Below are 57,671 nucleotides of genomic sequence, written 5' to 3'. Positions count from 1 at the left end.
TGCCGACCGATGTCTGCGTGCCGATTTCAAAACTGGCCGAAGCCATTTCCGAAACCCGTGCCGATTGTGATGCCAGCCCGCTGACCTGCACCATCATCGGTCATGTCGGTGATGGAAACTTCCATACCCTGATTCTGCTTGATCCCGAAGATCCGGCCCAGATGAAAGAAGCCAACCGCCTGCACCGTCGCATGGTCGAACGCGCGCTCAAGCTTGGGGGTACCTGCACTGGTGAGCATGGCATTGGTTATGGCAAGCTTGATTTCATGGTGACCGAACATGGCGAGGACACCATTGCCGTCATGCGTGCCATCAAAACCGCCCTTGATCCCAAAGGTCTGATGAATCCGGGCAAGCTGATCCCGGGTCTTTGATATCATCAGACCAAAAGGTCTATCTGATTGAAAACGGGGCCATTTGGCCCCGTTTTTGTTTTTGCTCAGAAGCGAAAGGAAAGTGACAGCGACCCGAATTGATCCGCACCACTTTGGGCGGTGAATTCCGGCGTGCGGTAAACATGGGTGTAGGTCAGGCGCGCCTGACCAATGATCACGGCCAGACCGATCTGCAGATCACCAACCCATGGTTCCTTATCGACCGATGCGCTATCGGCAAAGGTATTGCCATCAAGGGTGATGTCACGCGCGACGTAGCGCCCGGCAAACCCGGCAAAGATATAGCCACTCAGCGGGAAGCCATCGGTATCGGGCACAAAGAAATCCGATCCCGGCAGGCTGGGGCGAATGCGCGGCGGGCCGTAATCAGCGGGCAGGTCAAAGCCCATGCGGAACATGGTGCCGAGTTCCGCATTGGTAAAGGCATTGCCAAGGGTCACTGCCCCGTGCGGGGTGGCATCAAATTCAACACCGAGAAGATCAGCCTCAAACCAGCCGCGATATTTCCGTTCATAGGTCAGGCCGATGATCGGTTCGTTCTTGATCTGATTGTCCCAGCCTTCGGGGTGGGGGCTGTTGATCTGCTTGTGCACGAAGGACTGCGTCTCATCGGCAAGCGACGCAGGACCCACAACGCCAAGGGTCAGCTCCAGCGTATCAATGCGCGAATAGTTGCTGTCTGATCCCTTTTCCCGAAGGCCGGTATCAGACACAAGCCCAGCCGTACCATAAAGCATCCCTGCCCATGGCCGGTCATCGGGCTGATTTTCGGCAACCGTGATGTCATCGGGCGTGTACATGGTCTGGCCCAGCGAATAACTGGTGCGGATACGACCATCAGATGCAAAGAACGGGATTTGCTTGGCGACGTTCAGAAAACTAGCAGGCGCGCTATCCTCGGGCGAGATGAAGGCAAGGCGGACACCGTTTGTGTAATGCTGATCACTGTTGGTGGGCGTAAACAGATCGTTCTCAACCGAAAGCGATACGCCCCACTTGTCATCCGGCGTACGGGTCGATTGCGGTCCATCTGCCGTATCGGTTTGCGCAAAGGCGGCTTGTGTGCCGGCAAGCAGCGCGAACAGAGGGGCCGAGATGGCGATAACGTGGCGAAGCGTACGGGCCTGATGCATGATCAAATTAACTCGTAAATGCAGTTGGTTGCCAGATAGTGATCTGGTGCCGACTGATCTTGGACAATTTATGGCAAGCTTGCCAGTGAAGTTTACGGGCCGTGAACGATATCTCACCGTATGGAAACGGATTGGTCGCCACAAAGCTTAAACCGCCAAGGGCGGGGTTTGTTCCCGCGCGGTCGATCAATCTTGTCAAATTTCCCGGATTACGAAGGACAACGCAAAACGCCGCCCCTGGATCAAGGGCGGCGTTTGCAAAATCGATTGTCAGGGGCGTGATTAGGGAACTTGGCGGCGTAGTCGGGCCATCTCGGCCTGACTTTCATCAATGATCCCGCGATAGGCGTGCCAGCTTGAGAAGCCCAGAAGCGGCATCGTAATCGCCAGTCCGAACATGAAGACGACCATGCCACAGGCGGAAAGGATGGCAATCACAGCCCCCCAGCCCACCAGAACCTTCCAGTTCTTGCGAAATGCCGAGACACTGATGATGACAGCGGTGATCACATCAACATCGCGATCGACCAGAAGCGGGATCGAGACGACCGAAACCGCAAAGGCAATGATGGCAAGGACACCACCAATCAGGCCGCCGGTGATCAGGAAGGTGATCGCATCGCGTGAGAAGAAGGTTTCCCAGACCAGAACGTCAAGCGATGGCATGGTGCCATTGTAAAAGAGCGCAAACAGCAACATCGCAATGCGTGTCCAGGCCAAAAAGAACAGCATCAACAGCACGCCAATCGCCCCGATCTGGCCGGGGTTACGGCGAAAACCATTCAGGCTGTGCCAAAGAGTGACGTTCTCGCCCATCTCAAGGCGGCGGCTTGTTTCATAGAGCCCGACGGCCACCAGCGGGGCCAGCAGCATGAAGCCCGCCGCAAGCGGCAAGGTCAGATAGGGTTGGCCGGACCGGAAAATACTGAGCACGATCAGCCAGCCGGCAATCGTACAAAGCGCGCCATAGGTCAGGCCAATGGCGGGTGTTCGTTTGAAATCGCGCCACCCGGCCTGCAGCCAGGCACCGGATTGGTCGGTGGTGATGGTACGTACAGCGATTCCGCGCTGCCCGGGGTCGACCGCTTTTTCTGGCGTTTCGATTGTTGTATCGGTCATTTTAATCCTCCCTGTCGCGATTGCGTACAACGATCATCCGGTTGGAATGAAAGTCAGGATTGAATTTTTTGTTTTATAAAATGTATCATTTTGAAAGCCGATTTCCACCATCCAATTGATTTTAAACTACGTATTTCGCCGGTTGGTAAATTCGCAAACGGCGTTAAAGGTTTTCTTTCCGTGGATTCCGGTTCTGTTTGTAATTCTTCAAAATAATGTAAAATCAACATGATGCTTGATCCGGCCACGATGTTTGCACACATGAAGAGGGTGCTTTGGGAACAACGGGCTCAACGCCGAGTTACAGAATGATCAAGTTTGCCCGAAATTAGCTTTAATCTTCGGCCATTTTCTGTTGCGAGAGTCATCACGAGCCTTATGCTTTCGGACATAAAATCAAACCTTTGTGGGTTGTCGCCATATATGGCGGATGACCTTGCGATCTAGCGGAGCCTGACTGTTGAAAAAAATCCTTGCTGCAATTGGTGCACTTCTCGTGGTTCTTGTTGCCGCGTTGCTGATCATTCCGTCGCTGATCGACTGGAATGGCTATAAGGCACAGATCAGTCAGGCTGTCCGTGATGCCACCGGACGCGAACTGAACCTTGCCGGCGACTTGTCGATGTCGCTCATCCCGTCGCCGTCTCTGACAGCAACCGATGTCAGTCTGGGCAATGTGCCAAGCGCACAGGATGCCGACATGGTCGAGATCGGCGAGGTCCGGGTTTCCGTTGCCCTGATGCCGCTTCTGACCGGCAATGTGCAGGTGACCGAAGTCAGCCTGATCAATCCGGTGATTGCCATCGAAACCTTTGAAGATGGCACCAATAACCTGGTGTTCGATCCCGATCAGGCAACGCGTTCGGGTCCGGATGCAGGCATGATCACCACGCCGGGCACGGATAGTGAAACCGCGTCGGCACCGACCGATGGCGACGACGCCGCAGCGGATGGCGGCGAAGAAGCAGGCAGTGATTTCGCCAGTACCATTCAGGTCGACCGTCTCGAAATCGAAAATGCGACCATCATCTATCGCGCGCCGGGCTCCGAAGAACGTATCGAGGGCCTGACCCTTGGTGTCTCCGCCCAGACCCTGAATGGCCCGATCGAGGGTGAAGGCTATGTCTTCTATCGCGGGATCCCGCTGACCTTCGCGCTGAATGTCGGCGAGATCAGTCAGACCGCGCCGTTCCCGGTCAGCCTGAAACTCGGCATTGATGAGGTTGATGGGGGTGTCACCGTTGCCGGGCGTGTCGATCTTTCATCGGAAAACCCCGGTTTTGACGGTGAAATCGACAGTGATTTTGACGATCTGCGCGAAGCCGCCCTTCGCATTGCCGGTGACAACGCCGATATTCCCGATATCGCGGCCAAGCCGCTTGATCTTGGCGGGCATATTACCGCTAATGCCAAATCGGTCACGCTCAATGATCTTTCGATCCGCTTTGGCGAAACCCGCGGGTCGGGCGCGATTGCCATTGATCAGGAACCCAGCCTGAGCGCCGATGTTGCCCTTCGCTTTAACCAGCTTGATCTTGATAGCATTCTGGTACTTGCCGATATGGGTGATGGCGCTTCATCGCCTGCAGCAGATGGCAATGGCGAAAACACATCAACGGCGGCAAGCGATGCCGAAGGTGGTGCGCAATCCATTCCGTCGCAAAGTTCGGTCAAGAAAAGTGATGCGGGTGATGCCCCGGTCATTCCGGCCGATCTGACCGCCTCGATCGATTTTGAAGTCGAAACCCTGATCTATAATCAAACACCGGTCCACAACGCGCGGATCAATGCGGCAATTGCCAATAGCAAGGTAACGCTAAACGAAGTGTCCGCGGGTCTGCCGGGGGGGACCGATGTTGCCGTGTTTGGCAGCATTTCCGGTGAAACCCCAACGCCAAGTGCCGAACTGAGCTACGAAGTGGCTTCGGAAAATATCCGTGCGGTTATTCGTTGGCTGGGGGCTGATGTCGATGGCATTCGTGCTGATCGTCTGCGTCGGTTCTCCTTGACCGGTGGCATTGACGGAACCCCGGAACAGCTTAACATTTCCGACCTTGATCTGCGGGTAGATGACACCGCCATTCGGGGCGCTGTTGTCGCCAATCTGAGTGGATCGGGCCTGCCAGCATTGGGTATTGGCCTCAAGCTTGATCGCATCAACCTTGATCAATACATCGCAGCCACCCCGGATGCAGAGGTTTCAGTCTCCACGACATCGGATGCGGGTTCTGCGTCATCCGGTGAAGGTGGAACGGCATCTTCGGGGAGCGGCAGTGCGTCTGCGGAAAAGCCCGATATGGTCAAGGTCATCAAGGATGCGTTGGCACCGCTTGAAGGGCTTGCGGCCAATTACCGACTGGCGGCTGATGAAATCATTTCATCGGGTGTTTCGGTACGTGGCATTTCAATTGATGGCAGCATCAGCGGCCCGAATATTACGCTCACCAACTTTGCCGTTGCTGATGCCGCCGGGCTTTCGGCCAGCGCCAAGGGTGTATTTAACGGTTCGGCCAATGTTCCGGCCTTTGATAACTTGTCGGTGCGTGTGACCGCCAAAACGCTTGAACCACTGGCAAAGCTTACGGGCATTACCCTGCCGGCACCGGCCAGCAGCTACAAGAGTGTTCAGGCCAATCTTGGTCTGAACGGTCCGGTGACTGGTCCGACGGTTGCGGTCGATGTTTCCAACCCGCTTCTGCAGGTGGCCCTTGATGGGGTTGTTTCGGAAATGCTGGGCAGTAACCCGGGCATTGATGGCAAGCTTGCCGTGCAGGCATCAAGCCTGAACCGGGCGCTGGAACTTTTGGCGCCGACCTATACGCCATCGGGCAATCTTGGCCGTCTGGGGGTGTCGGGTAATGTTCAGGGCAATGCGCAGAATGTCGCGCTGGATGGTCTTAAGCTTATCCTTGGGGCGTTTGAAACCAATGGGAACGTCCGTTTCGACGCATCGCAGGCACAGCCCAAGCTTTCTGTCAGCCTTTCTGGTGGCAAGCTTGTCGTCGATCCGTTGCTGCCCGCAGCAGAACGCGCAAGCCTTATGCCCGGTATCGGCAGTGGTCCGCGCAAGGCGGCATTCAATCTGCCAAAATCCATGACGGTCACCCGTGTCGATGCCCGCGATGGCACGCCGTGGGATGACAACGAGATTGATGTGTCGGCCCTGCGATCAATCGATGCAGATATCGCCATCGCACTGGACCAGCTTGATTTTGATACCTACAGCCTGATTAATCCTGACCTGAAGGCAAATCTGGTCGAGGGTCTTCTGACCATTCCGTCCTTTACCGGGCTTTTGGGGCAGGGCGATCTTGCGATCAACGGGACATTTGATGCCCGCAGTGCGGATGTGCCGAAACTGGCCCTTGCCGGCAAACTTGATGGCGCACGGATCGAAAGCCTGGCGCCGATCAAGGTTGCCAATGACACCATCCTGGGTGGGGCAGGCCTGACATTTGATGTTAATGCCAATGGCAACACGTCGCGTCGTCTGGTCTCGGCACTTAATGGCACGGCCAATCTGGTTTTGAATGATGTGCGTTTCAGCAATGCGGATAATCGTTCGACAGACCCGAGCCTGAATATCGAAGCCCTGCTGCGTCAGGGCCCGCAGGCCATGGTGGTTGAAGGGGTCGGTAATAATGATCTGCTGCAGTCACTCGAAGCCGACATGACCATCACCAACGGGATCGCCAAAACCACCCGTGTTGCTGCCGTTTCGCGCGTTGGTACGGCGGATGCGGATGCCACCCTTGATCTGCCGCGCTGGGTGATGGATACGCAGGCCGACTTTGATTTCTCGGAAAAAATCGAAGAACTGCCGCCGTTCAGTGTCTATGCCAAAGGCAAGATTGATGATCCGGCCATTACCGGGCGGATGGACAAGGTCGCAGTGCGGGTTCTTGATAACATCATCGACAAGGCACTTGGTGGTGATGGGTCAAGTGATGGCGCGTCCGGATCTGGCAGTGGCTCAGCCGAGGACGCGGCAAAAGGACTTCTGAAAGGTCTGTTGAACCAGTTCGGACGCTAACACTTCCGAGCGGTGTGATTACCCCAAAACGGCTCCACTTTGTGGGGCCGTTTTTGTTTATGATCAATGGGTTGATTGTGGGGTGTCATAAATACGCAAAAAAACCTTAACAAAGAGGTCCGGCTTCGACATGATCCGCCCGTCGATTCCCTTTGATGGTAACGGTTGATTATGTCGGTAAAGAAAACTGCTCTGGATAAGGATCTCAGGTGGCAAAAGCGCATGGATGCGGGGCTGGGTGAAACAGCGTCGATTAGTGCAAAGCTGGGTCTGGCACTTGTTTTCCTCCTTGCCTGTAGTGCGTTTGTTGCCTTTCACATGGGTGGTCTGCCGCAAAGCGGCTTTCTGATCGCCGCGGCCGTTATCGGCGGCTATATGGCGCTTAACATCGGCGCCAATGATGTGGCCAACAATGTCGGCCCGGCGGTCGGGTCCAAGGCGCTGACCATGGTTGGCGCCTTGTTGATTGCCGCCATCTGCGAAGCCGCCGGTGCGATCATTGCCGGTGGTGACGTCGTCGGTACCATCAAAAAAGGCATCATTGATCCAACCGCCATGCCCGATGCAAAGACCTTTGTCTGGGCGATGATGGCGGCCCTTCTGGCAGCAGCCCTTTGGCTTAACCTGGCCACTTGGCTTGGTGCGCCGGTTTCAACTACCCACTCGATTGTTGGCGGGGTGATGGGGGCCGGTATGGCAGCTGTTGGCATTGGCGCGGTCAATTGGCCCACCATGGGGACCATCGCAGCAAGCTGGGTGATTTCCCCGGTGCTGGGTGGCTTGATCGCGGCCGGTTTCCTGGCCTTCATCAAATTCCGGGTGCTGTACCAGAATGACCGCGTGACGGCAGCGCGCAAATGGGTGCCGGTTCTGGTCGCCTTGATGGTCTCGGTCTTCTCGGTTTATCTGATGATGAAGGGGGTCAAGAAAATCTGGAAGGCCGATATTTCCGTCGTGCTGGCGATTGGTGTTGCTGCCTTCTTCCTGACCCTTATTCCGATGCGCAAGGCTGTCATCCGGGCATCTGCCAATATGGATGGCCGCCGCAAGGAAATCGCATCGCTGTTTCGGGTTCCGCTGGTGGTTTCAGCTGCCCTGTTGTCCTTTGCCCACGGTTCGAACGATGTCGCCAATGCCATCGGTCCGCTTGCCGCCATTGTGTCGGGGATTGATAGCGGTGAAATCGTGACCTCTGCGCCGATCCCGATCTGGGTAATGGTGATCGGTGCGGTTGGTATTTCTGCTGGTTTGATCCTGTTTGGTCCGAAACTGATTAAAACGGTGGGTTCGAAGATAACCAAGCTCGATCCGATCCGTGCCTATACGGTGGCGCTGTCGGCGGCGATTACGGTGATCATTGCTTCTGCGCTGGGGCTTCCGGTCAGCTCGACCCACATCGCGGTCGGTGCGGTGTTCGGGGTTGGTTTCCTGCGTGAAAGCCTGTCACATCGTCGTCGCAAGATTGCACCGCCGATGCTGGTGGATCGCACTGAGGACGAGCAGGCCGATGCCCATATCGAGGCACTGCGTCAGATCGATCCGAATGAAGCCAAAAAGGCAGAGAAGAAATTCCGCAAGCGCCTTCTGGTGCGTCGTCGCTATGCGGTGACGATTGCAACCGCATGGGTGGTGACGGTTCCGGCCGGTGCCTTCCTTGGTGCGCTGCTGTTCTTCACCATTCGCGGCATCATGCTGTAATTTAAGATAAATATAGTTTCGCGGCGCGGCGCCCCACTTTCCCCGGGGCGACTTGCAGCGATCTGCAGCGGCGATCAGGGTTTCCTGATCGCCGTTTTTCCTTGACCGACCTTTGGTCTGCGCGTAAACAGCCGCACCAAAGTTACACAGAATCCGTTCGTGATCGTCGCCCAGTTCGGTGGGCCGCGAGATTTGTTATGCGTGGGTTCACTTGCTTAGAAGGGCTAAAACATGAAAGCGATCATTTTCGGGGTCCTCGCCATGGCGGTGACCGTTGTCGCATCGAACATTCTGGTCGAATACCCGCTGCCGGGCGTTCTGGCTGACTGGCTGACCTATGGCGCCTTTACCTATCCGGTCGCCTTCCTTGTTACCGACCTGACCAACCGCGCCCGTGGGGCGGCCGCCGCACGTGTTGTCGTGCTGGCCGGTTTTGCGTTGGCGGTTGTTTTGTCGCTGATCTTTGCGGACACTCGTATCGCCATCGCGTCGGGTTCGGCATTCCTGATTGCCCAGATGCTCGACGTTACCGTGTTTGACAAGCTGCGCCGCGCAAGCTGGTGGAAAGCCCCGCTGGTGTCATCGGGGATCGGCTCGGCGGTGGATACTGCCTTGTTCTTCTCAATCGCATTTGCCGGTACCGGCCTTCCCTGGGATACGTGGGCGATGGGCGATTTCGCCGCCAAGATGATCATGGCGCTGACCTGCCTGGCACCGTTCCGCCTTTTGATGAGTGTGATCACTCCGCGCGTCAATGCGGAACCGGCCCGGGGCTAAGTCCCAAACCGATACAGGGTCAGGGCGGATCAGATATGCCGTTCATGGCCTTGTGATTTGTTCTGAAGGGGCGCATAAGACGCCCCTTCATTTGCTTTTTCAATTGACCCGGAATTGCCCTGATCCATGAAAGTCGATCTGTTCGATTTTGAATTGCCGCGCGACCGTATTGCCGAACATCCGGCCAATCCGCGTGATGCGGCCCGTATGCTTGATTTGTCAGGCGACGCGACACAGGACCGCATCGTGCGTGAGCTGCCCGACATTCTGCGTCCCGGTGATTTGCTGATTTCCAATGATACGCGCGTTATTCCGGCCCGCCTTTTCGGCAAACGCGGCGAAGCCAAAGTTGAAGTCACCCTGCACAAACAGGAAGGCCTTGGCACGTGGGTGGCGTTTGCCAAACCGGCCAAAAAGCTGCGCATCGGGGAAATCTTCAAGGTCAATGACGAATTCGAAGCCGAGGTCCTTGCCAAGAAGGATGGCGGCGAAGTTACCTTGCGCTTTAATAAATCCGGTGCGGAGCTGATTGCGGCCCTTGAAGAATTCGGCGTCATGCCACTGCCGCCCTATATCCGGCGTGATGCCGGTGGCGATGATCAGGACAAGTCCGATTATCAGACCATCTTTGCCCAAAAGGATGGTGCGGTGGCGGCCCCGACGGCGGGATTGCATTTTACCCCGGATCTTCTGGCTAATCTTGATGCGCGCGGGATCAATCGCCGCACGATCACGCTGCATGTCGGGGCGGGTACGTTCCTGCCGGTCAAGGTTGATGATACCGATGATCACAAGATGCATGCCGAATGGGGTTCCATCAGCAAGGAAATCGCGGACCTGATCAACGAAACCCATGCCAAGGGTGGACGGGTGATTGCGGTGGGGACCACGTCACTGCGTCTGCTTGAAAGTGCGGCGCGCGAAGACGGGGTGGTTGAACCGTTCGAGGCAGAGACCGACATCTTTATCACGCCGGGCTACAAGTTCCGCGCAGTGGATATGCTTTTGACCAACTTCCATCTGCCGCGCTCGACGCTGTTTATGCTGGTCTCGGCCTTTGCCGGGTTTGAACGGATGAAGGCGGCCTACAACCACGCCATCGAAAACGAATACCGCTTTTATTCCTATGGCGATTGCAGCCTGCTTGAATGCGCCAACAAAATTGATGCACGGACATAAGAACCGATGACCGAATTTCGCTATGAATTGCTTGCCCAGGATGGCAAGGCCCGTCTGGGGCGCATTCACACCGCGCACGGCGTGATTGATACGCCGACTTTCATGCCGGTCGGCACGGCTGCGACCGTCAAGGGCATGCTGCCTGAAAACGTCGCCGATACAGGTGCGCAGATTCTTTTGGGCAATACGTACCATTTGATGCTGCGTCCGGGGGCGGAACGCATCGCGCGTTTGGGTGGTCTGCATAAATTCATGAACTGGGACAAACCGATCCTGACCGACAGTGGCGGGTATCAGGTCATGTCGCTGGCGAAGCTGCGCAAGATCACCGAAGACGGTGTGACCTTCAAAAGCCATATCGACGGGCGCAAGTTCAACCTGACGCCGGAACGCTCGATGGAAATCCAGCATCTGCTGGGCTCGACCATCACCATGGCGTTTGATGAATGCACCCCGTTCCCGGCGACCGAACAGCAGGCGCGCGAAAGCATGCAGATGTCGATGCGCTGGGCAAAACGGTCCAAGGATGCGTTTGTGAACCGCGAAGGTTACGCGCTTTATGGCATTCAGCAGGGCAGTGTTTTTGAAAACCTGCGGCGTGAAAGCTCCGAAAAGCTCGCTGAACTCGATCTTCCGGGCCATTCGGTGGGCGGTCTTGCGGTTGGCGAAGGTCAGCAGATCATGTTTGATACGCTTGATTTCTGCGTTGATATGCTGCCGAGCAACAAGCCGCGCTATCTGATGGGGGTTGGCAAACCGTCCGATCTTGTCGGGGCGGTGATGCGCGGGATTGATCAGTTTGACTGTGTGCTGCCGACGCGGTCCGGGCGTAATGCACAGGCCTTTACCCATCGCGGGACGCTGAACCTCAAGAACGGTCGTCATCGCGATGATGATCGTCCGCTGGATGATCAGTGTGGTTGCCCGGCCTGTAGGAAGTATTCGCGTGCCTATCTGCATCATCTGATCAAGGCGGGTGAAATACTTGGTGCGGTTCTGCTGACCTGGCACAACCTTGCCTATTATCAGGATCTGATGCGCGGCATGCGCGAAGCCATTGCCGAGGGACGCATGGACGCCTTCGCGCGTGATTTCCATGCCGGACAGGAAGGCGGGGATATTGATCCCGTGCCGATTATCGAGGACTAAGCCATGGCAGACCAAACGATCTATGACAACCTGACCATGCTCGGCGGTAATACCCAACAGCCGGCATCGCCTGATGAAGCCGTTCTGGAACGCGTTTCAAACCCGCAGGCCGGAACTGATTACTGCGTGCGTTTTTTCGCACCGGAATTCACATCGCTTTGCCCGATCACGGGCCAGCCGGATTTCGCCCATCTGGTGATTGATTATGTGCCCGGTGACTGGCTGGTGGAAAGCAAGTCGCTCAAGCTTTTCCTGACCTCGTTCCGCAATCATGGATCTTTCCACGAAGATTGCACGATCAAGGTCGGAAAACGCATTGTCGAAACCCTCGATCCGAAATGGCTGCGCATTGGCGGATACTGGTATCCGCGCGGCGGCATTCCGATTGATGTGTTCTATCAGACCGGCCCGGCCCCGGATGGTGTCTGGATCCCCGAGCAGGGTGTGGCCCCGTATCGCGGACGGGGTTAGGCACCAGAACGGGTACCACAACACACATAAGCTAATGGAAAAGACCGCCTCGGAATGCCGGGCGGTCTTTTTATTTGTCGGCAATTCAGAGGTTTGATTAGACTTATATTCTGCGAATTATTCTCATTGTCATAAGTTGAGTTTGCTGTTATTCGATTGCCATCAGGTATTTGCCTGTCTTTTGGCAACGAATGGTCGACATCAATGGCGCGCAGCAGCGCATCAATCTTGATTGCAAGTTTTCAGGAAAACTATGAGCAGCTTTTGCGGTTTTTGACCCGGAAGCTGAATGGCGATTCTGAACGCGCAGCCGATGTAGTGCAGGATACCTATGTCCGGCTTGCCGGCACGTCCGACCTTGATGAAACCATCGATAACCCGCGCGCCTATATCTATCGCGTCGCGGGGAACCTTGCGATTGATCGCATTCGTCGTGAACGACGGATGTCGGCGCATGTCGAAACGGACCAGGCGCAATCAGACATTCATGACCCGCAACCGGGCCCGGAAAAGATTGTCCTTTCGCGTGAACAGATCGCGATCATGGATCAAGCGCTTTCCGAGTTGCCCGATAAACCACGCCAGGCACTTTTGCTGTTTCGTGTTGATGGGCTGTCGCACACCGAAATCGCCGACCGGCTGGGTGTTTCAAACAGCATGGTCGCCAAATATATCGCGCGTGCTTTAAAGCATTGCCGTGATGCCCTTTTGGTGGAGGGCAAAAAATAATGATAAATTTTGTTGCGGATTTGATTGTGGTTATTCGTCTAATGAACAGGGGTTGCGTGTCACGCGCGGCCAGAATGGATATTCGGGGATACAGGTTTTGGCGTCCGGTATAAGCACAGATCAAACCACAGTGCTACAGGGCTATGACGATGACATGATCGTACTCAGCGATCAGGCCATCGAACGTCTGGTGCATCTGCATTCCGGGGATGCCAAGTCTGCCGAATTTCATGAATTCGAAATCTGGCGCGCCCAAAGCGACGCCCATGAACGCGCCGCCCGCGATGCAGAAAGCCTGATTGGTGCCGTTGGCGAAACCCAAATCGCCCAGCATGCCGACTGGCGCGAGCCGGTTGCCCTGCAAGGCGCGTCGTTGACCTCGACTGTCTCCAACAACCCATCGGCTTCTGCGCGGTCGTACGGTTTTATGCGTCGACGCCCGGTTGTTTCTGCCGTGGCCGGTATCGCTGCGATGCTGATGCTGGTGTTTGCGGGCTTTGAAGCCGGGGACATATGGAACCGCTATAACGCGGACTATGTGACCGATACGGGGCAGTATCAGACCATCGAACTTCCCGACGGGTCTGTGGCGCATATGAATACGGCATCTGCCTTCTCGATTGATTTTTCCGGTGATGTGCGGCGTGTCAGTTTGGCGTTCGGTGAAGTCATCTTTGATGTTGCCAAGGATGCTGATCATCCGTTTGTCGTCGTAGCCCTTGATGGCGAAGCCATGGCCGTTGGCACGGTATATGGCGTTCGCATCAAGGATGACTGCGCAAAGGTCACCGTGCAGGAAGGCATTGTCGAGGTCCGCAATGGCGCGGGTCCGGCTCTTCGGTTGTCTGCCGGGGAACAAGGGGCCTATCAAAGCGGGCAGGCACCGGAATTCAACGCGAATGCCGATATTGCCACTTATGGCAGCTGGCAGCGCGGCAAGCTGATCTTTAACAGCCAGCCGCTGGGCGCGGTGATTGCCGAAGCGCAGCGTCATACATCCGGGCGGATCGTTGTCGCCCGTGACGCACTGCGCGATATGAAAGTCACCGGCGTGTTTGAGACCGCTGGGCTGGATGATTTGCTGCAATCGATCGAGCAGACCACCGGTGCCCACGTCCTGAAGCTGCCGCTCCTCACCGTAATCTACTAGGCGCAAAGGCCCAGTTTCCGGACGGTTTGCAAAAAAATCCAAAAAAATTGAAAAATCTGCTGCAAGTCTCGTTGGATGAGATCGTCTTAAGGTCAAAGGCGAATGATTGTAGTTCTGAATATCATTCGCAATAGAGAATCTAACCAAAAGGCCTTATGATGAATTCAGCAAATTCGATGACGAAAACGACCTCCAATGTGTCGTTTGACCGCCATCACGGGGTAGCGCGCAGCCTTTGGATGCGCAGACTTGTTGCAACGACTCTTATGTCTGGATCGGCGCTGTTGAGCCCGTGGCAGGCAGAAGCTGCAAATATTGCACAGGATGTTTCTGATCGTGTCGAACTTGCTCAGTCAACCAGTGTCATACTTGATATTCCGGCCCAAAGCCTTGACCGTGCCCTGACCAGCCTGGCAGATCAGGCGAACCTTAAACTGTTCTTCCCGTCTCAGGGGCTGGCCGATATTGATGCGCCCGCCCTTCAGGGCGAAATGCCGGTTGAGTCGGCGCTTGGCGCTTTGCTAAGAGGATCAGGTTATACTTGGCGCTACACCGATGGCGGTATCATCACCATTGAAAAGCTCTCGGCCAGTGATGAAAATGTTCTTGATCCTATTCGTGTCGAGGGGAATGCGCAATTTGAAACGGCAGACAGTCCCGTTGAGGGATATATTGCTCAGCGTTCGCGTACGGCTACTAAAACGGATACACCGTTGCTAGAAACTGCGCGAAGTGTTTCCGTTGTAACTTCGGGAATTTTGGAAGAACAGGCGGCAACCACGGTTGAGCAGGCGCTTAATTACACTGCAGGAACGTTTACAGGGTATGCGGGTGCTTCAAACAGGTATGACTATGTAATTGTTCGCGGGCAACCTGATCGTAGTATCACCAATATTGCCTTGGATGGTTTGAGTCTGTTGAACGATGATGGCACTTATAGCTCAATGCAGATTGACCCGTATTTCATTGACCGTATAGACGTTCTCAAAGGGCCGGCATCTGTTCTGTATGGGCAAAACCCAGCGGGTGGTCTGGTTGCACTTTCCAGTAAGCGGCCCGAATATACGCAGGCCGGGGAAACATACCTTACTTATGGTTTACGTGATCATATTGAGGGTGGGATAGATGTGACCGGTCCTGTTGGAGAGAGTGGAAAAGTAGCTTACCGCATTACAGCAAAAGGAAAAACTGCCAAGACCCAATTTGAGGATATCAAGGAAGAAAGATATGCTGTTTCGCCTCAAGTAACTGCTGAATTTACGGAAAATACCCGATTGACGGTTTCCGCCTATCTGCAGAATGATCCAGCGGGCGGCGTCCATCATGGATTGCCAGCAGAAGGTACGCTCTATCCGCGCAATGGGCAATATATTGCAAACAGTTTCTTTGATGGAGAACCAGGAGAAGAGACGTTCAAGCGCAAGCAAGTCATGTTGGGGTATGAGCTTGAACATAACATCAATGATATCTGGTCTGTGCGGCAGAACTTTCGTTACATTCACTCAGATGTTGATGTTGCACAAATCTACCAAATTGGATGGAACGGCACGACAAATGAACTTAATCGTTACTTCACGGGGGCCGATGAAGAGTTAAATGGATTTGTGATTGATAACCAGGCACAAGTTAATTTTACCACGGGTTCATTATCACATGACCTTCTAATGGGCATAGATTATCAGGATCGCAAGACCAGAACTGATTGGTTTTTCGGTAATATTCCTAGCCTGAATGCTTTTAATCCGGTTTATGGAAATAGCAGCCTAACAGGTCGTACCGACACGCAGGAAACCCGATACATGGATCAAACAGGTCTGTACCTTCAAGATCAGGTAGCTTGGCATAATTGGCGCTTTTCATTTGGTCTGAGGCAGGATTGGTTGAATACTTCCAAACTCAATAGGCTGTCCGATACGACTGTGAGTGAAAATTATACTGATCTTACCAAACAGGCTGGGGTTCTTTACAAATTCAACAACGGAGTTGCTCCGTATTTCAGTTATTCGGAGGCTTTTACGCCGAGTGTTTACACTGATTCAGCGGGAAACTTGCTTAAGCCGACTTCTAGTCAGCAGTTTGAAGCCGGAATTAAGTATCAACCAGAAGGGTATGACCTTTTGCTGACAGGTGCGTTATATCATCTGAAAGAAGATAATGTGGCAACTCGTGTGCCGGGTGTGCAGTACAATAGACCAGCGGGGACACGGGAAAATAATGGCATTGAGCTTGAAGCAAGATCGAAAGTTACAAATAATCTGTCTGTAATGGCTAGTTACAGTTACAATGAGAGCGAATATACTAAAACGGTTGATCCAAATCTAATGGGGAAAACACCGACCCGGATTCCTGATCATCTGGCCTCTGTTTGGTTGCATTACTTGTTTGATCACGGTGATCTAAGTGGCTTGAAAATTGGCGGTGGTGCACGTTATGTCGGTGAAAGTTGGGCGGATGACGATAACACTATCAAGGTGCCAAACTATACTTTATTTGATCTAGCTTTGACATATGACTTGGATAGAGTTGGATTGAATAATGCAGCCTTTCAATTGAACGTAAATAATCTCATGGATGAGGAATATGTCAGTGCTTGCCAAAGCGCTACTTATTGCTATTTCGGTGAGGAGCGTACTGTTCTGGCAACTATGAAATACAGGTTCTAAAGGTAGGTCGCTCGGATTTCAGGGCCGCAGCTTCAAGCTGCGGCCTTTTGCGTTTCGGGCAGATGATTATATAAGGCAGCAGAGAGAGGCCGTGAAACAAGACAAGCCGGACCCAAGCCATGACGACCAAAACGCGCCAAAACATCACGTTTGAGATGCTTCAGGCCAAAGCCCGTGAAATCGGCTTTGAAGTCTGTGGTGTGGCGCGTCCGGCTATTGATGCCCGGAATCAAAAGCGGCTCGACGAATTTGTCGCGGCGGGTGAATACGGATCGATGGAATGGATGAATGATCCGGAACGCCTGCCACGTCGGCGTGACCCGGCAATGCTATGGCCGGACGTCAAATCCGTGATTGTCCTTGGCAGCAACTATGGCCCAGCCATTGACCCGATGGTATTGCTGGATCATCCCGACCGGGCGATGATTTCGGTCTATGCCAAGAACAAGGACTATCACGACCTGATCAAAAAGCGCCTGAAGCAGCTGGCGCGCTGGGTCGTTGAGCAGTCCGGCGGGACGGAGCAGGTCAAGGTGTTTGTCGATACCGCCCCGGTTCTCGAAAAGCCGCTCGGGCAGGCATCTGGGGTTGGCTGGCAGGGAAAGCACACCAACCTTGTATCTCGCGGATTTGGCAGCTGGCTGTTTCTGGGCGAGGTTTTTACAACCCTTGAACTGCCCAAAGCCGAGCCTGAAATCGATCATTGCGGGTCCTGCTCGAAATGCCTGTCAGCCTGTCCGACAGATGCCTTTCCAGCCCCTTACAAGCTTGATGCGCGCAAATGCATTTCGTATCTGACGATTGAACATGACGGACCGATCCCGGTCGAGTTCCGCAAACCCATGGGCAATCGGATTTATGGCTGTGATGATTGTCTGGCAGCTTGCCCATGGAACAAGTTTGCCACCCGAACGGAAGAACTGGCCTTTATCCCGCGTGTCGAGCTGACCGCGCCGCGACTGGCGGATTTCCTTGATCTGGATGATGCAGGCTTTCGCGCCTTCTTTACCGGATCGCCGATCAAGCGGATTGGCCGGGCAAAGTTCCTGCGCAATGTTTTGATCGCTGCGGGCAATAGTGGGGCGCCGCGTCTGATTCCGCGTATTGAAAAGCTGCTGTCAGATGAAAGTGCCTTGATCCGTGCCAGTGCAGTCTGGGCCCTGTCGCAATTGATGGAGCCTGCGGCGTTTGCCCAAAAGCGCGACACATATGCGGCGGGCGAAGCGGACGCAACCGTTCGCGAGGAATGGGATCGGGCTGCAGAAGCGGCCTGAGCCAACCTACATATCAAATTTCACGAAATTGAAGTGATAGCGAAGCCCACCCGCGCTATCGGCAAAGGCAATACCATAACCCGGTCCAAGCGGGTTGGGATCCTGGAGCTCTTCTTCTTTCTCGTGACGGAAATCAAGCGGTTCACCTGATTGGGTGCTGTTGCCAAGAATAAACGGAACGCCAAGCCAGGTGCCGGTCGACGGACGATGCAGGTGGCCAAAGAACAGATGTTTGATCTGCGGATTGGCGGAGACGATTTCTCCAAATGCGTCTTCGGCATCAAGGCGGATCGTATCCATAAAGGGCAAACCCATTTCCATCGGTGGGTGGTGCATGAACAGGAAGGTCGGCGTGTCGCGATGGGCCGTCAGTTCATCACGTAACCAGTCCAAGCGTTGTGCGCACAACGTACCGTGATGGTGACCGGGCACGATACTGTCCATCATCACAAAGCGCACATCATTGAAGGTTTGCCCGAAATTGACAAAGCCATGGGTGTCGGTTTCGGTTGTCGGGAAGGCATCGCAAAATGCTTCGCGGATATCGTGATTACCCGGAATAATCAGATAGGGAATGGCAAGATCCGAGAGGATCTCGACCGCGTGTTCATACTGTTCCGGCGTGCCGCGATGGGTGATGTCACCAGTGATGACGCAGATTTCAGCATCCGTGTGATAGGTATTGACCTCGGCAATGACCTTGCGGAGCGTCGCGGCCGCATCGGGTTGGCGCGATACGTCATTTCGGGCCAGAATGTGAAGGTCGGAAAGATGTATGAATTTCATGTCGATGCCCTATCATGGCGGAAAGCTTTTGAAATCATGGCCGTTTTTACCCAAGAATCAAAGATTAAACGCCGATGGAAGATGCCGTTCGTAAAAGATCAGTGACAATTGCCGGCCACCGGACAAGCTTTTCCCTCGAAGATGCTTTCTGGGAAGAACTGCTCGGCATTGCGGAACGGCGCGACATGACGCTGGCCGAACTGGTTGTCGAAATCGATACGGAGCGTGAAGGCAATCTTTCAAGTGCCCTGCGTCTGTTTGTCCTGCGCGATCTGCAAAACCGGTTGGCGGGCAGTGATGATGCCGAGGTTCCCGATCCTGAAAGCCGCAACGACCGGATTTAGGCAGGGTAACCATGTGTGGCATCGCGGGCATAACCCAACCAGACGATCCGACTGCCATCTATGCCATGCTCCGAAACCTTGCCCACCGTGGGCCGGATGGTTCGGGCCGCTGGGTTGATCCAGATGGAAAGATCGTTCTTGGATGCACCCGCCTTGCCACAACCGATCTGAGCGATCAGGTCAATCAGCCGCTTGTCACGTCAGATGGGCGATTTGTTCTGGTCTTTAACGGCTATATTGCCGGGCATCGGCGACGGATGCAGACGGCATGTAGCGATGGATTGGCGTTTGAAACCCAAAATGATGCGGAACTCGTGCTGCAAGTGCTGGCCGATGCGATCCGGCGTGGGGATGAGCCAGCCCATGTGCTTTCAACCCTGTCCGGGCAATATGCGCTTGCCTTGTGGGACGCAACGCAATCCTGCCTGTGGTTGGCGCGTGATCCGTTGGGGATCAAGTCGCTATATGTGTTTGATCGCCCAGACGGGCAAATTGCCTTTGCCTCAGAGATAGCGGCGTTTTCTGCGATTGCGGAACTTGTGCCGGATAAAACCATCAAGCCGAAATATCTCGCCCATCTTTTCGTGCCCGCACCGGAAACGGGGATAAAGGGCGTAACACTTCTTCCGCCTGGGACGGTCTTGCGGTGGCAGGCGGGTACGGTTTCAAAGGAACGCGTTGCCCACCCTGCACATAGAGCAAATGGGGCTGGGCAGGTAGCCGGACCCGAAGCGTTCCAATCTGCTGTTCGACAATCTGTTGCCGATGCCATGGATGCAGATTGCCCGGTCGGGTGTCTGGTTTCAGGTGGGCTGGATAGCGCCGGGGTTGCGGCACTGGCGTCAGATGTCGCCCGAGCGCATGGACAGAAGCCACCGATGGCTTTTGTCATGGGGTTTGATGATGCCGCGATTGATGAAACGACTGCTGCCCAAAACCTGTGTCGGCATCTTGGACAAGAATTGCATGTCGTTCCCGCACCGACAAAGCCAGAGGAAATTCATCAGGAGCTTGTTGCCGCATTACGCAGTGTCGGCGGGCCTTTTGCCAATCCGTCGATTGTTCTGATGCGGTGTCTTTCAAAGGCGGTCAGTGCGGATGTCAAAGTTTGCCTGTCTGGGGATGGCGGGGATGAGTTGTTTGGTGGCTATCCGCGTTATCGGGCCGCAAAGCTCTACGAAAAATATTGGCGACACGTGCCCACGCCCGCGCGGCGGTTGATGGCAAAATTGCCGGGGATTGGCAAACGCAGGGAAGTTCATCGCTTTCTTTCGGGCGCGTCAGGTGGCCGCGAGCATGCCTTTGCTGTCTGGAACAATCGATGTGCCATTCCGGAATGCTATGCCCGGATGGCTGTGCGGCAAGAGCTGGATGAAGGGCTGGTTGAGGTGATGATGGGGTTTGATCGCGATGTGACCCTGCCGGGTAACCAGCTGCTGATGTCGGATCGGTGCGGGATGGCGCATGGTCTGGAATATCGCCTGCCGCTTCTGGGGCATGATGTTGTGCGCATCGCCGGGTCCATTCCAGCATTGCAACATCTTGAAGGTGGCCCGAAAACCCTGTGGCGTCGGGCCATCGCGCCTTATCTGCCAGCAGAGCATATCCAGAACCGCAAGATTGGATTTAATCCGCCGGTGGCAAAGTGGCTTAATGATGTTGCGCAATATCTTTGGGGGAATGAGCGCCGCATTCTTGAGGTGGTGTTTGCCGATGTTGCGATTTCACGCGCGGTCAAAGCTGCTTACTGGAAACGCGCGGTATCTGGCGATGATCTGGATATGGCGATTGGTGTCTGGGCGCTGATGGTTTGGCAGATTTGGCAGGATTTGGAGAAATCAGGCGTGCGGCGCACTGCTGATATTGCGTGACCGACGATACAGGTTGAGCGCGGTCAGGGCAGTGGGCGCGAGCTGCACCACCTGGCGCGACAGCGACAGCAGGCGGTTTTCGTCGGGATCATCATCTTCAAAGACCGACTGGGTGGTTTCGCACAGCTCGGAAAGCTGGCGCAGACCAAAGGTACCAGACGTGCTTTTAAGCGCATGGACTTCATTGCGGACCGTGGTCATGTCGTCTTCTGACAGGGCCTTGTCGATCTTGACCAGACGGGATTCTGTTTCATTGATAAAAATCTCGATCCCGCATCCGGCCCCTTCATCGCCGGCATCGGTATAAAGCTGTTCAAGAATGCGGACATCAAGAACCGGGCTTGTCAGGGATTCCGGACGCGACGGGCGGCCGATCCTGGCACCCTTGCTGCGTTTTTGAATGGCGTTTGGATCACCATTGGTACCCGCACGCCGAATGATCAGTTCCTGCATGGTTTCAATCAGCTTTTGCCGCTGAATGGGTTTGTTGATGAAATCATCAACACCCGATTGGCGGGCAATCACATTCCAGTCGCGCGTTTGATGGGCAGAAAGCGCAATGATCGGCGTGCGGGACACCGGACCATTCATGTGGCGAATGCGTCGGGTCGTATGCAGCCCGTCCATATCGGGCATTTCGACATCCATCAGGATCAGGTCGGCATTCACCCCGCGTTTGAGCATATTCAAAACAGTCTGGCCGTTGCTGGCCTCGACGATGCCATATCCTTCGGCCTGCAGAATCCGCCGCGCGACCATACGGTTGCTTTCGCTGTCATCGGCAATGATCACGGTCCCGATTTTGGCATCGTTGGCAGAGCTTGCCAGATCGGGGCGGTCGGAGTGCGGGGCCTGTGGTTTGACAAAGCAGACAGAAATCATGCCGCCGTCAGCAAGCTCGGTTTCGTTGAAGATCAGGTCTTCTTCGGAAATGCCGGAAATCAATTGTTCCCACGCCGGATTGGCAAAGACAATCCGTTCGTCTGCGTCAAAAAGCGCAATGCCAGCCTGCGCTTGTTTAAGGGATTCAATGATCTTCGTTTCCATGAAGCATCCACCGATTCGGTGTCTTGATCTCCACCAAGAAGCACATTTGCGTTTCCAGTATGAAACGCCTCAGTTTCATCTGTGAGTTCCGCTATTTTTACAGTTTTTTCTAATAAGTCCATGTTTTTCCGACGTCACACAAAATGTGACGTCCCATCAAATGAAACAAAAGTCCGAAACATATGTTTCATTTTATGAGATGTTGAAACATTTGTTGAGTGTTGGCGTGACCTGTGTCGTAATCATGTCTTCCTTGGGAATTCACGGGTGTCCGGGTCATGGGTGTGCAAACTGATTTGCGTGAAAAGCTGATATCGGACTACGCCAAGCTCAGTCCGCAAATGCAAAAGGCTGCGCGCTATATCCTTGATCATCCAAGTGACGTCGCCCTGCGTTCCATGCGTGCCCTGGCGCGCGCCGCAAACGTGCCGCCAAGTACCGTGACCCGCCTGATGAACGCGATTGGTGTTAAAACCTGGCAGGAATTTCGCGACCATTATCAGAACCGTCTGCTTGATCAGCCGGCAAGCTACGCGCAGCGCGCACGCGAAACCCAGCGCACGGAAAATGATGCCAATCGGGACGAGCATCTTCTTGAAAGTATCTGCCGCACCGAGATCGATAATATCAGTGCGGCCTTCTCTCCTGAACTCGTTGCCGCAATGATCGAAGCCTGCGAGGCGATCGAAGATGCCCGTCAGGTCTTTATCGTTGGGCGCGGTGCGGCCTGTCCGTCGGCGTCTCAGTTTGCCTATGCCTATCGGCTGTTTTGCGACAATGGGGTTCTGGTCGATGGCCATTCGGGCACCTTTGGCGATGAGCTGCGCGGCATCGGGCGACGTGACCTTTTGATTGCTGTCGGGGCAAAGCCCTATATCCGCGATACGGTAAGGGCTGTCGAATTTGCCCGTTCGCAGCACTGTCCGGTGATTGCCGTAACAGATTCCGATGTGTCGCCGATTGCGATGGATGCGCTTTGCAAGCTTGTCGTGCGTGATACGTCACAGTCCTTTTTCCAAAGTTTTACCGCCGCCCTTTCGGTCATGCAGGCCCTTGTTGCCCTGCTGGTTGCACGTGGTGGTCCGAAGGCCCTGCAACGGATCGCTGTTGCAGAAGAACAACTCGCTGTCTTCGATACATACCTTGAAGACTAGGCATTTTACGGAACGTCCGAACATGACCAACGTGTCAAACTCTGCCAATTCCTCTGACCTGGCGCCCAATGCCGGAACCCGCGTGCTCCATCGTACGAGCACATCCACCCCGCCGCGCGCTGTCCGGGGCGAGGGGATTTATATCTTTGATCAGAACGGAAAGAGTTATCTGGATGCCTGCGGTGGTGCGGCCGTGTCATGTCTTGGCCATTCCGATCCGGATGTCCGGGCGGCCATGCATGCCCAGATTGATCAGATCGCCTATGCCCATTCCGGGTTCTTTTCATCCGATGCGATGGAAGAACTGGCCGATGAACTGGTGACATCCGCACCCGAAGGCATTGATAAAGTCTATTTCGTGTCCGGCGGGTCAGAGGCAACGGAAGCCGCCCTTAAGATGGCGCGACAGTATTTTCTCGAAATTGGCCAGCCGGACCGCAAATACGTTATCGCGCGTCGCCAATCCTATCATGGTAATACGCTTGGCGCGTTGTCGGTTGGCGGCAATATGTGGCGGCGCAAACAGTTTGAACCGCTTCTGATTACCGCAAGCCACATTGCACCTGTTTACCCGTATCGCGATCAGCGCGCGGATGAAACGCCAGAGGCCTATGGCCTTCGGGTTGCCAATGAACTGGAGACCGCGATCCTTGAGCTGGGACCTGATAACGTCGCGGCATTTGTTGCCGAACCGGTTGTCGGGGCCACGGCAGGGGCGCTCGCACCGGTGCCGGGTTATTTCAAACGCGTGCGCGAGATTTGTGATCAATATGGTGTTTTGCTGATCCTCGACGAGGTCATGTGTGGCATGGGGCGCACGGGCACCCTGCACGCGATTGAGCAGGAGGGCATTTCGGGCGATTTGCAAACCATCGCCAAGGGACTTGGTGCCGGATATCAGCCGATTGGTGCGGTGCTTGTGTCCAAGAAAATCAACGATGCCATTGCCAATGGGTCTGGGTTTTTCCAGCACGGCCATACCTATCAGGGGCACGCAACCGCCTGTGCCGCCGCCCTTGCGACCCAGCGTGCGATCAAGGAACGCAACCTTCTGGCCAATGTGCTCAAACAGGGGGAGAACCTTGTGGACGCGTTGCAGGCCAAATTGGGGCAGCATCCGTTTGTCGGCGATATCCGTGGACGCGGGCTGTTTCGCGGCGTGGAGCTTGTTGCAGATCGTGAAACCAAGGATCCGTTTGACCCCGCCCTTAAAATCAATGCCAAGATCAAAAAGGCTGCCTTTGCCCGCGGGCTGATGGCCTATCCGATGGGGGGCACGATTGATGGTGTGCGCGGCGACCATGTGTTGTTCGCCCCGGCCTTTATTATTGATGAAAATGATGTCGCCAAGATCGTCGATCTGTTCGCCGGTGCACTTGATGATGTCTTCAAGGCAGAGGGATTGGTGTAATGGCATATGGTGACAAGCCATTTCTGATCGCATCTGCCCCAAACGGGGCGCGCAAAACCCAGGCCGATGTGCCAAACATTCCGATCACCCCGGCCGAAGTCGCCAGGACGGCCACGGAATGCAAGGCAGCAGGGGCCGCGATGATGCACCTGCATGTGCGCGATGATGACCAGAAACACAGCCTTGATGTGGGGCGGTATCGTGAAATGCTTGCTGAAGTGAAATCCGCTGTCGGCGATGAGATGCTGTTGCAGGTCACGACCGAGGCGGTGGGCATTTATACCGCCCAGCAGCAGATGGAAATGATCAGAAACCTCGTGCCAGAGGCCGTGTCGATTGCCGTGCGCGAAATTGCGCCCGATGATGCGGACCTTAATGCGTTAAAATCATTTTTTGAATTCATGCGCGAAACACAGGTTGCGCCGCAGTTGATCCTGTATGCGCCCGAAGATGTCACACGCTTTAACCAGCTTGTCGAAATCGGGGTGCTGCCCGGTGACAAGTTCCCGGTTTTGTTTGTGCTGGGGCGTTACATCGCAGGTCAGGTATCGCAGCCGTCTGATCTTTTGCCGTTTATTGGCGCCAGCCCGTATGTCTCGGAATGGATGCTATGTGCCTTTGGGGCTTATGAAAATGCCTGCATTCTGACCGGTGCCGGGCTGGGTGGGCATGCGCGTATCGGATTTGAAAACAATCACCTTAGGGTTGACGGATCGCCCGCTTCGAATAATGCTGAGCTGATTGCCCAGGCACATGACGGTTCAATCTTGATGGGGCGGCAGATCGCCACAGGCGAACAAGCCCGCCAGATGATGCAACCCATGTGGTAGGAGGGGCAAAACGAAACAGCTAACACGCAAAAATACGTAAATTTGTCAGGAGGTTTCGGGGTTATAGGCTTTTATTCCGACATGTCGGACACTATAATCCCCATCGTCGAAACATCTGATTTTTCTGATGTTTCCGTGTAATTCAGTGGTTCGATGTCGAACACTGAAATGCCTTATAACAGGGTGTATAAAGGGAGCGAATCCTTATGAAAAAACTTATTGCTGTAGCGGGTGCAGTCGCTGCAATCGCAGGTGCCTCGTTGTTTGCCGGTCAGGCATCGGCACAGGAAAACCGTTTCATCACCATCGGTACCGGTGGTGTGACCGGTGTGTACTACCCGACCGGTGGTGCAATCTGCCGTCTGGTCAACAAGGATCGCAAAGAGCACGGCATTCGTTGCTCGGTCGAATCCACTGGTGGTTCGGTCTACAACATCAACACCATTCGTACCGGCGAGCTCGACATGGGTGTTGCCCAGTCTGACTGGCAGTACCATGCCTATAACGGTACTTCGAAATTCGAAGACCAGGGTCCGTTCGAAGACCTGCGTGCTGTATTCTCCGTCCATCCGGAGCCGTTCACCGTTGTTGCCCGTGCTGATGCCGGCATCAAAACCTTTGACGATCTCAAAGGTAAGCGCGTGAACATCGGTAACCCGGGTTCGGGTCAGCGCGGCACCATGGACATCGTTCTGGCTGCCAAGGGCTGGACCCTTGATGACTTCTCGCTGGCATCCGAGCTGAAGCCGGCCGAGCAGTCCCAGGCGCTTTGCGACAACAAGATCGACGCGATGATCTACACCGTTGGTCACCCGTCCGGTTCGATCCAGGAAGCAACCACTGCCTGTGATTCGGTTCTGGTTGAAGTTGCCGGCCCGGCCATCGACAAGCTGATCGCGGACAACCCGTACTACCGTGCAGCCACCATTCCGGGCGGCATGTATCGTGGTAACCCGGATGACGTCGTAACCTTCGGCGTTGGCGCGACCTTCGTGTCCTCGACCAACACCGATGCAGACGTTGTCTACAACGTTGTCAAAGCAGTCTTTGAAAACTTCGATGATTTCAAAAAGCTGCATCCGGCATTCTCTGTCCTGAAGAAAGAAGAAATGATCAAGGACGGTCTGTCGGCTCCGCTGCATGACGGCGCAGCCAAGTACTACAAAGAAGCAGGCCTGATGTAATCAGTCTTGGGACGGAGGGCGTTTTTCGCCCTCCGTTTTTCTTTTGCGCCCAACGGGGTTGCTCACAAAAATTGAATAAACATGACACCGTGATTTAGGTGTTGGAGTACTCCGTGGGGGACCGGGTGTGTGTCGACGGAGGCTTTTTGTTTCTGGACCACCAGTTCAATTGGCTTTCGTAGTGACCGGGAGTTTGTGATGACTGACGATCAAAAAACGGAAAAACCGTCCGTCGATCAGGGGCTGCAGGACCTGATTGCGGAAAATGATACAGGGGCCCGTCAGCCAAGTGGTTTGACGGCGAAAATATTGTTGTGGCTTGCCGTTGCGTGGTCACTTTTCCAGCTTTGGCTTGCGTCGCCATTGCCGTTTATCTTTAATTTTGGCGTTTTGAACTCGACCGAAGCACGGTCGATCCATCTCGCATTTGCTATTTTCCTGGCCTTCATGGCCTATCCGGCCTTTAAGAATTCCCCGCGTAGCTATATCCCGATCGTTGATTGGGTGCTGGCCGCGGTTGGTGCGTTCTGTGCGGCCTATATTTACATTTTCTATCGCGACCTTTCCGATCGTCCGGGCCTGCCGATCACGGCTGACCTTGTTGCGGCCGGTGTTGGCCTTGTCATGTTGCTTGAAGCAACCCGTCGTGCCCTTGGCCCGCCGCTCATGATCGTTGCCATGGTGTTCCTGGCTTATGTCTTCTTTGGGAATGCCGCCTGGGTGCCGGATGTTCTGCAATGGAGTGGCGCAAGCTTCTCCAAGGCGATGTCGCATCAGTGGATCACTACCGAGGGCGTGTTTGGTATCGCGCTTGGTGTGTCCACCAGCTTTGTGTTCCTGTTTGTCCTGTTCGGATCCCTTCTCGATAAGGCGGGTGCAGGCAACTATTTCATCAAGGTGGCGTTTGCTGCCCTTGGGCACATGCGCGGTGGCCCGGCAAAGGCCGCTGTTTTGTCCTCGGCGATGACCGGTCTTATTTCCGGCTCCTCGATTGCCAACGTTGTTACAACGGGTACCTTTACCATTCCGTTGATGAAGCGCGTTGGCTTCCCGGGTGAAAAGGCCGGGGCGGTCGAAGTTGCATCCTCGGTCAATGGTCAGATCATGCCGCCGGTCATGGGGGCTGCGGCCTTCCTGATGGTGGAATATGTCGGCATCCCGTATCCGGAAGTCATCAAGCATGCCTTCCTGCCTGCAACGATTTCCTATATCGCGCTGATTTACATCGTTCACCTTGAGGCGCTTAAGGCGAACATGCAGGGCCTGCCGAAACGGGTGACCTCTACCCTTGGTCAGACTTTGATCAGATCGCTTCTGTTCGTGCTGTCGCTCGTGGTTCTGTCGGGTATCGTCTATTACGCCATTGTTTTCCAGAAAGCCCTGTTTGGTGATGGGGTTGGCTGGTTCGTTGCGGCGGAATGTGCGGTGATTTATCTGGCTGGTCTTTATTACGCGGCCAAATATCCTGATCTTGAAATGGATGACCCCAACCAGCCTGTTGTCGAACTGCCCGCGTTGGGTGAGACCGCCAAGGCTGGCCTGCATTATCTGCTGCCGGTCGTGGTGCTGGTTTGGTTCCTGATGATCGAGCTGAAATCACCGGGACTGTCTGCCTTTTGGGCGACGGTTCTGATGATCTTCATCATGCTGACCCAACATGCCGTCAAGGGTTTCTTCCGCAAGAAACCTGATTTTGCCAATGATCTGAAACTTGGTGTTATCGACGTCATTGATGGTTTTGCCACCGGTGCGCGTAACATGATCGGTATTGGTGTTGCCACTGCGGCTGCCGGTATCATCGTGGGTACGGTTTCGCTGACCGGGATCGGTCAGGTGATGGTTGAATTCGTCGAACTGATTTCGGGCGGCAATCTGATGCTGATCCTGATCTTTACAGCCATTATCAGCCTGATCCTTGGCATGGGGCTTCCGACCACGGCGAACTACATCGTGGTATCAAGCCTGATGGCACCGGTGATTGTCGAGTTGGGGGCTGCAAACGGACTGATCGTGCCGCTGATCGCGGTTCACCTGTTCGTCTTCTATTTCGGCATCATGGCCGATGTGACGCCACCCGTGGGTTTGGCATCCTTTGCCGCAGCAGCCGTTTCGGGGTCTGATCCGATGAAGACGGGGCTGGTCGCATTCTTCTATTCGATGCGTACAGCGGTTCTGCCGTTCCTGTTCCTGTTTAACACCCAGCTTCTGATGATCGGTCTGGATCATCCGGTGGATGTGGTGGTGGTGGTGGTGGTTTCGACAATCGCCATGCTGGTCTTTGCTGCAGCAACGCAAGGCTACTTCTTTGCCCGGTCGAAGCTGTGGGAAAGTGCGGCATTGCTGTTGATCGCCTTCACCCTGTTCCGCCCGGGGTTCTGGCTCGACATGATTGCGCCGCCTTATGAGAACCTGCCGGCGACAACCATTGTCGAAGATGCCGCCAACATGCCCCCGGAATCGAGCATCCTTCTGGATGTCGAAGGGATCAGCATCGAAGGCGACGAGGTTTCCAAATCCGTGATGCTGCCCTTGGGGCCCGCAGGATCGGGTGAGGATCGCTTGTATCATGCTGGTATCGGCATTCGTGACGAAGAGGGTCGTATCTATATCGATGATCTGGTCTTTGCCGGCCCGGCGGAAAAAGCTGGTCTTGATTTCGACTTTGAAATCACCGCAGTTAAGGTCGAGGCAGATCGTCCGGCCAAGGAGGTCTTCTTTATCCCGGCCTTCCTGTTGCTGGGCGGGATCATTGTTCTTCAACGCCGACGCAAGCGCAGCGAAGACGCGCTTGGTACGGCCTGACAGGGAGCGTAAACATGTACAAGGATATTCTGGTCACAGTAGATCTTGATCATGAGTCTTCCTGGAAGAAGGCCATACCGGTGGCAATCAAGCAGGCGCAAAGCTTTAGCGCGCGTTTGCATGTCCTGACCGTGGTGCCCACGGTCGGGATGTCGATGGTCGGTCAGTTCTTCCCGAAGGGCTATGAAACCAAGGTTCTCGAAACCTATAACGAGCGCCTGCATGAATTTGTGTCCGAGCATATTCCCTCAGACATCAAGGTGCAGCACATCGTCGGCCAGGGAACGGTTTACGAGGTCATCTTGCATATGGCCAAGAAAACCAATTGCGACCTGATTGTCATCGGGGCGCATCGCCCGGAACTCAAAGACTATCTTTTGGGCCCGAACGCAGCGCGCGTTGTGCGCCATGCGGAATGTTCGGTCATGGTCGTGCGCGACTAGGGTTTGAGTGCCATTTGGCCTGAAAACAAGAACGGGGGCGATGCCATGGCATCGCCCCCGTTTGCGTTGGAACGGATCAAATGATCAGTTTGCCGCGCACGGGTTGGCGGCACACGGATTGGCCGCACAAGGGTTGGCTGCTGCGCACGGGTTTGCTGCACAAGGGTTTGCAGCACACGGGGTGCAGGGATTAATTTTCTTGGTAGCACACGGATTAGCTGTGCACGGGTTGCACGGTGAGCAGCTGGCAACTTCCGCAGCCGGTGTCGAAAGCGGGGCTGCCATTGCCATCGGGGTTGCCATCGCAAGGCTGGTGCCAATCGCCATTGCCGGGATCAATGCTTTTTGGGTGAAAGTCATGGATTTCTTGTTCATGTCGTGCCTCTCTGTAGGTCCGGTAAGATTAAGCCGGGGCGTTCCATCGCCCGTCGGTGAAGGCACTATGGTCCAATTCTTTCTGGAAGCGGCGTCACATGGTTTCACTGTTATGTGAGTCCGTCGTGTTCACAGGACCGGTGGTCGCGGCCGAACTAACAGCCTGTTTCAAAAAGAGAATGTCAAAAATACTGTCCTGCCTTGGTCAAAGCGATTGAAAGTGCGATGAAATTTCCGCATCTTGTGCTCAGGGAAAAGGACGGGTGAAAATGCAGATCCGCTTGAAGAAAGCGTGAGACGCATCACCGATCAGGACGGAAGTTTGTATGAGAGTCGGGGACTGTATCGCAGATATCTGGAAATTCTGCGCTGTCGCATGTGTTGTTGGCCTCGCAGGAGTCTCCGAGGGACAGGCAGCCGGTAACGGAATCCCGGACACGGTTCGTATCCCGTCCGGCTGGTTCTGGCAGGGGTCCGATTCCATCGAACGCCAGTATGCCTATGAAATCGATGAACAGGTCCATGGCCATGACATCAGCCGTCGCAACAGATGGTATGATCTCGAAGCCGATAAATGGCGTGTCCATTTGCTGGCCTACGATATGGGCAAAACGCCCGTTACCAACGCCCAGTATGCTGCCTTCATTGAAGAAACCGGCCACCCGGCACCAGATATCAATCAGGAAGATTGGGAACGCCAGGGCCTGATCTATAATTACGATACCGTCTTGCCGTTCTTGTGGAACAACGGCAATCCTCCGCGTGGACGGGGTAATCATCCTGTGGTTCTGGTGTCCTGGCAGGATGCCAATGCCTATGCCACCTGGCTCAGCGAGAAGACAGGTGATAACTGGCGTCTGCCCGATGAACTTCATTGGGAAAAAGCCGCCCGCGGACCGGACGGGACGTTTTATCCGTGGGGCAACATATTTGATTCAACCCGATTGAACAGTGCCGATAAGGGGCCGTTTGATACCGTTCCGGTCGGTCAGTTTGAAGAAGGCCCCTATGGCCTGTATGACGGTGTTGGACAGGTGTTCGAATGGACATCTTCATCATCCCAGCCCGGCTATCGCATCGTCAAAGGTGGGTCATGGGATGATCGAGGCTGTGGCGTTTGTCGCCCGGCAGCCCGTCATGGTCGCCCGGAATTTCTCAAGCATATCCTGATCGGTTTTCGGGTCATGCGCGACCAATAGGTCGATGGTCGCACACATTATCGGTTCCAGTCGCATGTACCAGTTTTGTGCGGCGCCCCAAAGTTTGTTGCAAAGCGTCCTGAAATCACTAACTGTTGATAGGGGTTCATTGGCGCGATCAGGGAAAAACCACCTTAATTTGTCCATACAGAATGATGGGTGGATCGCAACGATGTTGGTGAAGATATGACTGAAGATACACTTGATTTGGTGTCGATCCCGACAGACCAACTGGAAAAGATGTTGGCAGCCGGGCGTGACGTCATGGAATGTCACCGGGTCCTGACCGCCACGGGCGATAACATCGTCGGCGAGTTGATCAAGGGCGGTGGGACGTTTTACGAATGGACGCATTACCCCCAGGGCGATGTCTATGACCGCCAGTCCCACGCACAGTTCTATTACCACGCCCATCCCAAGGAAGAACGCCGGGACTGGGACGAACATGGCCATTTCCATACATTCATGCGCCCTCGTGGCATGCCCGATGGTTGCAAGCCCAAAGAAATTGACGGTTTTGACTATCCCGAAGGCCCGAACGATGCGCTGTCACATCTGATTGCGTTTTCGATGGATGAGTTCGGTTTCTGTCAGCGCCTGTTTACGACCAATCGTTGGGTGACCGGTGAAGTCTGGTATGACGCCGAAGACGTCGTTGGCATGCTTGATGGCTTTGTCATTGACCATGCGCAGCCATCCTGGCCGGTCAACCGCTGGGTTTCGGGCATGATGGTGCTGTTCCGTCCGCAAATTGAAAAGCTGATCCGTGAACGTGATCAGGCTGTGGCGGACTGGATGGACAAACATCCGGACCGGGATGTCTATGAGGACCGCGAACTTGAAGTGACCTCGACCCTTGATGTGGCGACGGTCGAACAGATGCGCGCGGTTGGTGAAGAACTTCTGCGCCGGCGTGAGGCGGCCTGACGTTCCTGGTTCTATCGGGCTGTGCGGATCATGATCTGCAAAACAAAAATGGCCGGGGCAATATGCGCCGGCCATTTTGCGGTTTCACAGGAAAACAGAATTTACTGGGTTTTCAGGAACTCGATGATGTCCGCGACATCGGAATCTTTTTTGAGTTTGAAGGCCATTTTGGAACGCTGCTTGGAACCGGCAATTTCGCTGAGCTTTGCGGACGGATCCTTCAGGTAATCGGTCAGGAATGCTTCATCGGCGACAAAGCCTTTTTCGCAAGCGGCCTGATAGCCACGACCGTATTTGAAACCTTCTGCCGCGCCGCATTCACGACCGAATGCACCAGCAAGGCTCGGGCCGACCTTGTTTACACCAGCATCAAGGCTGTGGCAGGCAGCGCAGCGTTTGAAAAGTTTTTCACCCTTTGCCGCATCACCGGCAAGTGCAGGTGCCGCCGACAGGAAAACGAGGGAGCTGGCAACGAGAACCAGCTTGCGCGAAAACGTCATTATGAGCCTCTCTCTTATTTCGTTGGTCCCGATTGTCGGGATAATGCACCGCGTTCTGGCGCATCTGTGGTAACCGCAAGGTCAAGGCGGCAGTTTTGCATGCATGAACATGGTGCATGACCGCTTGATCTTCAAAAACTGGTAACCAGATTTATCATATTGTGATGATGAAGAATTTGAGTTTAGTCAATTTTTCGTCGGTGCTGTCGGAATTTGCCAGATTTCTCGTCTTTTGATCGCTGGCAAATAATTTACGACTGAAATAGTGTGTTTTTGCCATGGCGGCAGGTGGTCAGATTTGAACCGTCCGGCATCGGGATAAAATTGCCGATGTTTATTGATCAACAGGATGGTTGAAAATCAGGACCTTGTGTCCCAACTAAGGAAAATATGTTTGTCGATTTCCTGCCGGAAGTATAATCTTGCGCAGTAATTTGGCAGCCATGTGAGAAGCGTGCCAGGAGATATCTATTGCCACGTATCACCAAAGAAGATCTGAGCAAGCTGGTTCAGGACCCGTCCGGGTCAAACCGTGCCGATACGGCTGAGAAAATCAGCCGTGAATTCACGACCGAAACCCTGACGGACAGCGAACGTGTTCTGGCCGAAGATATTTTCCGTCTGATGATCCGCGACGCGGAAGTACGCGTTCGTAAGGCCCTTGCAAAGAACCTTGCCCAGACACCTCTGGTGCCCCACGACGTTGCTGCGACCTTGGCGCGCGATGTTGATGATGTTGCCCTGCCGGTTCTTGAATTTTCCGAAGTACTCAATGATGACGATCTTGTCGATATCATTGGCGACAATGCAGACAGTGTTGAAAAGCAGCGCGCGATTGCCTCGCGTGCCCACGTGTCCGAAGTTGTTTCGGCAACACTGGTTGATATCGGCCACGAAGACGTGATGGTCGATCTGATGTCAAACCAGGGTGCGGAAATCAGCGAGGTTTCCTTGCAAAAGGTCGTTGATGATTTCGGCGACAATGAACGCATCCAGAAACCTATGATCGAACGCAACCATTTGCCGATCACGATTGCCGAACGCATGGTCACCTTGGTGTCCGAACGGATGCGCTCACAACTGATTTCGCGCGGCCATATCCCAGAGGGCATTGTCAATGCCGTGATGACCCAGTCGCAAGAAAGCGCGACCATCGGCTTGCTCGGCGACGGGGTTGAAGAACGCGATGTCGAATTGCTTGTTGAGCACCTTTATACCAACAATCGTTTGACCAGCGGCCTGATCCTGCGGGCCCTTTGCATGGGTGATGTTTCGTTCTTTGAAGCGGCCTTGGCAAAACGGGCAGGCGTATCTCTGATCAATACCCGGATACTGATCCATGACAGCGGACCGTTTGGTCTGGAAGCGATCTATAACAAGGCCGGTATGCCAGAGCATTTCTTCCCCGGTGTCCGTGCTGCCATCGAAGTGGCGCGCGAAACATCGTTTGATGGTGAAGAACATGACAAGGAACGCTATTCCCGCCGGATGATTGAACGGGTTCTGACCCAGTATGGTGATCTCGGCGTCGAGTTCGATTCAGATGATGTCGATTATCTTATGGGCCGCATGCTGCAGCTTCCCGGTGAACGGGCGATGCATCACTGATCAGCCGCACGATATACTGAAACTAAATTAAAGCCGCCCGATCATGGATCCGGGCGGTTTTCTTTTGGGCCGGTGAATTGCCAAACCCAAACAAAGGGCGCTGTTGGTGACAGCGCCCTTTTCATCAATTGGTGTTACCCACGCTATTCAAGAATCGTGTTGGGCATCCAGAGTGCCAGTTCCGGGAAGTACATCACCAAAAGCAACCCGACAACCTGCAGCAGCACGAAGGGAATAATGCCCTTGTAGATCTGCTGGATGGAAATCGACTTTGGCGCCACGCCTTTGAGATAGAACAGGGCAAACCCGAAGGGCGGCGTTAAGAAGCTTGTTTGCAGGTTCACCGCCACAAGGACCGCAAACCAGGTCAGAACCTGTGCTTCGCTCGCTTCCAGGCCACCGATATCCAGGTGATGACCGAAATCAAGCTGGGCAATAACCGGTGCAAAGATCGGCAGAACGATCAGGGTGATCTCGACCCAGTCAAAGAAGAAGCCAAGGATAAAGACAATCAGCATCAGCAAAAGCAGAATGCCCCACGGTCCCAAACCGGCACTTTCGACAAGGTCGATCACCAGATCATCGCCGCCAAGCGAACGGAACACATAGGAAAACACCGTTGCACCGGCAAACAGGAAGAATAACATCGCGCCGGTAAGAGCCGAACGTTCGCAAACATCCTTGAGAACCGGCCATTTCAGACGTCCCTTGACCAATGCAAGGAAAGTCGCGCCAACCGCACCAACGCCTGCGGCTTCGGTCGGTGTGGCAAAACCGGCAAAGATCGATCCCAGAACCAGAACAATCAGGAAGACCGGTGGCAGGAAGCTGCGCACCACCATCATGACAAGGTCCTTGCCATGGACTGCTTCACCCTCTGGTAGTGGCGGGGCAAGGGACGGGTTCAACTGACAGCGTACAAAGATATAAAGGGTATAAAGACCTGCTAGGATCAGGCCCGGAAGGATGGCCGCCAGGAACAGGTTGCCGACGGAAACGGAAAGAAGATCGGACATCAGAACCAGCATGATCGATGGCGGGATCAAAATCCCCAGCGTCCCCGATGCGGCAATTGTCCCGGTGGCAAGTGACGGGTCATAGTTACGACGCATCATGACCGGCAGGGCCAGCAGGGTCATCATCACGACTGATGCGCCGATAATGCCGGTGGTTGCCGCCATGATGGTCCCCATCAGGGTTACCGACAGGGCAAGACCACCCGGGACCTTGCGCAGCAGCATGTTAAGGCATTCCAGAAGATCTTCTGCAACACCACTTTTTTCAAGCATCGTGCCCATATAGATAAACATCGGCACGGCGACCATCACCATATTTTCGGAAATGCCGCCCCAGATGCGAGAGACGATATTGAAAAATTCAATAAAAGAGAAAACGTCATAGGCCATGCCCAGGAAGCCAAAGCCGATCCCGATGCCTGAAATGACGAATGCAACCGGAAGTCCCGTGAAGACAAGCATGCCCAGCGAGGCAAACATGAACAGCGGAAACCAGTCTTCGATATAGAAGTTACCCATTTGGAATTATCCCCGTTCCGCTCAGTCTTCGATCTTGGCGGTGCCAAGGTCTTCTAGATGGTGGGTGCCGACATAATAGCCTGCGCGCTTGTGCAGGTTGGTCGGGCCAAAGACAAAGACGAAGCATTTCAGGAAGATTGAAAGCCCCGCCATGGCGAGAAGGCCAAAGCCGATGGGGATTGTCGATTTGATGATCCAGCGGTGGGTCAGGCCGGTTGTGGAAGCCGATACCTCGTTGCTTTCAAAAGAGCGGGCAACAAAATCAAAACCGAAATACAGCACCAGTGCGCAGAATGGCAAAACGCAAATAATACCGCCGATCATCTCGACGATCGCACGGGTGCGGGGGCGAAGGTTGTCACGGATCAGTTCGATACGGACGTGTGAGTCGCGAATATAGGCGAACCCGAAACACAACATAAACAGGCCGGTATGCAGATGCCATTCAAGCTCCTGAAGCTTGATGGAACCCTGTCCGCCGAATTTACGCTGGATCACGTCATAAAGGATGACGATCATCAACGGTATGGCAAGCAGGCTTGCCCACTTTCCCACACGGGTCACGATGGCGTCGATGCCGTCACTAAATTTCAGTAGCGCTTCCATAGAAGGTCTCCCGGGTCTTCTTATCGCGGTCAAGGCCGGGGCACGGAGCACCCGGCCTTGCCGAGACTTGTTTTGTCGACTGGCTTAGCAGTCGTTCAGACCTGTTGGATTAATCGAGATATCCGATGTCTTTCCATATCTTGTAGTTTGCGCGGAAGCTCTGGAGGCTTTCGTAAGCCATTTTGAAGTTCGCATCTTCTGCCGAAAGCTCGGTTGCAACTTCTTCCCAGGCACCACGCATGGTGTCGAGCATTTCCGGCGACCATTTTTTGATGTTCACGCCTTTTTCCTGAAGTTCTTTCAGGGCGTTGAACTGGATCGCTTCACCTTCTGCAAAGCCATATGCAAGGTTGTCGTTACATACGGATTCGATCTGGGCGCGCTGGGTGTCGGAAAGGGCATCCCACTTTTCCTTGTTCATCATCAGATCGAACAGAGTCGACTGCTGATGCCAGCCCGGGAAGTAGTAGTATTTCGCGACCTGATGGAAGCCGAGTTTCAGGTCAATCGCCGGCATGGAGAATTCGGTGGCATCAATGGTGCCAAGCTCAAGTGCCGGATAGATGTCGCCGCCCGCCAGAAGCTGGGTGGAAACACCAAGTTTTTCCATCACTTTTGCGCCAAGACCGAAGAAGCGCATTTTCAGACCTTTAAGGTCTTCTGGTGAATTGATCTCCTTGGAGAACCAACCCGATGCTTCCGGTGCGATCAGGCCGCAGAACAGCGATTTGATGCCATGTTCGGCATACAGCTCGTCAAAAATTTCCTGACCGCCGCCAAACTTGACCCATGCCAGATATTCACCAGCCTGCGGGCCGAACGGAACGGCACCGAACAGCTGAAGGGCCGGTACTTTACCTGCCCAGTAACCCGGGGTGGAGAATGCGGCATCAATCGAGCCGGTCGAAACGGCATCGAACACTTCCAGTGCCGGCACAAGTGCGCCTGGCTCGTAGAATTTGATGCGGACATTGCCGCCAGAAACTTCTTCGATTTTCTCTTCGACGCGTTTGCCAAGCGTGCCGAGCTGGGTCAGGCTGCCCGGATAGGTGGAGCCCATTTTCCAGCGAACACGCTCCTGGGCGTCCGCATCAGACGGGGCCACCGTGAACGCAGCCGCAGCAAGAACAGCAGCGCAAGTTGCTGATTTAAGCACTTTAGAAAAAGTCATTCGTCTTCCTCCCTAAGAAGTCCGAAATTGGTAATACCACGTGAGGCCGACCACCGCCTTTTGCTTTTATTATTGGGCGGTTTTCTCCCCGATTTTTGTGTTGCAGGGCGAAGCATAAGCGTATTTCGCAAGGATGAGCAAGTTTGTTTCCTCATTTGCGAAAGAAAATATCTTTATTGCAGCGCAAAAATGAAACTTGCTGCCGGGCGCAAAAGCAGGAAATCCGCACGGGAATGCGTATTTGGTGCTCTTTCATCTTGTTCGAAAGTTGAATGCCAAAAAGGCCTATGATCCTCGTCGTTTACGCAGGTGCGATCTCATGACCTTACTTTTCGTATGGTGATTCGCTATCCGTTAGGATCGTTTTGCCCTGTTGTCGATGGAAGGAAGTGCTGGCTGTCTGATGCTGCCATGCCGAAGTGCAGATGCAGCAGGTTTTGGCATCAGCACGGGTTTTCATGTGCGAAAACGAAAACGGGCGGCCTTTCAATGAAAGACCGCCCGACTGATGGTCGGAGCGAGAGGATTCGAACCTCCGACCCCTGCCTCCCGAAGACAGTGCTCTACCAGGCTGAGCTACGCTCCGTCAGTGGGCGGAGGTTTATCCCTTCTTTCGGCGCGGATCAAGCATAAACCCGACGTTTTGGCGGAAAAAATGTCAGTTTGGTGTCGTGCAGGGACGGCGACGAAACAAGCGATTGAAATTCATGGCCGCGCGCATGTTCATAGGGCGATGACTTGCCGTCTGAAACGCAAAAGGCCCTGAAACGGATAACCGTATCAGGGCCTTTGAATGATGGTCGGAGCGAGAGGATTCGAACCTCCGACCCCTGCCTCCCGAAGACAGTGCTCTACCAGGCTGAGCTACGCTCCGTCATTCTGCGAAGCCGGGTGATAATGGTTTATCGCAAGCGACGCAAGATATTTTTGCGTAGTCCGGGTGTGACCCCGGCATGCGTAACGGGAATATCGATTAATACGGGCGGGAAATGCAAAACTCGACAGCTTCGATCATGGCATCCTTGATGGCGCCATCTTCAAAGCGGGTCAGGGTGTCGATTGCTTTCTGGCCGAACTCGCGGGCACGGTCCATGGATGCATCAAGGGTGTTATATTTGCGGATCAGTTCCTGCGCGCGGTCCAGATCACCATCCTGGAAGTCCTGATCTTCCATGCAGCGCCGCCAGAAGGCCTTTTCATCGTCATCACCATTGGCATAGGCAATGATCACCGGCAGGGTCACCTTGCCATCACGGAAGTCATCGCCAACGGTTTTGCCAAGGGTTGCCTGATGGGCGGAATAATCCAGCACATCATCGATCAGCTGGAACGCCGTGCCAAGATAGATACCATAAAGACGCAGCGCTTCTTCATCCTCGGTCGAGCGACCGGCAATCACCGCACCAATCTGCGACGCTGCGCCAAACAGGGCAGCAGTTTTTGCGGTGATGACTTCGAGATAAGCTTCTTCGGACGTGCCCATGTCATTGGCGGTCGATAGCTGCAGTACCTCGCCCTCGGCAATAACGGCAGATGCCTGTGCCAGAATATCCAGAACGCGCAGCGACCCGGTCTTGACCATGACGACAAAGGCGCGCGCAAACAGGAAGTCACCGACCAGAACGCTGGCCTCATTGCCAAACAGGGCATTGGCCGATGCCTGGCCGCGACGCAGTTGGCTTTCATCAACCACATCATCATGCAGAAGGGTGGCCGTGTGAATGAACTCGACGCAGGCGGCAAGATCGACCGCGTGCGGACCGTCGCCATAGCCGCAAAGCCGTGCAGATGCCAGTGTCAACATCGGGCGCATGCGTTTGCCCCCGGCTGCGACCAGATGGGTGGCCAATTGCGGAATCAGGGCGACTTCGCTGTGCATGTTGTCGATGATCACCTGATTGACGCGCTTCATGTCGCCGTCGACGAGGTTGACCAGTGAATCAAGGCTCGGCTGAGTCTTTGTCTGCGGTGCGGTATTGGTCACGCTGTATTCCGACTTCTCAAATGGCATCTTCGCTGCCTGCTTGGGCGAAGATTGCAAATAACAGCAGGCGGCCTCAACATAGATAGGCCAAGCTATTGTGGTCAAGTGGACAAATGCGGTTCAGCGACAGGCCTGATCGCTGGCAATTCACGGTTTTGTCGCGCAGGTTTCGAAAACCATAACCGCAAATACCTACATTATAGAGATATTATCGATTTTTGGAGTTGTTTGTGTTTCAAAACGTATGACAGGCCTGATCACAGTTTGAAGGAAAATACAGATGATCGAACTATTTCGCAGTAACGATCCCATCGAACTGAGCTGGGCACAGGCTGTTCTGGCTGATGAAGGTATCGACAGTCACATCTTTGACTATCATGCCAGCATCATCGAAGGATCCATCGGAGCGCTGCCCAGGCGGCTGATGGTTGATGGTGAAGCGGAAAGTCGCGCGAAATATGTTCTTGATGTTGCCAGACGCGAACTTGATGCGCATAACGCCAAAAGTGATGGTTCGGATGCGGTGGCATCCGAATAACATTTCAATCAACCCGGAACGACAGATCAGGACAGTTAAGCGTGAGTGCAGCCACAGGCATTGAAGTGCCCGATTTCCCCGAGGAACGGATCAGCCATGATTACCTTCTTGGCGGATCGGTGGTTCTAAAGCAGCCGGTCGATGGTTACCGGGCGGCGGTCGATGCCGTGTTGCTGGCCGCATCGGTTGCCATCAATTCCCGTCGCGATGAAAAGATCCTGGATGTCGGGGCGGCTGTCGGCTCGGCCGGCTTGTGCGTGGCCCGACGTCTTGAAGCCGCAAAGGTGACGGGTGTTGAGCTGCAAGATGATCTTTATGCCCTGTTTTGTCGCAATGTGATGGAAAATGAGTTCGCCGGACGGGTCACACCGATCCATGGTGATATCAATGATGGCGGGCTACCCCTGATGGCCGAAAGCTTCGATCAGGTCATTTCAAACCCGCCTTACTATGCCGGGGGGACGCGCCCCAGCAATGAAAGCCGTGCCAAGGCCCATCAGGAAGGCAGCGCAGATCTGAAAGACTGGATTGCCTTTTGCCTTAAGATGGTTCGCCAAAAGGGCCGCATCACACTGGTGCATCGTGCGGACCACTTGGATCGGATCATTGGCCTGTTGCATGGACGGGCAGGGGATATGACGGTTTATCCAATCTGGAGCAAGGCCGACGCAGACGCGCCGTTGCGGGTCATTGTCTCGGCGCGCAAAGGCGTCGCATCACCGCTGACCATGCGACGCGGGATCGTTTTGAATGATGAAGGCGGGGCTTATTTGCCCGAAACAGATACCCTTTTGCGCAATCCGATGGCATTGCCCGGTTTCTAAATTGATCGAACTTCAATATAAGGGCGATGTGGTTGCGACGGATGTCGCAGATAAATCCGTGCTTTGGGATCTGACATGCTGAGTTTTTCGAAAATCCTATTCACCGCGCTTGTCTTCGTTGTCGTTTGGCAGGGATTCAAGCTGTTTAACCGCGGCAAACAGGTTTCAAGCAACGAGCAGCCCAAACAAACCGGCCACGAAAAGAAAAAACAATCCAAGCCCGTCGCCCACGAGCTGGAAAAGTGCCCGAACTGCGGCGTCTACCATGCAGAGGGCGATGCGCACCGCTGCGATAGCTAAGCAGCGTTTCCCCGATGGCATTCGACTTTGGGGCAAGTTCTGCGAATTTGGCTTGGAATTTTTCCGATAATCGCTGATCACTATTGCTGCAATGCGGCATGATAAGGCCGGTCAGGATGAGAGGGTTGCAAATTCGGCGTGTCTCAGGGCTTTTGCCTTCTTGACCGCGCGGGGGCAGGGCGGTAGCTTGCCGCCATAAATTCATAGACAACAGAAATAGAGAGTTCGCGCCATGGCGCTCGACGGGTCGCAACGTCCCCCTTCATTCCAGGAAATCATTCTTCGACTGCAAAGCTATTGGGCCGATCAGGGTTGTGTCATCCTGCAGCCTTATGACTTGGAAGTCGGTGCCGGTACCTTTCACACCGCGACAACCTTGCGCGCGCTGGGTCCGGAAACCTGGAATGCAGCCTATGTTCAGCCGTCCCGTCGCCCGACCGATGGTCGTTATGGCGAGAACCCCAACCGTCTGCAGCACTACTACCAGTTTCAGGTTCTGATGAAGCCGTCACCGGCCAATTCACAGGATCTGTATCTTGGCTCGCTGAAACATCTGGGCATTGACCCGATGGCCCACGATATCCGCTTTGTTGAGGATGACTGGGAAAGCCCGACGCTCGGCGCCTGGGGCCTTGGCTGGGAAGTCTGGCTTGATGGCATGGAAGTCACCCAGTTCACCTATTTCCAGCAGGTTGGCGGTTTTGAATGTAACCCGGTTCCGGTCGAGCTGACCTACGGGATCGAACGCCTGGCGATGTACATTCAGGGCGTCGAGAACGTTTACGACCTTGATTATAATGGTCAGGGTGTCAGCTACGGCGACGTGTTCCTGCAGAACGAACGCGAACAGTCGACCTATAACTTTGAAGTCGCGAACACCGACATGCTGTTCCAGCACTTCAAGGACGCACAGGCCGAATGTGCGGTGAATATCGAACGTGGTCTGGCCCTGCCGGCGTATGAGCAGGCCATGAAGGCCTCCCACCTCTTTAACCTCCTTGATGCGCGCGGTGTGATTTCCGTGACCGAACGTGCGGCCTATATCGGTCGTGTTCGTGACATGTCGAAATCCTGCTGCGAAGCGTGGCTGCGGTCGCGTGGCCATCTGAACGAGGAGGCTTAAGTCATGGCCGAATTGCTGCTTGAACTGTTTTCCGAAGAAATCCCGGCCCGCATGCAGGCGCGTGCGGCGCAAGATCTGTCCAAACTGGTCGCCGACGGCCTGAAGGCCGCTGACCTTGGTTTCGATAAGGTCGAAGCGCTGGTCACCCCGCGTCGCCTGACCCTGATTGTTGATGGTCTGCCGGAAAAACAGCCTGACCTGCGCGAAGAACGCCGTGGTCCGCGTGCCGATGCCCCGGAAAAGGCCATCAATGGCTTCCTTGCGGGCAATGGTGTGACCCTTGATCAGTGCGAAAAGCGCGAAACGCCCAAGGGCGTCTTCCTGTTTGCGATTGTCGAACAGAAAGGCCGCGCGGCATCGGAAGTCATCAAGGACATCATCGAAGATGCGATGAACAAGCTGCCCTGGCCGAAATCCATGCGCTGGGCAGATCAGAAAATCCGTTGGGTGCGTCAGCTTGATCGCATCCTTTGCCTGTTTGACGGCACGGTCATTCCGGTCAGCTATGGTCCGGTTACCGCAGGTGACAGCACCCGTGGCCACCGTTTCCTGGCCCCGGCAGAATTCAGCATTGCCAATGCCGCCGACTATAAGGAAAAGCTGCTGGCGGCCAAGGTCATGCTTGATCGCGAACAGCGCAAGCAGGTCATCCTTGACGGCGCCAAGAAACTCGCCGCTGACGAGGGCTTTGAACTTCTTGAAGACAATCGTCTTCTTGAAGAAGTTTGCGGTCTTGTGGAATGGCCGGTGCCGGTCATGGGCAAGGTTGATGACCAGTTCATGGACATCCCGCGCGAGGTTCTTGAAACCTCCATGCGTGAGCATCAGAAATATTTCGTGGTTGAAGACAAAAACGGCAAGCTTACCGCGCGCTTCATCACGGTTTCGAACATGATCACCGCAGATAACAACGCCAAGATCATCGCCGGGAACGAGCGTGTTCTGCGTGCGCGTCTGCATGATGCCAAGTTCTTCTGGGATCAGGATCGGAAAGTGACGCTGGAATCGCGTCTGCCGAAACTTGATAACATCGTCTTCCACGCCAAGCTTGGCTCGCTGGCAGAGCGTGTTTTGCGTCTGCGTGGTCTGGCGTGTGAAATCTCTGCGGAAATTCCGAATTGTGATGTCAAACTGGCCGACCGCGCCGCAGAAATCGGCAAGGCCGATCTGGTGTCGCAGATGGTGTTTGAATTCACCGAACTTCAGGGACTGATGGGCAAATACTACGCCGAGAATGACGGCGAAGCCCCGGAAGTCGCCAACGCCATTGCCGAGCATTATGCACCGGCCGGTCCGTCGGACATGTGCCCGACTGCCCCGGTTTCGGTTGCCCTCGCTCTGGCAGAGAAACTTGATACCCTTGCCGGGTTCTTTGCAATTGATGAAAAGCCGACCGGTTCAAAAGACCCGTTTGCTTTGCGTCGTGCGGCATTGGGTGTCATTCGTCTGGTACTGGAAAACGGTTTGCGTTTGCCGCTTGGGCGCGTTTTTGCCTTTGCGGTTTCCCAGTACCCGGCAGATATTCGTCGTGACGAGGCGGTCGAAGACCTTCTGGCCTTCTTTGCAGACCGTCTCAAAGTCCATCTGCGTGAACAGGGTGTGCGCCATGATCTGGTGTCGGCCGTGTTTGCACTGGATGGCGAGGACGATCTTGTCCGCCTGTTGGCCCGTGTTGAAGCGCTTTCCGATTTTGTCTCCGGTGAAAGCGGCGTCAACCTCATGGCCGGATACAAGCGTGCGTCAAACATTCTGCGCATCGAAGAGAAAAAGGACGACACGTCCTATAACGCGGAAGTCTCCGCGGATCTTCTGAGCCTGGAAGAAGAACGCAAGCTGTATGAGGCGCTCATTGATGTCCGGCACAAGGCCTTGCCACTTCTGCGTGACGAGGACTATGCCGCGGCTATGACCGAATTTGCGCGGTTGCGTGAACCGGTCGATACATTCTTCGAAAAGGTCACGGTCAATAGCGACAATGCCGACGAACGTGCCAACCGCTTGAAGCTGTTGGCACAAATCCGCACAGCGTTGCACGATATTGCCGACTTCTCGAAGATCGAATCATAAAACAGGTCAGGGTTTAGGGGCTTTTCCCCATCCTGGGGAACGGCCCGCGGGCCGTGACCAGATGAGGAAAAGGCAAGATGACCAAATGGGTTTACGGTTTCGGTGGCGGTAGCGCCGAGGGCCGTTCGGATATGCGTCAACTTCTGGGCGGCAAGGGCGCAAACCTTGCCGAGATGTGCAATCTCGGACTTCCGGTCCCGCCCGGCTTTACCATTACAACCGAAGTCTGCACGGCGTTTTACGACAATAACCGTGCCTACCCGGATGGTCTGAATGCCGAGGTCGAAAGTGCCTTGGCCTCTGTTGAAAAACTTGTCGGCCGTAAATTTGGCAATGCCAAGGACCCACTCCTTGTTTCCGTGCGATCCGGTGCCAGGGCGTCCATGCCCGGCATGATGGATACGGTTCTGAACCTTGGTCTCAATGACGAAACGGTCGAGGGACTGGCAGCCGTATCTGGCGACCGTCGTTTTGCCTATGACAGTTACCGCCGCTTCATTCAGATGTATGGCGACGTCGTTCTGGGCGTTGACCATTATCACTTCGAAGACATCCTTGAGACCGTCAAGGAAGACAAGGGCGTTACCCTTGATACCGACATGGGCGCAGATGACTGGGCCGAAGTCGTCGAGGCATTCAAGAAAAAAGTCAACAGCGAGCTTGGCGAACCGTTTCCGCAAGACCCGCGCCAACAGCTTTGGGGCGCGATTGGGGCCGTCTTTGGCAGCTGGATGAATGCGCGTGCCAATACCTATCGCCGTTTGCACAACATCCCGGCAAGCTGGGGCACGGCGGTCAACGTTCAGGCCATGGTCTTTGGCAATATGGGCGATGACTGCGCGACCGGTGTGTGCTTCTCACGCAATCCGTCAACTGGCGAAGACCGCTTCTATGGCGAATACCTGATCAACGCGCAGGGCGAAGACGTTGTTGCCGGTATCCGGACACCGGCCCCGCTGACCGAGATTGAAAAACAGGAATCCGGTTCGGACCTTATTTCAATGGAAGCCGCGATGCCGGTTGTCTTCGAGGAACTGTGTGACATCCGCGAAAAACTTGAGTCCCATTATCGCGACATGCAGGACATGGAATTCACTGTCGAGTCCGGCAAGCTTTACATGCTTCAGACCCGTGCGGGTAAACGCACGGCAAAGGCCGCCTTGCGGATCGCGGTTGAAATGTGCCGCGATGGCGTGATTTCACAGGAAGATGCGATCAAACGCGTCGACCCGGCACAGCTTGATCAATTGCTGCACCCGACCCTTGATCCCGAAGCAGATCGCAAGGTTGTCGGCATGGGCCTGCCGGCATCGCCCGGTGCGGCATCTGGCCAAATCGTCTTTTCTGCCGAGGTCGCCGAAGAATGGGCGGGCAAGGGACGCAAGGTTATTCTGGTGCGTATCGAAACCAGCCCGGAAGACATTGCCGGCATGCATGCCGCCCAGGGTATCCTGACATCGCGCGGTGGCATGACCAGTCATGCGGCCGTGGTTGCGCGCGGCATGGGCACACCATGTGTATGTGGTGCTGGTGCAATCAAGATCGACTATGCCAACAAAACCATGATGTCAGGTGGTGTGACCCTCAAGGAAGGCGACGTCATCACCCTTGATGGTGCAACCGGCGAAGTCATGCTGGGCGAAGTTGCGACCCTGAAACCTGATCTTTCCGGTGATTTCTCCCAGCTTATGGAATGGGCCGATGCCCTGCGTCGTCTTACGATCCGCACCAACGCCGAAACTCCGGAAGAAGCCGAAACCGCACGTGGCTTCGGGGCAGAGGGCATTGGCCTTTGCCGGACAGAGCACATGTTCTTTGATCCGGAACGTATCGTTTCAATGCGCGAGATGATCCTGGCTGAAACCGAACAGGGCCGCCGTGCAGCACTGGCCAAACTTCTGCCCTATCAGCGCCAGGACTTTATCGATCTGTTCCGGATAATGAAGGGCCTGCCGGTCACCATTCGTTTGCTTGATCCGCCGTTGCATGAATTCCTGCCGCATGGCGATGCCGAAATCGCCGAGGTGGCCAATGCCGCCGGCGTGTCAGAGGCCATCGTCAAGCGCCGTTTGCTGGATCTTGCCGAAGCCAACCCGATGCTGGGCCATCGTGGATGTCGTCTGGGTATCAGCTACCCGGAAATCTACGAGATGCAGGCACGTGCCATCTTTGAAGCCGCGATCGAGGTTTCCAAAGACGGTGGTGATCCGGTCATTCCGGAAATCATGATCCCGCTGATTGTCGGCAAGAAGGAACTCGAAATCCTGAAAGCCGCGATCATCAAGGTCGCCGCCGAGGTCGAAGACGATAAAGGTGCCAAACTGAAATATCTGGTCGGTACCATGATCGAATTGCCGCGTGCCGCATTGCGCGCAGGTGAAATCGCCGAAGAAGCCGAATTCTTCAGCTTTGGTACTAATGACCTCACCCAAACGACCTTTGGTCTGTCACGTGATGACGCGGCGCGCTTCCTTGATACCTATATCGCCAAGGACATCTTTGCCGGTGATCCGTTCGTATCGCTGGATCAGGATGGTGTTGGCGAACTGGTCAGCCTTGCGGCCGAGCGGGGCCGTGCGACGCGTGGTGACATCAAGCTTGGCATTTGTGGTGAGCATGGCGGCGATCCGGCATCCATCGCCTTCTGCGAGGCACAGGGACTTGATTATGTGTCCTGTTCCCCGTACCGCGTGCCGATTGCACGCCTTGCCGCGGCACAGGCTGCGCTTGGTAAATAAGAACGTCACGTAATCTCGACGTGTGAAAAACACCGACAAGAACGGCAACGGGGCATCTCGTTGCCGTTCTTTTTTGTCTTATTGCGATGACGGGTCGTTACGTTGGGTCCGGTGTTTCATCACCAGCATCCCGCTAACTGACACGCCCAGAAGCAACAGGTTGATGCCGCCAATCTTGAACAGTTTCTCGAAAAGCAGGCGGTTGTGATATTCGGCCTCTCGAAGCTCCGTCAGATGCGTAATCACAGCATCAAGCTGCGTGCGATAACGTTGATCGGGGGCAAGCGTGCTTTCATAGCGCACGGCACGCAGCAACATGTTCAGACGTTCTACTGCATCGCGGTAGTTTTCCTCTGTCATGCGCGCCTGTTCGATGGTCGGCTTGAGTACGGGCTTTTCATTCGGCCCTAGAAAATGCCCCGGATAGGTTTTAAGATCCGGCCAGTAATTGTCCAGACAGTCACGGACGTTGGTGACAATCGCCCCACAGGGCACAATTTTTTGCGGGTAGAAGCGAAGCAGCGTGCCAAGCGCCATTTGCTTGATCTGATGACCCTTGCGGTTATAGGCCTCGGTGATTGTCGCCAGTTCCTTTTCGGCCTCAGTAATCGACATGTCGGATACCGGCACGTCGCTTAAATCCGGTGCAGTTTGCTGAATTGCTGCCATGGCAGGCATCATGGCAAGCGCGCAAAGCACGGCCATCAAGCCCCGGACATAAAGGACCCTGTTCCACAGTTTCATCGCAAATCCCGATTTTGCTTTTCTTTTAACATAGGGGCTGTTGGTGCGTTGCAACAGGCTTTAACAAAAAACGGGCCCTGCATGGCGGAGCCCGTTTGATAGGTCAGTTTCGGTTTTTGGGGCGAAATCAGGCCGCATTCTCCGGCAACTGAACCCAGTCAGGCACAGAAACCTTGATCTTTGCGTCCCCTGCAGATAGCTCTGCATCGCCTTCAACCCGCTCAAGCCGGATCAGAGCCAGTCCGAAATCGCCATGAACAGAACGGATAATCCCCGCTTCCTTGTCGCCATTCATGATCTGTGTGCCAACACTTGGTGCCGGGCCGTCAATTTTGACAGGCAACAGGCGCTTGCGCACGAGGCCGCGATATTTGGTGCGGGCGGTAAGCTCCTGCCCCATATAGCAGCCCTTTTTGAAATCAACACCGCCCAGCTCCTCAAAGCCGCTTTCAAGCAGGATCGATTTTTCGACTTCCATTTCTTCGCTGCCATTTGGGATACCCAGCGAAACGCGCATCTGGTGATAGGCTTCGACATCGCTTTCCTGCGCACCTATGGCCGCCATTTCAGCCAGCGCATTTTTCGGCAGAAGAACACGTGCCCCCATCTCGGCCAGGCGCGGGTCAACCGCCTTGATGCCGTCGCCCATGTGCGCGGTCGCGCCCGATTCTGCCCCAAGCGACAGCGACTTCAGGGCATCTTTGCCAAAGACTGCCATGACTTCGTAACTATCACTGACGTCCGTCAGTTCGGCTTTTGCACGCAGCTTGTACATGCGAAGTTTTTTGAACAGTTCGGCCACACGTTCACCGTTTTCGCCGCGTTCGCATTCAATCAGCAGGCTGTCTTCATCCTGATGATAGACAAAGAAATCAAACAGGAACTTGCCCTGCGGTGTTAAAAGCGCTCCATAGCCCGATTTCTCGGGCGAAATGGTTTCGATATTGTTTGATACCAGCCCTTGCAGAAAGCTGACCCGGTCCGGGCCGCTCACGCGGATCACCGCGCGATCCGGCAAAAGGGTATAAAAAGTCTCACTCATGATGATTTTGGCTCCGGTTCATCGGAATTGTTTGGGCAAAATGTGGGGCAATCACAGAAATTTCGCAAGACCTGTCTGTGCGGACAAAGTCCTGATAAGCTATAAGAAAACCCTTCATAAAACGGCGTCGAACGGATAGAAGCAAACTTATGAAAATCTTGATGCTTGATCAGTCTATCGGCTTTGATCCCAAGGATCGCGAAGCCCGTCCGCTCGGAACATGCCAGCGCGCTTTCATTGCCCTAGCAGAGTCCCTTGTTGCCCGCGGCCACAAGGTCGAAGCGCGCCGTAATGGCGGCATCGACAAGGACATGCACGGTGTTGCCTGGCGCCAGCTTGATGCCGAACTGCCGCCTTTTGGCGGTGATGCGGTCAATACGGTGATTGTCTGGCGCGATCCGGCGTTGCTGAGCCACGCATCCGTGCCCGAAAATGCAGCCATTGCACTGTGGTTCGATGGCGATCCGGCACGGTTGAATGCCGATGATGTCCGGCTGGTTCTGCAGGAAAAGAAAGTTCAGGTCATCTTTACCGGTGATGCGCAGGCAAACACCTTTGATGCGGAACTGGCCAAAAAACCGGTGGTGATCAAGCCTGGTGCGACGACATCCTTTGTCATGGCATCGAACATGCACTGGGCGTTTGAATCGCGTGATGAACTGGCGGTGACCGTTGCCAACAGCTCGACCGGGATCGCCCAGATCATCCGCATTTGGGAAACCTACGTCGCGCCCAAGGCACCAAATGCGATCCTTGAAGTCTATGCCTATGATCTGTTTAGCGCCATGGCCGGTGAAAACGACGCTGTATCTGAAGACTTGCTTGATATGGTGCGCTCCGCCATCGACAAGGGCGTCAGGGTTCATCATCCCAAACCCGAAGCCGATATGGCCGAAACCGTTGCCAATGCGCGTGCGTTTTTGCATCACGGCAAGTATGGCACGGATTATGTCGGGCAGTGGCTTGTCGATGCGCTGGGTGCTGCAACGCCGGTCGTGTCCTACGGCGGTATTGCCAAAAGCCGGGTTGAGGATGGCAAAACCGGTTACATCGTCCCGGACGAGGCGGCATTTGGCAACATCACATCGCAGCTTCTGACAGACCGTTCCTTCTTTGCCAGCCAGTCCGAAGCTGCGCGCAATGATCGCCGCGAATGGATCCATGTCGCTGGCGAGCTGGAGAAACTTTAAGCCGTGCGCCTGCTGTTCATCACCTCAAACCGTTTGGGCGATGCGGTGCTTTCGACATCGGTTCTACGCCACTATGTCGAAACCTATCCCGGCATCCGCGTGACGGTTGCCTGTGGGCCGGTTGCTGCACCGATTTTCGAAGGTGTGCCGAACCTTGAACGCATCATCAAAATGCCCAAGCAAAAGCGCGGCGGCCATTGGTGGAAGCTTTGGAAGTCTGTCGTCCTGAACTGGTGGGATATCATCGTTGATTTGCGCGGCAGTGCGACGGCCTATGTGTTGCCTGGGCGGAAAAGGGTGGTGTTGCCGGGCAATGATGATGACTTGCACCGTGTCGCACAGCTTGGAAAACTTATTGGTGTTGAGCCAGCGCCTCTGCCGATGATCTGGACCCGTCCAGAGGATGAAGCGCGCGCAACAGAACTCATCCCTGAAGATGGCAAGCCGTTGCTGGCTGTCGGGCCATCCGCAAACTGGGTTGGCAAGACCTGGCATCCCGAACGGTTCGAAGAAACCATCGCTGAATTGACCAAGCCGGGCGCTGTACTTAAAGATGCGCGCGTGTTGCTTGTTGGTGCGCCGAATGAACGTGATGCGTCCTTGGCTGTCATTGAGAGTATCCCGTCTGACAGACGGGTAGAGATATTTGGCACAGAGCATCTGTTGACCGTGATGGCCTGTTTGAAAAAGGCAGCCCTTTATGTTGGCAACGATTCTGGTCTGATGCATATGGCTGCGGCTTCAACGCAACCGACACTGGGGCTTTTCGGTCCTTCGCGCGATCAGCACTATGGCCCTTACGCGAAATGGGGACGGGTGGTGCGAACGGACTGGTCGTACGACAAAATCATCGAAAATCGCGAGAGCAGATTTTCTCAAGAGAATTTGATGGAAACCTTGCCTGTCGCCAAAGTGGTCGCGGCAGCAGTTCAATTGGTCAACGACTATCGCATGCAGGAACCTGGCAATGAGTGACAAAAAACAGCGTATTTCCGTTGTGATCTGTGCCCACAACGAGGAGGAAAGGCTTCCTTCCTGCCTCGAAAAAGTAACGTTTGCTGATGAAATCGTCGTGGTTTGTGATAAGTGCACCGACAAAACTGAGGAGATTGCCAAGGGCTTTGGCGCAAAGACCGTGGTTGGCAGTTGGGACATCGAGGGCGAACGTCGCAACCGCGCAATCGCCGAAGCAAGCGGCGATTGGATCTTTGAACTTGATGCCGACGAGCATGTTAACGAAGCACTCGCCGCAGCAATTCCGGTTGCGGTTCAATCCAGTAAATTCGATTGTTATGTGATCCCTGTCGACAACTATGTTGGAAAGCGCCTCGTCCGTTATGGCTGGGGGGCATCCTTCGGAACTTCTGCCGTATGGCGGCTTTATCGCAAAGGCTGCAAAAACTGGGGCAATGAACGGGTTCACCCGTCATTTGAACTGACCGGCAAAAAAGGCCCGCGACTTGACGGGGCACTGGTTCACTTTGTGGATCGCAATATCTCTGACATGATCCGCCGGTTTGACAGCTACACCAGTGCGCGTGCCGCTGACCTGCGCGCTTCAGGAAAAAATGGCAGCTTCGCCCATAACTTCCGGCGTATTATTTCACGCTTCTGGCGCTGCTTTGTATCGCGCAAGGGATACAAGGAAGGCGGTATGGGGTTCCTGATTGCGTTGCTTGCAGCCTTGTTCCCCATGGTGTCCTATCTCAAGGCACGTTACGACGATAACTAAGCACGTGCTTTGAGCTTATGTAAGCCTTTTCAGTAGTGATCGAGACATACGGGCGTCGTGAGGATTTATGTCAGGTATTGCTGGTATTTTGACACGTGACGGCACCAGCGTAGATCAGGTTAAACTTGACCGTCTGCGCGATGCACTTTCTCACCGTGGCCCTGATGGCTGCGGGCGTTACGTTAAAGGGCCTGTCGGTTTTGTTCAGACCCGACTTGCGATCATTGATCTGAATACAGGCGATCAGCCACTTTATCATGAAAATGGCAGTTCCCTGATCGCCAATGGCGAGATTTATAACTATCTCGAACTCAGAAAAGAGTTGGGCGAAGAGGGATTTAAAACCCACTCGGATTGCGAAACTGCCCTTCGCGTATTTGCGCGCGATGGTGTTGGCGGGTTTGATCAACTGCGCGGCATGTATGCCTTTGCCATTCACGATGTGACCGACAATCAGGTGGTTATGTGTCGCGACCCGTTTGGCATCAAGCAGGTCTATTACGTCGAAACACCCGAATATTTTGCCTTTGCATCCGAAGCGCAGGCACTGGTTGCCGCGGGCCTTGTGGGGCGTGAAGTGCGTGAGGACGCGCGCGCTGAACTGCTACAGGTTCAATTTACGACCGGGACAGAGATGATCCTTGACGGGATCAAGCGACTGCAACTTGGCGAAACCATCGTCTTGAAAAACGGACGCATCGTCGAGCGTCGTCGTCGTCAGGTTTTGAGTGACATGGGTGCCGTTGGTAACAATCTTGACCGTGCGCTTTATGAATGGGACGGAGTGTTTGAGGAAACGGTCCGTCTGCATCAAAGGTCCGATGTCGATTACGCCATGTTCTTGTCGGGTGGGGTAGATAGTGCATCCTTGCTTGGCATGATGCATCGCCTGAATGAACGACCGGTAACGGCCTATACGGCGGCGTTTGAAGCCGGTAGCGTTCATGACGAGCGCGAGCTTGCGCGTAATGTCGCCAAGGCCTGCAATGCAAATCATGTCGAGGTAATGTTTTCCGAGAAGGACTTCTGGACGCTGTTGCCCGAGGTTGCCGCATATATGGATGACCCGGCGGCAGATTATGCGATTTTGCCGACTTATAAACTTGCCAAGGAAGCTGCGCGCGATTTCAAGGTTGTGCTGTCGGGCGAAGGCGGCGACGAATTGTTTGGAGGCTACGGTCGGTATCGTTCGGTCATGCGTCCCTTTTTGCTTGGGGGACGTGTCATGCGATCCAAGGGGACTTTTGACAAGGTTGATGTCTTGCGCCCGGGTATTCTCGACGGCTGGCGCGACGGAATCGCTGCCTCTGAAAGTCGTGAAAACCGCGGAAAGCGCTCTCGTCTTTCGATCGCACAGGCTGTTGATTGTTCTGACTGGCTGCCAAATGACCTGTTGTTAAAGCTGGATCGCATGTTGATGGCCAACGGGTTGGAAGGGCGTACACCATTTCTCGATCCGGTTGTCGCAGAATTCGCCTATCAGCTGCCGGACCGTCTCAAGGTTCGCAAAGGTATCGGCAAGTTTCTGTTGCGTAAATGGTTGGAGCGTTGCTTGCCAATGGCGGAGCCGTTTGCCAAAAAACGGGGATTCACGGTGCCGGTATCTGAATGGATTGCAGCGCGCGGCAAGGAGCTTGGTTCTCTGGTTGCAGGTCAGGCAGGTGTTGCCGAAATTGCCGATGCTGAGCGGGTCGAGAAACTCTTTGAGGCATCGGGAAAACGCGAAGGTGCCGCCTGCTGGCATTTGCTGTTTTATGCCCTTTGGCATCAGGCGAATGTGCTTGGTCATGCACCGGGTGCGGATGTGTTTGAAACGCTCGAAAATTCGGTAAGAAGTTAATGTCTCTTAACTTTTAAGGGAATAAGTACGTCGCTACGGCATTTATCAATTGCGAATAACAATTAACAGAAATGCTGTTGAGACGTAAAAATGCTGTATCTTGATAAACTGGCAATGCTGGCTGTTCTTGGTTTTGCATTGGGACTGGCATGGATGACTGTGCCGCCGAGTGATCTGCATGCGGAATCGATCGAAGCGATGCCCTTGAAGGGGACTGCTGCGTCGGGTGCGACATATGAATTCAAGCTGCCGACCACCGTTCTCGCGGAATGCACCGCGGATTGCCTGTCAGCTGAGAATGACATTGTGAAGTCGCGCTATACAGAGAAAGAGCGCGATCAGTTTGCACAAGCGATGCGGGTTGCCTACTCTGCCTATGTCACACCGTTGCATCGCTAGGATGGGTTAGGTCTTGTGAAAAAGGCATCGACTTGGATGGTCATCCCGAACCTTTTGCGCACTTTGCTGCGCGAGGATGTCGCTTTGAAGTCCAAGCTGCTTTTATTGGCCGGACTCGTTTATTTGTTCAGTCCTGTCGATTTGTTGCCCGATGTCCTGTTGGGGATTGGCTGGTTGGATGACCTCGTTATTGTCCCGTTATTGGGCTGGCTGTCCTACCGCAGCTTACCGCTGGAAGTGCAGGACGAGGTCGTTCCACAAAATCCTGAAAACAGTAATGCTTCCCGACGGTTACTCATTTGTCTGGGCATTCTGGTGGGGGTCGTAGTCCTTATTGCCCTGATGGGCGATGTGGATCCCGCGTTCGATCCGGCGCACAGTGCAGTCCTTGAGTGAGCCCCTGACTTAGCCTGAAAGCCATTTCCAGGTTTGACGTAAGGTACCCGACCCCATACTCTTGATCTGTAAACCGAACAGATCGGGAGGACCTCATGACTGAGCCATTCCGTGCGCTGGTACTCAACCAGAAAGAAAAAGGCGTCTCGGCAGAATTCAAGGATCTGAGCACAGATGACTTGCCTGAAGGCGAGGTTCTGATTCGCGTCAAATGGTCGACCCTGAACTACAAGGACGGCATGGTCCTGAACGGTTTGGGGCGTCTTGTTCGAAATTATCCACATGTCCCCGGGATTGATTTTTCGGGCGAAGTCGTTTCATCGACTGATGATCGCTACAAGCCCGGTAACGAAGTTGTCCTGACCGGTTGGCGCGTTGGCGAGGCCCACTGGGGCGGATATGGCCAACTTGCCAGGGTCAAAGCGGATTGGCTGGTGCCACTGCCCGACGGGCTTGACGCTTCGCAGGCGATGGCGATTGGTACAGCCGGCTTTACCGCAATGCTGGCTGTCATGGCGCTTGAAGAGCAGGGCGTTTCAAAAGATCAGGATGGTGAGGTGCTTGTAACCGGAGCTGCAGGCGGGGTCGGGTCGGTTGCTGTGTCCATTCTGTCTTCGCTGGGCTATCGGGTGGCCGCATCGACAGGGCGTGCGGAAACGCATCAGTATCTTCGTGACCTTGGGGCGAGTACCATTGTTGATCGCAATGAACTGACCGACACCAGCAAGCCACTTTTGGCAGAACGCTGGGTGGGGGCTATTGACAGTGTCGGCACCACGACCCTTGCGCATGTGCTTTCTGAAATGAAGTATCATGGTGTTGTTTCCGCCTGCGGGCTTGCCGGTGGTCCGGACTTGCCGGCAACGGTCATTCCGTTCCTGTTGCGCGGCGTGAAATTGATCGGCATTGATTCAGTCATGTGCCCGTATGAAACGCGTGTTCGTGCCTGGAAGCGCCTTGCCAAGGAACTGCCCAAGGACCAGTTGGCGGCGGCAACCACCAAGGTTGCACTTGCCGATATTCTTCCATGGGGTGACAAGATCCTGAAAGGTCAGGTCAAGGGACGGCTGCTTGTTGATGTTCAGGATTGCTAGGGCTGGCGAAACCATGCAGAATCAACGGGTTTTCGATCCTGTCAATGCAGGGAGAAAATCTGTTTCTCTGATAGTTGGATATGACTGCAATGCCTGAACAACGGTTTCGAATTCTTCTTGTCGAAGATAATCCCGGGGATGCGTTTCTGGTGCGCACCCTGTTGGAAGAAACCGGTGAACCATTTGATATCGAACATTGCAGTGATCTTGCTTCTGCGATGGCGGTTCTTAATGGAGAAGGAGCAGAGGCGCAGTTTGACGTTGTCCTGCTGGATCTGACATTGCCGGATTCGTCAGGGGTTGCCACCATCAGTCGTGTTCGCAGCTGTGCCAATGTTGCGCCTGTGGTTGTTCTGACCGGTCACAAGGACGAGGAACTGGCGTTTGACGCGCTTCAGCACGGTGCAGAAGACTATCTGACCAAGGAATTCCCGGATGGTCGGACCATTCGCCGCTCGATCCGCTATGCGATTGAACGTTCACGGGCCGAGCGGGCGCTGAAGGAAAGTGAAGAACGCTATCGCAAGCTGGTTGAACTGGCACCGGAACTTATCTCTGTCCTGAGCGGGGAAGAGATCGTCTATATGAACCAGCAGGGGGTGACCATTCTGGGGGCGAGCGACAGTGACAAGCTTGTCGGGCGGTCCTTTATGGAGATGGTGCATCCTTCAAGCCGCGAAACACTCGATGAATATATCTCGCGCTATCGCAACGGCTATCCGGGGCGGGCGGATTTCACGATCATCTGTCAGCGTCCGGAAGGCGAGAATGTTGAACTTGAAGTCTCGGCCATTGCCTTTACCCATGAAGGCGCGCCCGCGATGCTGATGCTGGCCGAGGATGTCACGGAAAAGCGCAAGGTTGAACGCCAGCTGGTTCAGACTTCCAAGCTTGCCACACTTGGCGAGATGGCGGCATCCGTGGCCCATGAAATGAACCAGCCGCTCAATGTAATCCGCATGGCGGCAGATACATGTGCCCTACAATATGATCTGGATGCGGTAAAGCCGGCTTTTCAGCGCGAACGACTGTCTCTGATCAGTGCACAGACAGAGCGCATGTCCGAGATCATCAAACACCTTCAGATCTACAGCCGACCAGATGATGACGATTTCGCGCCGTTTGATGTAATGAAGGCGGTCGAGCGTGCTGTTGATATGGTTGAGCATGACTGCCGACTTTCAGGCATCGTCATTGATGTCGTGTCTCCACGACAGCGCTGCTTTGTAAATGGTCGTCAGGTCCAACTGGAACAGGTATTGGTCAATTTGCTGAGCAATGCGCGAGATGCGATTAACGAAAACGGCGACGACGCCGGAAGCATCGGCGGCCTGATCCGCGTTTGTGCCATGGTTGATGAAACACGCAAGACATTGAAGCTTGCGGTCAATGATAACGGTGGTGGGGTGCCGGAAGCAGCGATTGATCTGTTGTTCCACCCGTTCTTTACCACCAAGGATGTGGGCAAGGGCACGGGGCTCGGCCTTTCTGTCAGCTTCGGCATTGTCGAAGCCATGGGCGGCAGAATTGATGTGCGAAACGAGGGCGACGGGGCCTGTTTTGAAATTTCCCTGCCGCTTGCCGACATCGAGGCCACTGAGGCAGACGATTTGGCCGATGAAGAACTCGAGGACGGCTGGCTGTCGCAGGTGCCAAAGAATGCGGAAGCACGCGGGAATATTCGTATTCTTGTTGTCGATGACGAACTTGACGCGATGGAGATTATCTCGGGCTATCTGGAAGCACAGGGCTTTAATGTGTCTGCGGCAAGCGACGGTGAAGATGCTCTGGCGATCGCAGGAATTGTTCAACCCGATATCCTGATTACCGATATTCGCATGCCACAAATGGATGGTAACACGTTGGTCAAGGAACTTCGCGAACGCAATCCTGCACTTCCGGTTATTGTGATGACCGGCCATCCCGGCGATGCCGAGAAGCCTGTTGAAGACGAGGACGGGACAGACGCACCGGTCATGGTGATGTCAAAGCCGCTGAACCTTAAAGAGCTTCTGGCGACACTCGACGAGCTTTGCGAAGTGTTCGCCGCTTAATGCTCGACATTTGTTTTAGGCAGAGATGTTGGTGTGCAAAAGA

At 54.6% G+C, this 57,671-nt stretch carries 48 protein-coding genes and 2 tRNA genes (1 of these 50 running past the window's edge); 37 read left to right on the top strand and 13 right to left on the bottom strand.

Features of this window, described 5'->3' with window-relative positions; all coding sequences use genetic code 11:
* Window positions 1-374 carry the end of an FAD-linked oxidase C-terminal domain-containing protein gene (locus ACXAF0_RS19335; RefSeq protein ID WP_475347461.1) on the top strand. The gene continues 1,030 nt to the left of window position 1, outside the view, so the window shows 374 of its 1,404 coding nt (coding positions 1,031-1,404); its start codon lies beyond the left edge, outside the window; its stop codon occupies window positions 372-374.
* A 65-nt stretch (window positions 375-439) separates the two neighbouring features.
* Here ACXAF0_RS19335 and ACXAF0_RS19330 read toward each other — a convergent pair whose 3' ends face one another.
* Both ACXAF0_RS19330 and ACXAF0_RS19325 read right to left on the bottom strand, forming a co-directional pair.
* Entirely contained in the window at window positions 440-1,528 is a 1,089-nt protein-coding gene (locus tag ACXAF0_RS19330; protein WP_475347460.1) for a lipid A deacylase LpxR family protein, read from the bottom strand.
* A gap of 282 nt (window positions 1,529-1,810) precedes the next feature.
* Complete coding sequence (locus ACXAF0_RS19325) at window positions 1,811-2,647, bottom strand: DUF2189 domain-containing protein (protein WP_064789404.1); 837 nt, start codon at window positions 2,645-2,647, stop codon at window positions 1,811-1,813.
* Between the two features lie 460 nt (window positions 2,648-3,107).
* Here ACXAF0_RS19325 and ACXAF0_RS19320 point away from each other — a divergent pair, with 460 nt between their 5' ends.
* The 10 genes from ACXAF0_RS19320 to queG all read left to right on the top strand — a co-directional run bounded on the left by ACXAF0_RS19320 (window position 3,108) and on the right by queG (window position 17,770).
* The gene (locus tag ACXAF0_RS19320) at window positions 3,108-6,680 is read left to right on the top strand and encodes an AsmA family protein (RefSeq protein WP_475347459.1); all 3,573 of its coding nucleotides are present in this window, start codon (window positions 3,108-3,110) and stop codon (window positions 6,678-6,680) included.
* A gap of 171 nt (window positions 6,681-6,851) precedes the next feature.
* A complete protein-coding gene (locus ACXAF0_RS19315; RefSeq protein ID WP_475347458.1) occupies window positions 6,852-8,378 on the top strand; it encodes an inorganic phosphate transporter in 1,527 nt (508 codons plus the stop codon).
* 231 nt (window positions 8,379-8,609) lie between these two features.
* Window positions 8,610-9,155 (top strand): VUT family protein, encoded by a 546-nt coding sequence (locus ACXAF0_RS19310; protein ID WP_475347457.1) that lies wholly within the window; start codon window positions 8,610-8,612, stop codon window positions 9,153-9,155.
* Between the two features lie 126 nt (window positions 9,156-9,281).
* Complete coding sequence (gene queA / locus ACXAF0_RS19305; RefSeq protein ID WP_475347456.1) at window positions 9,282-10,334, top strand: tRNA preQ1(34) S-adenosylmethionine ribosyltransferase-isomerase QueA; 1,053 nt, start codon at window positions 9,282-9,284, stop codon at window positions 10,332-10,334.
* 6 nt (window positions 10,335-10,340) lie between these two features.
* Window positions 10,341-11,483, top strand: coding sequence for a tRNA guanosine(34) transglycosylase Tgt (tgt, locus tag ACXAF0_RS19300; protein WP_475347455.1), 1,143 nt, complete (start codon window positions 10,341-10,343; stop codon window positions 11,481-11,483).
* A 3-nt stretch (window positions 11,484-11,486) separates the two neighbouring features.
* Window positions 11,487-11,954, top strand: coding sequence for a preQ(1) synthase (gene queF, locus ACXAF0_RS19295; protein WP_475347454.1), 468 nt, complete (start codon window positions 11,487-11,489; stop codon window positions 11,952-11,954).
* 204 nt (window positions 11,955-12,158) lie between these two features.
* Complete coding sequence (locus ACXAF0_RS19290) at window positions 12,159-12,683, top strand: RNA polymerase sigma factor (RefSeq protein WP_475347453.1); 525 nt, start codon at window positions 12,159-12,161, stop codon at window positions 12,681-12,683.
* A 154-nt stretch (window positions 12,684-12,837) separates the two neighbouring features.
* The gene (locus tag ACXAF0_RS19285) at window positions 12,838-13,833 is read left to right on the top strand and encodes a FecR family protein (RefSeq protein WP_475347452.1); all 996 of its coding nucleotides are present in this window, start codon (window positions 12,838-12,840) and stop codon (window positions 13,831-13,833) included.
* A 176-nt stretch (window positions 13,834-14,009) separates the two neighbouring features.
* The gene (locus ACXAF0_RS19280; protein WP_475347451.1) at window positions 14,010-16,496 is read left to right on the top strand and encodes a TonB-dependent siderophore receptor; all 2,487 of its coding nucleotides are present in this window, start codon (window positions 14,010-14,012) and stop codon (window positions 16,494-16,496) included.
* 119 nt (window positions 16,497-16,615) lie between these two features.
* The gene (gene queG, locus ACXAF0_RS19275; protein ID WP_475347450.1) at window positions 16,616-17,770 is read left to right on the top strand and encodes a tRNA epoxyqueuosine(34) reductase QueG; all 1,155 of its coding nucleotides are present in this window, start codon (window positions 16,616-16,618) and stop codon (window positions 17,768-17,770) included.
* A gap of 6 nt (window positions 17,771-17,776) precedes the next feature.
* Here queG and ACXAF0_RS19270 read toward each other — a convergent pair whose 3' ends face one another.
* Window positions 17,777-18,556: a phosphodiesterase gene (locus ACXAF0_RS19270; protein ID WP_475347449.1), complete on the bottom strand. Its 780-nt coding sequence runs from the start codon at window positions 18,554-18,556 to the stop codon at window positions 17,777-17,779.
* Between the two features lie 74 nt (window positions 18,557-18,630).
* Between ACXAF0_RS19270 and ACXAF0_RS19265 the strand changes: the two genes are divergently transcribed.
* On the top strand, window positions 18,631-18,900 hold the full coding sequence (locus ACXAF0_RS19265; protein ID WP_475347448.1) for a ribbon-helix-helix domain-containing protein: 270 nt from the start codon (window positions 18,631-18,633) through the stop codon (window positions 18,898-18,900).
* 11 nt (window positions 18,901-18,911) lie between these two features.
* Window positions 18,912-20,771, top strand: coding sequence for an asparagine synthase (glutamine-hydrolyzing) (asnB, locus tag ACXAF0_RS19260; RefSeq protein WP_475347447.1), 1,860 nt, complete (start codon window positions 18,912-18,914; stop codon window positions 20,769-20,771).
* On the opposite strand, the gene ACXAF0_RS19255 is transcribed toward asnB (ACXAF0_RS19260), so the two are convergent.
* Window positions 20,739-21,818, bottom strand: a complete 1,080-nt coding sequence (locus ACXAF0_RS19255) for a response regulator (RefSeq protein WP_475347446.1) — start codon at window positions 21,816-21,818, stop codon at window positions 20,739-20,741. The two genes, asnB (ACXAF0_RS19260) and ACXAF0_RS19255, sit on opposite strands and share 33 nt — an antisense overlap.
* Before the next feature lie 278 nt (window positions 21,819-22,096).
* Here ACXAF0_RS19255 and ACXAF0_RS19250 point away from each other — a divergent pair, with 278 nt between their 5' ends.
* The 9 genes from ACXAF0_RS19250 to ACXAF0_RS19210 all read left to right on the top strand — a co-directional run bounded on the left by ACXAF0_RS19250 (window position 22,097) and on the right by ACXAF0_RS19210 (window position 32,143).
* Window positions 22,097-22,972: a MurR/RpiR family transcriptional regulator gene (locus ACXAF0_RS19250; RefSeq protein ID WP_475347445.1), complete on the top strand. Its 876-nt coding sequence runs from the start codon at window positions 22,097-22,099 to the stop codon at window positions 22,970-22,972.
* A 22-nt stretch (window positions 22,973-22,994) separates the two neighbouring features.
* Complete coding sequence (locus ACXAF0_RS19245) at window positions 22,995-24,383, top strand: aspartate aminotransferase family protein (RefSeq protein WP_475347444.1); 1,389 nt, start codon at window positions 22,995-22,997, stop codon at window positions 24,381-24,383.
* Window positions 24,383-25,213 carry a beta-keto acid cleavage family enzyme gene (locus tag ACXAF0_RS19240; protein WP_475347443.1) on the top strand — a complete coding sequence of 277 codons (831 nt, stop codon included), beginning with the start codon at window positions 24,383-24,385 and terminating at the stop codon, window positions 25,211-25,213. The genes ACXAF0_RS19245 and ACXAF0_RS19240 overlap by 1 nt, the downstream gene beginning before the upstream one ends.
* A gap of 206 nt (window positions 25,214-25,419) precedes the next feature.
* Window positions 25,420-26,397 carry a TAXI family TRAP transporter solute-binding subunit gene (locus ACXAF0_RS19235; RefSeq protein ID WP_475347442.1) on the top strand — a complete coding sequence of 326 codons (978 nt, stop codon included), beginning with the start codon at window positions 25,420-25,422 and terminating at the stop codon, window positions 26,395-26,397.
* A 198-nt stretch (window positions 26,398-26,595) separates the two neighbouring features.
* Window positions 26,596-29,199 (top strand): TRAP transporter permease, encoded by a 2,604-nt coding sequence (locus tag ACXAF0_RS19230; RefSeq protein ID WP_475347441.1) that lies wholly within the window; start codon window positions 26,596-26,598, stop codon window positions 29,197-29,199.
* Between the two features lie 14 nt (window positions 29,200-29,213).
* Window positions 29,214-29,642 carry a universal stress protein gene (locus tag ACXAF0_RS19225; RefSeq protein WP_475347440.1) on the top strand — a complete coding sequence of 143 codons (429 nt, stop codon included), beginning with the start codon at window positions 29,214-29,216 and terminating at the stop codon, window positions 29,640-29,642.
* Between the two features lie 40 nt (window positions 29,643-29,682).
* A complete protein-coding gene (locus tag ACXAF0_RS19220) occupies window positions 29,683-30,135 on the top strand; it encodes a hypothetical protein (protein ID WP_475347439.1) in 453 nt (150 codons plus the stop codon).
* A gap of 208 nt (window positions 30,136-30,343) precedes the next feature.
* Window positions 30,344-31,216 carry a formylglycine-generating enzyme family protein gene (locus ACXAF0_RS19215; RefSeq protein ID WP_475347438.1) on the top strand — a complete coding sequence of 291 codons (873 nt, stop codon included), beginning with the start codon at window positions 30,344-30,346 and terminating at the stop codon, window positions 31,214-31,216.
* 186 nt (window positions 31,217-31,402) lie between these two features.
* Window positions 31,403-32,143, top strand: a complete 741-nt coding sequence (locus ACXAF0_RS19210; protein WP_475347437.1) for a DUF6969 family protein — start codon at window positions 31,403-31,405, stop codon at window positions 32,141-32,143.
* Between the two features lie 101 nt (window positions 32,144-32,244).
* On the opposite strand, the gene ACXAF0_RS19205 is transcribed toward ACXAF0_RS19210, so the two are convergent.
* A complete protein-coding gene (locus ACXAF0_RS19205) occupies window positions 32,245-32,643 on the bottom strand; it encodes a c-type cytochrome (RefSeq protein ID WP_475347436.1) in 399 nt (132 codons plus the stop codon).
* A 471-nt stretch (window positions 32,644-33,114) separates the two neighbouring features.
* On the opposite strand from ACXAF0_RS19205, the gene spbR reads away from it, so the two are divergent.
* A complete protein-coding gene (gene spbR / locus ACXAF0_RS19200) occupies window positions 33,115-34,251 on the top strand; it encodes a SpbR family protein (protein ID WP_475347435.1) in 1,137 nt (378 codons plus the stop codon).
* Window positions 34,252-34,394: 143 nt separating this feature from the next.
* On the opposite strand, the gene ACXAF0_RS19195 is transcribed toward spbR, so the two are convergent.
* From ACXAF0_RS19195 to ACXAF0_RS19170, 6 genes are all read right to left on the bottom strand, one after another.
* On the bottom strand, window positions 34,395-35,786 hold the full coding sequence (locus tag ACXAF0_RS19195; RefSeq protein WP_475347434.1) for a TRAP transporter large permease: 1,392 nt from the start codon (window positions 35,784-35,786) through the stop codon (window positions 34,395-34,397).
* 21 nt (window positions 35,787-35,807) lie between these two features.
* On the bottom strand, window positions 35,808-36,392 hold the full coding sequence (locus tag ACXAF0_RS19190) for a TRAP transporter small permease subunit (protein WP_475347433.1): 585 nt from the start codon (window positions 36,390-36,392) through the stop codon (window positions 35,808-35,810).
* Between the two features lie 109 nt (window positions 36,393-36,501).
* Window positions 36,502-37,563 (bottom strand): TRAP transporter substrate-binding protein, encoded by a 1,062-nt coding sequence (locus tag ACXAF0_RS19185; protein WP_475347432.1) that lies wholly within the window; start codon window positions 37,561-37,563, stop codon window positions 36,502-36,504.
* 509 nt (window positions 37,564-38,072) lie between these two features.
* Window positions 38,073-38,149, bottom strand: a tRNA-Pro gene (locus ACXAF0_RS19180).
* A gap of 211 nt (window positions 38,150-38,360) precedes the next feature.
* Window positions 38,361-38,437, bottom strand: a tRNA-Pro gene (locus ACXAF0_RS19175).
* A 99-nt stretch (window positions 38,438-38,536) separates the two neighbouring features.
* A complete protein-coding gene (locus tag ACXAF0_RS19170; RefSeq protein ID WP_475347431.1) occupies window positions 38,537-39,574 on the bottom strand; it encodes a polyprenyl synthetase family protein in 1,038 nt (345 codons plus the stop codon).
* Between the two features lie 253 nt (window positions 39,575-39,827).
* Here ACXAF0_RS19170 and ACXAF0_RS19165 point away from each other — a divergent pair, with 253 nt between their 5' ends.
* The 6 genes from ACXAF0_RS19165 (at window position 39,828) to ppdK (ending at window position 47,137) form a co-directional block, all read left to right on the top strand.
* Entirely contained in the window at window positions 39,828-40,085 is a 258-nt protein-coding gene (locus ACXAF0_RS19165; RefSeq protein WP_475347430.1) for a putative signal transducing protein, read from the top strand.
* A gap of 41 nt (window positions 40,086-40,126) precedes the next feature.
* A complete protein-coding gene (locus ACXAF0_RS19160; RefSeq protein WP_475347429.1) occupies window positions 40,127-40,909 on the top strand; it encodes a tRNA1(Val) (adenine(37)-N6)-methyltransferase in 783 nt (260 codons plus the stop codon).
* A 75-nt stretch (window positions 40,910-40,984) separates the two neighbouring features.
* Window positions 40,985-41,209 (top strand): hypothetical protein, encoded by a 225-nt coding sequence (locus ACXAF0_RS19155; RefSeq protein ID WP_475347428.1) that lies wholly within the window; start codon window positions 40,985-40,987, stop codon window positions 41,207-41,209.
* A 232-nt stretch (window positions 41,210-41,441) separates the two neighbouring features.
* Complete coding sequence (locus ACXAF0_RS19150) at window positions 41,442-42,332, top strand: glycine--tRNA ligase subunit alpha (protein WP_475347427.1); 891 nt, start codon at window positions 41,442-41,444, stop codon at window positions 42,330-42,332.
* 3 nt (window positions 42,333-42,335) lie between these two features.
* Window positions 42,336-44,399, top strand: a complete 2,064-nt coding sequence (gene glyS / locus ACXAF0_RS19145; RefSeq protein WP_475347426.1) for a glycine--tRNA ligase subunit beta — start codon at window positions 42,336-42,338, stop codon at window positions 44,397-44,399.
* 77 nt (window positions 44,400-44,476) lie between these two features.
* Window positions 44,477-47,137 carry a pyruvate, phosphate dikinase gene (gene ppdK, locus ACXAF0_RS19140; RefSeq protein ID WP_475347425.1) on the top strand — a complete coding sequence of 887 codons (2,661 nt, stop codon included), beginning with the start codon at window positions 44,477-44,479 and terminating at the stop codon, window positions 47,135-47,137.
* Window positions 47,138-47,215: 78 nt separating this feature from the next.
* Here the strand turns inward: ppdK and ACXAF0_RS19135 are convergent, their stop codons facing one another.
* The gene (locus ACXAF0_RS19135) at window positions 47,216-47,881 is read right to left on the bottom strand and encodes a hypothetical protein (protein ID WP_475347424.1); all 666 of its coding nucleotides are present in this window, start codon (window positions 47,879-47,881) and stop codon (window positions 47,216-47,218) included.
* 127 nt (window positions 47,882-48,008) lie between these two features.
* Window positions 48,009-48,923, bottom strand: a complete 915-nt coding sequence (gene ygfZ / locus ACXAF0_RS19130) for a CAF17-like 4Fe-4S cluster assembly/insertion protein YgfZ (RefSeq protein WP_475347423.1) — start codon at window positions 48,921-48,923, stop codon at window positions 48,009-48,011.
* A 149-nt stretch (window positions 48,924-49,072) separates the two neighbouring features.
* Between ygfZ and ACXAF0_RS19125 the strand changes: the two genes are divergently transcribed.
* The 8 genes from ACXAF0_RS19125 (at window position 49,073) to ACXAF0_RS19090 (ending at window position 57,628) form a co-directional block, all read left to right on the top strand.
* Window positions 49,073-50,113 carry a glycosyltransferase gene (locus tag ACXAF0_RS19125; protein ID WP_475347422.1) on the top strand — a complete coding sequence of 347 codons (1,041 nt, stop codon included), beginning with the start codon at window positions 49,073-49,075 and terminating at the stop codon, window positions 50,111-50,113.
* Window positions 50,114-50,116: 3 nt separating this feature from the next.
* A complete protein-coding gene (locus tag ACXAF0_RS19120; protein WP_475347421.1) occupies window positions 50,117-51,088 on the top strand; it encodes a glycosyltransferase family 9 protein in 972 nt (323 codons plus the stop codon).
* Window positions 51,081-51,845, top strand: coding sequence for a glycosyltransferase family 2 protein (locus ACXAF0_RS19115; RefSeq protein WP_475347420.1), 765 nt, complete (start codon window positions 51,081-51,083; stop codon window positions 51,843-51,845). Before ACXAF0_RS19120 ends, ACXAF0_RS19115 begins: the two co-directional genes overlap by 8 nt.
* A gap of 67 nt (window positions 51,846-51,912) precedes the next feature.
* Entirely contained in the window at window positions 51,913-53,685 is a 1,773-nt protein-coding gene (gene asnB / locus ACXAF0_RS19110) for an asparagine synthase (glutamine-hydrolyzing) (protein WP_475347419.1), read from the top strand.
* Between the two features lie 90 nt (window positions 53,686-53,775).
* On the top strand, window positions 53,776-54,084 hold the full coding sequence (locus ACXAF0_RS19105) for a hypothetical protein (RefSeq protein ID WP_475347418.1): 309 nt from the start codon (window positions 53,776-53,778) through the stop codon (window positions 54,082-54,084).
* 15 nt (window positions 54,085-54,099) lie between these two features.
* Complete coding sequence (locus ACXAF0_RS19100; RefSeq protein WP_475347417.1) at window positions 54,100-54,480, top strand: YkvA family protein; 381 nt, start codon at window positions 54,100-54,102, stop codon at window positions 54,478-54,480.
* Between the two features lie 95 nt (window positions 54,481-54,575).
* Window positions 54,576-55,574, top strand: coding sequence for an acrylyl-CoA reductase (NADPH) (gene acuI / locus ACXAF0_RS19095; protein WP_475347416.1), 999 nt, complete (start codon window positions 54,576-54,578; stop codon window positions 55,572-55,574).
* An 89-nt stretch (window positions 55,575-55,663) separates the two neighbouring features.
* A complete protein-coding gene (locus ACXAF0_RS19090; protein ID WP_475347415.1) occupies window positions 55,664-57,628 on the top strand; it encodes a response regulator in 1,965 nt (654 codons plus the stop codon).
* Window positions 57,629-57,671 lie beyond the last annotated feature (43 nt).

The organism is Thalassospira sp. ABD4_177, from assembly GCF_056160125.1.
The sequence above is the reverse complement of the archived record's forward strand: the minus strand, read 5'-3'. Positions and strand labels throughout refer to the sequence as shown.

What these genes read in the sequence shown, in the direction of transcription:
- ACXAF0_RS19330 (WP_475347460.1), bottom strand. Translation starts at nt 1,528, where the DNA reads ATGCATCAGGCCCGTACGCTTCGCCACGTTATCGCCATCTCGGCCCCT.
- ACXAF0_RS19325 (WP_064789404.1), bottom strand. Translation starts at nt 2,647, where the DNA reads ATGACCGATACAACAATCGAAACGCCAGAAAAAGCGGTCGACCCCGGG.
- ACXAF0_RS19315 (WP_475347458.1), top strand. Translation starts at nt 6,852, where the DNA reads ATGTCGGTAAAGAAAACTGCTCTGGATAAGGATCTCAGGTGGCAAAAG.
- ACXAF0_RS19310 (WP_475347457.1), top strand. Translation starts at nt 8,610, where the DNA reads ATGAAAGCGATCATTTTCGGGGTCCTCGCCATGGCGGTGACCGTTGTC.
- queA (WP_475347456.1), top strand. Translation starts at nt 9,282, where the DNA reads ATGAAAGTCGATCTGTTCGATTTTGAATTGCCGCGCGACCGTATTGCC.
- tgt (WP_475347455.1), top strand. Translation starts at nt 10,341, where the DNA reads ATGACCGAATTTCGCTATGAATTGCTTGCCCAGGATGGCAAGGCCCGT.
- queF (WP_475347454.1), top strand. Translation starts at nt 11,487, where the DNA reads ATGGCAGACCAAACGATCTATGACAACCTGACCATGCTCGGCGGTAAT.
- ACXAF0_RS19290 (WP_475347453.1), top strand. Translation starts at nt 12,159, where the DNA reads ATGGCGCGCAGCAGCGCATCAATCTTGATTGCAAGTTTTCAGGAAAAC.
- ACXAF0_RS19285 (WP_475347452.1), top strand. Translation starts at nt 12,838, where the DNA reads ATGATCGTACTCAGCGATCAGGCCATCGAACGTCTGGTGCATCTGCAT.
- ACXAF0_RS19280 (WP_475347451.1), top strand. Translation starts at nt 14,010, where the DNA reads ATGACGAAAACGACCTCCAATGTGTCGTTTGACCGCCATCACGGGGTA.
- queG (WP_475347450.1), top strand. Translation starts at nt 16,616, where the DNA reads ATGACGACCAAAACGCGCCAAAACATCACGTTTGAGATGCTTCAGGCC.
- ACXAF0_RS19270 (WP_475347449.1), bottom strand. Translation starts at nt 18,556, where the DNA reads ATGAAATTCATACATCTTTCCGACCTTCACATTCTGGCCCGAAATGAC.
- ACXAF0_RS19265 (WP_475347448.1), top strand. Translation starts at nt 18,631, where the DNA reads ATGGAAGATGCCGTTCGTAAAAGATCAGTGACAATTGCCGGCCACCGG.
- asnB (WP_475347447.1), top strand. Translation starts at nt 18,912, where the DNA reads ATGTGTGGCATCGCGGGCATAACCCAACCAGACGATCCGACTGCCATC.
- ACXAF0_RS19255 (WP_475347446.1), bottom strand. Translation starts at nt 21,818, where the DNA reads ATGGAAACGAAGATCATTGAATCCCTTAAACAAGCGCAGGCTGGCATT.
- ACXAF0_RS19250 (WP_475347445.1), top strand. Translation starts at nt 22,097, where the DNA reads ATGGGTGTGCAAACTGATTTGCGTGAAAAGCTGATATCGGACTACGCC.
- ACXAF0_RS19245 (WP_475347444.1), top strand. Translation starts at nt 22,995, where the DNA reads ATGACCAACGTGTCAAACTCTGCCAATTCCTCTGACCTGGCGCCCAAT.
- ACXAF0_RS19240 (WP_475347443.1), top strand. Translation starts at nt 24,383, where the DNA reads ATGGCATATGGTGACAAGCCATTTCTGATCGCATCTGCCCCAAACGGG.
- ACXAF0_RS19235 (WP_475347442.1), top strand. Translation starts at nt 25,420, where the DNA reads ATGAAAAAACTTATTGCTGTAGCGGGTGCAGTCGCTGCAATCGCAGGT.
- ACXAF0_RS19230 (WP_475347441.1), top strand. Translation starts at nt 26,596, where the DNA reads ATGACTGACGATCAAAAAACGGAAAAACCGTCCGTCGATCAGGGGCTG.
- ACXAF0_RS19225 (WP_475347440.1), top strand. Translation starts at nt 29,214, where the DNA reads ATGTACAAGGATATTCTGGTCACAGTAGATCTTGATCATGAGTCTTCC.
- ACXAF0_RS19220 (WP_475347439.1), top strand. Translation starts at nt 29,683, where the DNA reads ATGCCATGGCATCGCCCCCGTTTGCGTTGGAACGGATCAAATGATCAG.
- ACXAF0_RS19215 (WP_475347438.1), top strand. Translation starts at nt 30,344, where the DNA reads ATGAGAGTCGGGGACTGTATCGCAGATATCTGGAAATTCTGCGCTGTC.
- ACXAF0_RS19210 (WP_475347437.1), top strand. Translation starts at nt 31,403, where the DNA reads ATGACTGAAGATACACTTGATTTGGTGTCGATCCCGACAGACCAACTG.
- ACXAF0_RS19205 (WP_475347436.1), bottom strand. Translation starts at nt 32,643, where the DNA reads ATGACGTTTTCGCGCAAGCTGGTTCTCGTTGCCAGCTCCCTCGTTTTC.
- ACXAF0_RS19195 (WP_475347434.1), bottom strand. Translation starts at nt 35,786, where the DNA reads ATGGGTAACTTCTATATCGAAGACTGGTTTCCGCTGTTCATGTTTGCC.
- ACXAF0_RS19190 (WP_475347433.1), bottom strand. Translation starts at nt 36,392, where the DNA reads ATGGAAGCGCTACTGAAATTTAGTGACGGCATCGACGCCATCGTGACC.
- ACXAF0_RS19185 (WP_475347432.1), bottom strand. Translation starts at nt 37,563, where the DNA reads ATGACTTTTTCTAAAGTGCTTAAATCAGCAACTTGCGCTGCTGTTCTT.
- ACXAF0_RS19170 (WP_475347431.1), bottom strand. Translation starts at nt 39,574, where the DNA reads ATGCCATTTGAGAAGTCGGAATACAGCGTGACCAATACCGCACCGCAG.
- ACXAF0_RS19165 (WP_475347430.1), top strand. Translation starts at nt 39,828, where the DNA reads ATGATCGAACTATTTCGCAGTAACGATCCCATCGAACTGAGCTGGGCA.
- ACXAF0_RS19155 (WP_475347428.1), top strand. Translation starts at nt 40,985, where the DNA reads ATGCTGAGTTTTTCGAAAATCCTATTCACCGCGCTTGTCTTCGTTGTC.
- ACXAF0_RS19150 (WP_475347427.1), top strand. Translation starts at nt 41,442, where the DNA reads ATGGCGCTCGACGGGTCGCAACGTCCCCCTTCATTCCAGGAAATCATT.
- glyS (WP_475347426.1), top strand. Translation starts at nt 42,336, where the DNA reads ATGGCCGAATTGCTGCTTGAACTGTTTTCCGAAGAAATCCCGGCCCGC.
- ppdK (WP_475347425.1), top strand. Translation starts at nt 44,477, where the DNA reads ATGACCAAATGGGTTTACGGTTTCGGTGGCGGTAGCGCCGAGGGCCGT.
- ACXAF0_RS19135 (WP_475347424.1), bottom strand. Translation starts at nt 47,881, where the DNA reads ATGAAACTGTGGAACAGGGTCCTTTATGTCCGGGGCTTGATGGCCGTG.
- ygfZ (WP_475347423.1), bottom strand. Translation starts at nt 48,923, where the DNA reads ATGAGTGAGACTTTTTATACCCTTTTGCCGGATCGCGCGGTGATCCGC.
- ACXAF0_RS19125 (WP_475347422.1), top strand. Translation starts at nt 49,073, where the DNA reads ATGAAAATCTTGATGCTTGATCAGTCTATCGGCTTTGATCCCAAGGAT.
- ACXAF0_RS19115 (WP_475347420.1), top strand. Translation starts at nt 51,081, where the DNA reads ATGAGTGACAAAAAACAGCGTATTTCCGTTGTGATCTGTGCCCACAAC.
- asnB (WP_475347419.1), top strand. Translation starts at nt 51,913, where the DNA reads ATGTCAGGTATTGCTGGTATTTTGACACGTGACGGCACCAGCGTAGAT.
- ACXAF0_RS19105 (WP_475347418.1), top strand. Translation starts at nt 53,776, where the DNA reads ATGCTGTATCTTGATAAACTGGCAATGCTGGCTGTTCTTGGTTTTGCA.
- acuI (WP_475347416.1), top strand. Translation starts at nt 54,576, where the DNA reads ATGACTGAGCCATTCCGTGCGCTGGTACTCAACCAGAAAGAAAAAGGC.
- ACXAF0_RS19090 (WP_475347415.1), top strand. Translation starts at nt 55,664, where the DNA reads ATGCCTGAACAACGGTTTCGAATTCTTCTTGTCGAAGATAATCCCGGG.